Annotated in this window: 39 protein-coding genes; 21 read left to right on the plus strand and 18 right to left on the minus strand. The window is 45.9% G+C overall.

Annotated features, from left to right (window positions below):
- Nucleotides 1-289: 289 nt before the first annotated feature.
- Both QUA70_RS18150 and QUA70_RS18155 read right to left on the minus strand, forming a co-directional pair.
- On the minus strand, nucleotides 290-733 hold the full coding sequence (locus tag QUA70_RS18150; RefSeq protein ID WP_333349083.1) for a hypothetical protein: 444 nt from the start codon (nucleotides 731-733) through the stop codon (nucleotides 290-292).
- A 63-nt stretch (nucleotides 734-796) separates the two neighbouring features.
- Nucleotides 797-1,201, minus strand: coding sequence for an NIL domain-containing protein (locus QUA70_RS18155; protein ID WP_333123118.1), 405 nt, complete (start codon nucleotides 1,199-1,201; stop codon nucleotides 797-799).
- A 178-nt stretch (nucleotides 1,202-1,379) separates the two neighbouring features.
- Here QUA70_RS18155 and QUA70_RS18160 point away from each other — a divergent pair, with 178 nt between their 5' ends.
- Entirely contained in the window at nucleotides 1,380-1,982 is a 603-nt protein-coding gene (locus QUA70_RS18160; protein ID WP_333349081.1) for a thioredoxin family protein, read from the plus strand.
- Between the two features lie 669 nt (nucleotides 1,983-2,651).
- Here QUA70_RS18160 and QUA70_RS18165 read toward each other — a convergent pair.
- Entirely contained in the window at nucleotides 2,652-3,107 is a 456-nt protein-coding gene (locus tag QUA70_RS18165; protein WP_333349079.1) for a type II secretion system protein, read from the minus strand.
- Between the two features lie 210 nt (nucleotides 3,108-3,317).
- On the opposite strand from QUA70_RS18165, the gene QUA70_RS18170 reads away from it, so the two are divergent.
- The 4 genes from QUA70_RS18170 (at nucleotide 3,318) to QUA70_RS18185 (ending at nucleotide 7,917) form a co-directional block, all read left to right on the plus strand.
- Nucleotides 3,318-4,712 carry an NB-ARC domain-containing protein gene (locus tag QUA70_RS18170; protein WP_333349077.1) on the plus strand — a complete coding sequence of 465 codons (1,395 nt, stop codon included), beginning with the start codon at nucleotides 3,318-3,320 and terminating at the stop codon, nucleotides 4,710-4,712.
- Nucleotides 4,713-5,035: 323 nt separating this feature from the next.
- Nucleotides 5,036-5,722 (plus strand): 5-formyltetrahydrofolate cyclo-ligase, encoded by a 687-nt coding sequence (locus QUA70_RS18175; RefSeq protein ID WP_333349075.1) that lies wholly within the window; start codon nucleotides 5,036-5,038, stop codon nucleotides 5,720-5,722.
- A gap of 143 nt (nucleotides 5,723-5,865) precedes the next feature.
- Nucleotides 5,866-7,032 (plus strand): RNA-guided endonuclease TnpB family protein, encoded by a 1,167-nt coding sequence (locus tag QUA70_RS18180; RefSeq protein ID WP_333329645.1) that lies wholly within the window; start codon nucleotides 5,866-5,868, stop codon nucleotides 7,030-7,032.
- A 108-nt stretch (nucleotides 7,033-7,140) separates the two neighbouring features.
- Nucleotides 7,141-7,917 carry a fumarylacetoacetate hydrolase family protein gene (locus QUA70_RS18185; protein ID WP_333349073.1) on the plus strand — a complete coding sequence of 259 codons (777 nt, stop codon included), beginning with the start codon at nucleotides 7,141-7,143 and terminating at the stop codon, nucleotides 7,915-7,917.
- A gap of 108 nt (nucleotides 7,918-8,025) precedes the next feature.
- Here the strand turns inward: QUA70_RS18185 and QUA70_RS18190 are convergent, their stop codons facing one another.
- Both QUA70_RS18190 and QUA70_RS18195 read right to left on the minus strand, forming a co-directional pair.
- Nucleotides 8,026-8,502, minus strand: a complete 477-nt coding sequence (locus QUA70_RS18190) for a Tic20 family protein (RefSeq protein WP_333349089.1) — start codon at nucleotides 8,500-8,502, stop codon at nucleotides 8,026-8,028.
- A gap of 204 nt (nucleotides 8,503-8,706) precedes the next feature.
- The gene (locus QUA70_RS18195; RefSeq protein WP_006631916.1) at nucleotides 8,707-8,904 is read right to left on the minus strand and encodes a hypothetical protein; all 198 of its coding nucleotides are present in this window, start codon (nucleotides 8,902-8,904) and stop codon (nucleotides 8,707-8,709) included.
- A gap of 168 nt (nucleotides 8,905-9,072) precedes the next feature.
- On the opposite strand from QUA70_RS18195, the gene glyA reads away from it, so the two are divergent.
- The 7 genes from glyA to QUA70_RS18230 all read left to right on the plus strand — a co-directional run bounded on the left by glyA (nucleotide 9,073) and on the right by QUA70_RS18230 (nucleotide 18,521).
- Nucleotides 9,073-10,356 carry a serine hydroxymethyltransferase gene (gene glyA, locus QUA70_RS18200; RefSeq protein WP_333349071.1) on the plus strand — a complete coding sequence of 428 codons (1,284 nt, stop codon included), beginning with the start codon at nucleotides 9,073-9,075 and terminating at the stop codon, nucleotides 10,354-10,356.
- Between the two features lie 454 nt (nucleotides 10,357-10,810).
- The gene (locus tag QUA70_RS18205; protein ID WP_333349070.1) at nucleotides 10,811-11,866 is read left to right on the plus strand and encodes an MraY family glycosyltransferase; all 1,056 of its coding nucleotides are present in this window, start codon (nucleotides 10,811-10,813) and stop codon (nucleotides 11,864-11,866) included.
- Between the two features lie 97 nt (nucleotides 11,867-11,963).
- Nucleotides 11,964-13,220, plus strand: a complete 1,257-nt coding sequence (locus QUA70_RS18210) for a competence/damage-inducible protein A (RefSeq protein ID WP_333349068.1) — start codon at nucleotides 11,964-11,966, stop codon at nucleotides 13,218-13,220.
- A 299-nt stretch (nucleotides 13,221-13,519) separates the two neighbouring features.
- Nucleotides 13,520-13,657, plus strand: a complete 138-nt coding sequence (locus tag QUA70_RS18215) for a hypothetical protein (RefSeq protein ID WP_006631912.1) — start codon at nucleotides 13,520-13,522, stop codon at nucleotides 13,655-13,657.
- Between the two features lie 105 nt (nucleotides 13,658-13,762).
- Nucleotides 13,763-14,203, plus strand: a complete 441-nt coding sequence (aroQ, locus tag QUA70_RS18220) for a type II 3-dehydroquinate dehydratase (RefSeq protein WP_333349066.1) — start codon at nucleotides 13,763-13,765, stop codon at nucleotides 14,201-14,203.
- A gap of 166 nt (nucleotides 14,204-14,369) precedes the next feature.
- Complete coding sequence (locus QUA70_RS18225) at nucleotides 14,370-15,518, plus strand: ADP-ribosylglycohydrolase family protein (protein WP_333329666.1); 1,149 nt, start codon at nucleotides 14,370-14,372, stop codon at nucleotides 15,516-15,518.
- Nucleotides 15,519-15,950: 432 nt separating this feature from the next.
- Nucleotides 15,951-18,521 (plus strand): HD family phosphohydrolase, encoded by a 2,571-nt coding sequence (locus QUA70_RS18230; RefSeq protein ID WP_445251651.1) that lies wholly within the window; start codon nucleotides 15,951-15,953, stop codon nucleotides 18,519-18,521.
- 36 nt (nucleotides 18,522-18,557) lie between these two features.
- Here QUA70_RS18230 and QUA70_RS18235 read toward each other — a convergent pair whose 3' ends face one another.
- On the minus strand, nucleotides 18,558-19,034 hold the full coding sequence (locus tag QUA70_RS18235) for a nuclear transport factor 2 family protein (RefSeq protein WP_333349064.1): 477 nt from the start codon (nucleotides 19,032-19,034) through the stop codon (nucleotides 18,558-18,560).
- 90 nt (nucleotides 19,035-19,124) lie between these two features.
- Nucleotides 19,125-19,991: a carbohydrate ABC transporter permease gene (locus tag QUA70_RS18240; protein ID WP_333410536.1), complete on the minus strand. Its 867-nt coding sequence runs from the start codon at nucleotides 19,989-19,991 to the stop codon at nucleotides 19,125-19,127.
- A gap of 66 nt (nucleotides 19,992-20,057) precedes the next feature.
- Between QUA70_RS18240 and rpsF the strand changes: the two genes are divergently transcribed.
- From rpsF to argJ, 4 genes are all read left to right on the plus strand, one after another.
- Nucleotides 20,058-20,393, plus strand: coding sequence for a 30S ribosomal protein S6 (gene rpsF, locus QUA70_RS18245; RefSeq protein WP_006631907.1), 336 nt, complete (start codon nucleotides 20,058-20,060; stop codon nucleotides 20,391-20,393).
- An 825-nt stretch (nucleotides 20,394-21,218) separates the two neighbouring features.
- The gene (locus QUA70_RS18250) at nucleotides 21,219-21,413 is read left to right on the plus strand and encodes a hypothetical protein (protein ID WP_006631905.1); all 195 of its coding nucleotides are present in this window, start codon (nucleotides 21,219-21,221) and stop codon (nucleotides 21,411-21,413) included.
- 61 nt (nucleotides 21,414-21,474) lie between these two features.
- A complete protein-coding gene (locus QUA70_RS18255; RefSeq protein ID WP_333329678.1) occupies nucleotides 21,475-21,615 on the plus strand; it encodes a hypothetical protein in 141 nt (46 codons plus the stop codon).
- 312 nt (nucleotides 21,616-21,927) lie between these two features.
- On the plus strand, nucleotides 21,928-23,169 hold the full coding sequence (argJ, locus tag QUA70_RS18260) for a bifunctional ornithine acetyltransferase/N-acetylglutamate synthase (RefSeq protein ID WP_333349085.1): 1,242 nt from the start codon (nucleotides 21,928-21,930) through the stop codon (nucleotides 23,167-23,169).
- Between the two features lie 427 nt (nucleotides 23,170-23,596).
- Here argJ and QUA70_RS18265 read toward each other — a convergent pair whose 3' ends face one another.
- The 7 genes from QUA70_RS18265 to QUA70_RS18295 form a co-directional block, all read right to left on the minus strand.
- Nucleotides 23,597-24,916, minus strand: a complete 1,320-nt coding sequence (locus QUA70_RS18265) for a hypothetical protein (protein ID WP_333329683.1) — start codon at nucleotides 24,914-24,916, stop codon at nucleotides 23,597-23,599.
- A 218-nt stretch (nucleotides 24,917-25,134) separates the two neighbouring features.
- Complete coding sequence (locus tag QUA70_RS18270; protein WP_333349057.1) at nucleotides 25,135-26,355, minus strand: decarboxylase; 1,221 nt, start codon at nucleotides 26,353-26,355, stop codon at nucleotides 25,135-25,137.
- A 132-nt stretch (nucleotides 26,356-26,487) separates the two neighbouring features.
- On the minus strand, nucleotides 26,488-28,239 hold the full coding sequence (locus QUA70_RS18275; protein WP_333349055.1) for an asparagine synthetase B family protein: 1,752 nt from the start codon (nucleotides 28,237-28,239) through the stop codon (nucleotides 26,488-26,490).
- Nucleotides 28,240-28,863 (minus strand): DUF3859 domain-containing protein, encoded by a 624-nt coding sequence (locus QUA70_RS18280; RefSeq protein ID WP_333349053.1) that lies wholly within the window; start codon nucleotides 28,861-28,863, stop codon nucleotides 28,240-28,242. It abuts the gene before it with no gap.
- A 176-nt stretch (nucleotides 28,864-29,039) separates the two neighbouring features.
- Entirely contained in the window at nucleotides 29,040-29,762 is a 723-nt protein-coding gene (locus QUA70_RS18285; protein WP_333329695.1) for an HAD-IA family hydrolase, read from the minus strand.
- Nucleotides 29,763-29,927: 165 nt separating this feature from the next.
- On the minus strand, nucleotides 29,928-31,847 hold the full coding sequence (locus QUA70_RS18290; RefSeq protein ID WP_333349051.1) for a S9 family peptidase: 1,920 nt from the start codon (nucleotides 31,845-31,847) through the stop codon (nucleotides 29,928-29,930).
- A 175-nt stretch (nucleotides 31,848-32,022) separates the two neighbouring features.
- Complete coding sequence (locus QUA70_RS18295; RefSeq protein ID WP_333349049.1) at nucleotides 32,023-33,216, minus strand: NAD(P)/FAD-dependent oxidoreductase; 1,194 nt, start codon at nucleotides 33,214-33,216, stop codon at nucleotides 32,023-32,025.
- A 512-nt stretch (nucleotides 33,217-33,728) separates the two neighbouring features.
- Between QUA70_RS18295 and QUA70_RS18300 the strand changes: the two genes are divergently transcribed.
- Together QUA70_RS18300 and QUA70_RS18305 are read left to right on the plus strand one after the other, a co-directional pair.
- Entirely contained in the window at nucleotides 33,729-36,806 is a 3,078-nt protein-coding gene (locus tag QUA70_RS18300; RefSeq protein ID WP_333349047.1) for a PAS domain S-box protein, read from the plus strand.
- Between the two features lie 84 nt (nucleotides 36,807-36,890).
- Entirely contained in the window at nucleotides 36,891-37,313 is a 423-nt protein-coding gene (locus tag QUA70_RS18305; protein WP_333349046.1) for a DCC1-like thiol-disulfide oxidoreductase family protein, read from the plus strand.
- 177 nt (nucleotides 37,314-37,490) lie between these two features.
- On the opposite strand, the gene QUA70_RS18310 is transcribed toward QUA70_RS18305, so the two are convergent.
- The 3 genes from QUA70_RS18310 to QUA70_RS18320 form a co-directional block, all read right to left on the minus strand.
- Complete coding sequence (locus tag QUA70_RS18310) at nucleotides 37,491-37,910, minus strand: hypothetical protein (protein WP_333329710.1); 420 nt, start codon at nucleotides 37,908-37,910, stop codon at nucleotides 37,491-37,493.
- Between the two features lie 220 nt (nucleotides 37,911-38,130).
- Nucleotides 38,131-43,584: a protein kinase domain-containing protein gene (locus QUA70_RS18315; RefSeq protein WP_333329712.1), complete on the minus strand. Its 5,454-nt coding sequence runs from the start codon at nucleotides 43,582-43,584 to the stop codon at nucleotides 38,131-38,133.
- A 305-nt stretch (nucleotides 43,585-43,889) separates the two neighbouring features.
- The gene (locus QUA70_RS18320) at nucleotides 43,890-46,274 is read right to left on the minus strand and encodes a GAF domain-containing protein (RefSeq protein ID WP_333329716.1); all 2,385 of its coding nucleotides are present in this window, start codon (nucleotides 46,272-46,274) and stop codon (nucleotides 43,890-43,892) included.
- 538 nt (nucleotides 46,275-46,812) lie between these two features.
- On the opposite strand from QUA70_RS18320, the gene QUA70_RS18325 reads away from it, so the two are divergent.
- From QUA70_RS18325 to QUA70_RS18335, 3 genes are all read left to right on the plus strand, one after another.
- Nucleotides 46,813-47,595, plus strand: coding sequence for a calcium-binding protein (locus QUA70_RS18325; protein ID WP_333329719.1), 783 nt, complete (start codon nucleotides 46,813-46,815; stop codon nucleotides 47,593-47,595).
- Nucleotides 47,596-47,753: 158 nt separating this feature from the next.
- Nucleotides 47,754-48,359, plus strand: coding sequence for a Uma2 family endonuclease (locus QUA70_RS18330; protein ID WP_333349044.1), 606 nt, complete (start codon nucleotides 47,754-47,756; stop codon nucleotides 48,357-48,359).
- A 183-nt stretch (nucleotides 48,360-48,542) separates the two neighbouring features.
- Nucleotides 48,543-50,045: a tetratricopeptide repeat-containing serine protease family protein gene (locus QUA70_RS18335; RefSeq protein ID WP_333349042.1), complete on the plus strand. Its 1,503-nt coding sequence runs from the start codon at nucleotides 48,543-48,545 to the stop codon at nucleotides 50,043-50,045.
- A gap of 388 nt (nucleotides 50,046-50,433) precedes the next feature.
- Here QUA70_RS18335 and QUA70_RS18340 read toward each other — a convergent pair whose 3' ends face one another.
- Nucleotides 50,434-51,213, minus strand: coding sequence for a Tat pathway signal protein (locus QUA70_RS18340; protein WP_333349040.1), 780 nt, complete (start codon nucleotides 51,211-51,213; stop codon nucleotides 50,434-50,436).
- Between the last annotated feature and the right edge of the window lie 254 nt (nucleotides 51,214-51,467).

Raw genomic sequence — 51,467 nt, forward strand, 5'->3', positions numbered from 1 at the left:
AAGCTTGCACACGCGGAGCGTTCAAACCATTCAAAGTCTTTCTCTGTCGAGGTTTTAGGCTTTTTCGGCAAGCCCTAATTGGGAATTGGGAACGCGGAATCGGCAATTGAGAAGCTGTATCTCACGAGGCTTGAAAACTGCTATGATTACGCCGCAGAACCGGGCATTAATCCGGGGGTGGGGGATTGAAAAAAAATAAGCTGTATTTATTGGTGGACACTCTGATAGTTTGGGGCTAAATCTGCGTTGCGAGTTGTAGAATTTGGTTGGATGAATTTCCCGTTCCTGATTAAGAGAATACGAGCCGGCCTGTTTTTGACCAAAACTCGATCGCTCCGCCCAACGCCACACCACTTAAAGAAATGCTAGCTAATACCGCAAAAGCCCGCCAATTTTTCCAACCAGATATTTGAATATCAAGTCTTGCCAAAGCTACCGCTGAAATCAAGACTAAACAAGTAGCAAAAAGGTGCAGCCAGGCAAAAACTACCACTGCAACAAAAGCTCCTAGAATAATAGAAAGAAAAGCACCGAGATCACTGGAAAACCACCGCATTATTAAGGCTTTTGTTTCTCTCAGGGGGAACGACAAGGCGACAGCCAACACTAAAATAGAAGCTATGGCTAAAAACCAAGTCAGGTGCGGGGGAACATCAAACTCAGATAATTTCCAGCCCAAAGTGAAATAAGTAACAAAAAGTAGAGTTAGGGAAACCCAAGAGTTTTTTTTCATCCTATGGCACAATTAGGGGAACCAGGAAAAAAAGATGATAATCCCGATGAGTTTGTACAGGGCCTAGAGGTTAGTAGAAATAGCTTGCACCGGACAAGTAGGGATGCACTGCTCGCAAACGATACACCGCGATCGAGCAAAACTTAGTTTAAAGCTTTCTGGGTCAAGGGTCAAAGCTTCTGTCGGGCAAACCCCAGTGCACAAACCGCAGTTAACGCAGATATCTTCGTCTATGAGTATTTCCCGGCTGGCTAGGGAAACGCCGATGTTTTGCGATCGCATCCAGTCGATCGCCGCTTCTAGTTGGTCGATGTCCCCTGATAACTCTAGCACCAGTTTGCCCACTTGATTCGGAGCCACCTGAGCACGGATAATGTTGGCTGCAACATTAAAATCCTTTGCCAGTCGATAGGTGACAGGCATTTGGATCGATCGTTGGGGAAACGTGAGTGTTACCCGTTTTTTCACCCTGCAAGTCCTCGGTAATTTACAAACAATCTTTGTTATCTTCTGTTTTAGCGCACTTGGTCTAATTACTGCCTTTAGCACAAATTTTCATGAGATGGGTCTGATTATCTCAAAATGTGCTATAATCTGAATCTATTATTTAAAATAAAAACATAGAAATCAAAGCGCAATTTATTTTATGACCCAGAATTCGCCCAACTCAACTGTCGCCCCCGCCGCCAAAAATCCCGAAACAAAAGTCGCCACGCGTCTCAGAAACTTATTGATCGTGTTAGCAGCGATCGTCCTTTCAATATCCATCTTCTTCGGGCTGCAAACCCAAACGCCGTCAAGCAGTCTCACCGACATGGCCAAAGCTTCAACGCCATTAGAAACAGCTTTGGTAAACGGCAAACCGACACTCATGGAATTTTATGCTAATTGGTGCGGTAGCTGTCAGGCAATGGCTAAAGATCTGAACGAAATAAAACAGAAATACGCCGAACCGATGAATTTTGTGATGCTGAATGTAGACAATGAAAAATGGCTGCCAGAAATCACAAAATATCGAGTAGACGGCATCCCGCACTTTGTCTATTTGAACGACAAAGGCAGCGCCGTTGCTGAAACGATGGGCGAAATGCCTCGCAGTATTATGGAAGCTAACTTAGAAGCTTTAATTTCAGGAAAACCTCTGCCACACGTCCAAGCAGGCGGTCAAGTTTCTAATTTTACTCCCCCCACAGGGCCTGTGAAAACAAGTAGCTCCGACCCCCGCGCCCACGGCTCTCAAGTACAGTAAAAGAAGTCATTAGTCAGTAGTCAGTAGTCAGTAGGAATAAGAGGCGTTGCTGATTTACGGTATGAAAGGCTAAATATGCCAGTCATAGAAACCAGTATTGACAAAGCTTGGGGATTTTGAACTTATTTTTTTCACACCCTGATTAAGCAACGCCAAAATGAGAGCGAGCGCACCTCAGTTAAGGAAGGGCGATCGCGCTTGGGGATGTGATTAAAAAAATGGCGATCGCCCTTTAGGGAAAAAAGGGCGATCGCAGCTTGATTCTCTTACTTATTTTTCACAAACCCCTAATCATCTCTGGGACGGCGTGAGACAAAAACTTTTAATTGACGCGACACCGCCATGAATACGGGCTTTGCCAATTAGTTGTTTCAGCAAATGCTCTACTATTATTGTATTGACTTCTACAAGCCCGCGTCATATCGATTGAAGCGTCCCACGAAGGCCACCCTCTGTACCAGGTAAGGGCGTAGCTACGGCAACGCCATGAGTAAGCGTTTGGGTTATTTCCCACTAATATAGCGTCGAATAAGTATGTATTACTTTGTTGTTGGCAGGCTCTTGCCATATTAATACCGCCAAGCACCCCTGCTTGTGCATTGCTTGGTAAAGACAGAGAAAAAATACTTGATGCGAGAACAGCAGCAGTGAGATTTGGTAATTTTTTAATCATGGCTTGACAGATGCAACTTGGTCGCAAGTTGTTGAAACTACTTGATTTGTATTGGTATAAACCAAAGCTTGTGCATAGGAAGAATCACCTTCCTTTCTCGAAGTTGCTACACAGCAGATAACAGCTTGAACTAACTCCTCTGGATTTTGAGATTTGTACAAACTAGCATTGACTGTGTATTTGTTGTTAGTGCTAAAAACTTGTTCTTCTAATTGTGCATTTTCTTCTCCTGCAATACTTCCATATCCTTCATAAGAGGCTTGTTGTACTCGCAAGCAACTTGCTGTGTATATTTTGGGTTCCACCTGCTTGGCTTTTTGGATTTGCCACAAATATATAGGCAGAGCAATTGCCGATAAAATGCCAATTATTGCGATAACAACAAGCAGTTCAACTAAGGTAAATCCCTCGCTGAATTTATTGTGCAATTCAGGCTCTTTAGTATTAACCATTTTGGCAAAACTAGGGTGTTCATTTAAATTGCTAGGGGTTTAATTATGTATTATCCGTTATTTTTTAGTTATGTTAAATCATAAAATATCAGTAGTTATTAAAATTTTTAGTTAAAATAAGGTCAGAAAATGTCAGAAAATGTCACTGACAGCAGAAAATGTCAGAAAATGTATGCTAAAATAGTCAAAACCTCCATATATACTTAACTAATGGACGTTCAAGAAGTCTTGAGATTTGCCGACGAAATGGTTTTCGCCAATACAGGAGAGCACTTGGACGATCTTCAAAAAGCTATCCTGGGGGGTGTATGGGAAGGTCAAAAATACTCTCAAATCGCAGAAGCATCCTATTGTAGCGAAGGTCACGTCAGAAATATCGCCTCAAAATTATGGAAACGTTTATCAAATGTATTAGATGAAGAAGTAACTCAATCGAATTTACGTTCAGCACTTGAGAGACGACAATTATTCATCATTTCAGAAAATTCGGGAAACGATTTTTTTATTGGTAATGTCAATGTCTGTAAGGATAGTCAATCTTCAGAAATTCCAAAAACCCGATCGCCCTCAGCCCCCACCTCAGACATATCCAAACCCCAAACCAGACTAGACTTAGCAGACGCACCTCACATTTCATCATTGTGCGATCGCACATCCGAACTCGCCACCCTCGAAAAATCGATCGTCCAAGACAAGTGCAACCTGGCAGCCATATTAGGACTCAGCGGCATTGGCAAAACCGCACTTTCCCTCCACCTAATACAAAAAGTTCAGCATAACTTTGAATGCGTCATCTGGCGAAGTCTCCGCCACTCCCCACCCTTAGAAACTACCCTCAAAAATCTCCTAGAATTTCTCTTAAATAAACCAGAAATCGAACTCCCTAGCAGCATCCCCCATCGACTTTCCCTGTTAATGGAATATCTGCGAAAAAACCGCTGTCTCATCATCTTCGACGACGTACAAAGCATTCTTAGCAGCGGACAACTAGCAGGAAAATACCGCCCCGAATGCGAAAATTACAGCATCCTCTTCAGACAAATCGGAGAAACAACCCACAACAGTTGCTTAATCCTCAACAGTTGGGAGCCACCCAGAGAAATTACCGCCTTAAAAGGTGAAAATTCACCAGTCCGTACCTTGCAACTCAAAGGCATAGGTACAGCAGCAGCCGAAATTTTCCGACAAAAAAGTTTACTCAATCCCGAAACATGGGAAAACTTAATTAACACCTACCGAGGCAATCCATTGTGGTTAAAAATAGTCGCCACCACCATTCAAGAAATATTCCGAGGTAGGGTGGCAGATTTTTTAAAATATGATAGGCTATTCTTAGGGGAAGAATTGGCAGCCAACTTAGACCCGCAGATAAATCGTTTGTCAGAATTAGAGAAAAAGCTAATCTCCCGACTCAGCCGCGAAGCAAATTCAGTTTCAATAGAGCAATTGCTACAAAATGCCGAGTTATCGCCCTCGGAGTTATTCAACGGGCTGCAATCTTTGGACAGGCGATCGTTAGTTGAAATAGAAGAACAGGAGAATGAAACGCTATTCAGCGTTTGTCCTGTGGTAAGACAATATGTAATATCAAATCCAGTTTGTTGATACTTTCCGACAGTCCGACAGTCCGGCAGGGGTTTCAACCCCTGCCTCAAAGCTAAAGTCGGTTAAAACTGAGATGTTGCACCATTGTCAATAAGCCTTTTATGAACGGGCTCTGGGGCCCGTTCCACAAGAAGAAAATCTACTCTTTGTGGAACAGGCATCTTGCCTGTTCTTGAGAATGGTGCAAGATGTGAGTTAAAACCGACTATAGAATGTGATGAAAATGCAATTAATTGTAGTCCTCTTTTAGAGGACTTTCGCTGTGAGACAGGGTTTTCAACCCCTGTCGGACTGGAAGTCAAACGAGAGATTCGATCGGAAATATGAACACTCCTGAACCTTCATTAACTAAAACTGAATTAAGAAAATCGCTCCTCAACACCCGCAAATCTCTATCAGCACAAGAATGGAGAGAAAAGAGCGATCGACTCTGCAACCACCTACAAAACTCGCCCCTATTTGAAAGAGCAAAAACAGTCCTCGCCTACTTTAGTTTTCGCCAAGAACCAGATTTAAGTCCCCTATTTACGTCTTCTGTGGAGCAGGCAAGATGCCTGCTCAATTCTGTGGAGCAGGCAAGATGCCTGCTCAATTCTGGAGACAGGCAAGATGCCTGTCCCACAAATGCCATTCACACCCCTAAAAAATGGGGATTTCCCCGCTGTGTCGGCAAAGAGCTATCTTGGCACATCTGGCAGCCCGGAGATGCTTTACATACTGGAGCTTATGGCATACTCGAACCCCTGCCGGATGCTCCTAAAATAGATTACTCAGAAGTAGATTTAATGCTCGTACCCTCAGTAGGCTGCGATGTTCGCGGCTATCGCTTGGGCTACGGCGGCGGCTATTACGATCGAATGCTCAGTTTAGCTGAGTGGGAATCAAAAGTTACGATCGGCATTATCTTTGAATTTGCCTTGCTCGCCCAACTACCAGTTGACTCCTGGGACAAACCGCTGCGCGGAATTTGCACGGAAAGCGGGTTAAAAATAATACAGCAAAAATCTTAAAGGTCGATCGAGCAATAAATTTTCAGAAATTATCCCTAGATCCCTGTTTATCGAAAATTTGGGTCTAGAACCCCGTCCTAGAAGGACGGCTTTACTTTTTTGATAACTTGGTTTACCATAATACTGCTAGTTTAGTAAATGCAATGCTAAAAGCCTACAAGTACAGAATCTATCCGAGCAACGAGCAAGCAATATTACTTGCCAAGTCGTTTGGTTGTGCGCGTTGGTTTTACAATTTTGCTCTTAACCTAACTAGCGAAACTTACAAAGCAACTGGCAAGGGATTAAGTCGTAACGACATCATAAACTTGCTTCCTTCCTTGAAGAAAGAACATGAGTGGTTAACAGAACCCCCATCACAATGCTTACAGCAGGTAGCATTAGACCTGTCGAGTTCTTTTCTGAACTTCTTTGAGAAGCGTGCTAATTACCCAACATTTAAAAAGAAGGGTAACAAACAATCCATCCGTTTTCCTCAAGGCATAAAGTTAAACGGAGATTACCTGATTCTTCGCAAATTGGGTAAAGTTCACTGTAAGATATCTCGCTTATCAGAAGGTAAACTTAAGTCAGTCACAGTATCACTTACCCCATCCAGTGAAGACTATGCTGCTTGTCTCTATGAGGATGGTAAAAATATCCCTGTCTCATCGTCAGAAGGAAAAGCCGTTGGGATAGATATGGGAATAACCCATTACGCCATTACGTCTGATGGGACTAAGCATGGCAACCCTAAATATTACCGACGAAAATACGAGATCGGGCTAGCTAAAAGACAAAAGCTACTTAGCCGCAAACAAAAAGAATCTAACAACCGTAATAAAGCTCGTAATAAAGTTGCTAAGGTTCACGCAAAAATTACCAGATGCCGTGAAGAGTTTCTCCACAAGCTAAGTCATAAGTTAGTTGACGAAAACCAAGTCATAGTAGTAGTAGAGAATCTAGCAGTTCGGAATCTGGTCAGAAACCACAAATTAGCAAAATCTATTAGTGATGCTGGATGGGGTCAGTTCTGTACCATGTTAAAGTACAAGTCTCAATGGCAAGGTAAAACCTACATCGAAGTAGATAGATTCTTCCCTAGTACAAAAACTTGTAGCAACTGTTTACATCAAGTTAAAGAAATCCCTTTAGATGTAAGAGTCGGGACTTGTCCTCATTGTGGCACTACACCTGACAGGGATATTAACGTCGCTCAAAACATCAGAGATGAAGGTTTACGAATTTTGGCGGGAGGGCATCTCGCTGCTGCTTCTGGACAACGTGTAAGAGCATCTAAAGGCACTGCTTTTAGAGGCAATGTTGGATGAAGGAAGAATCCTCGTACCTGATAGTCGAGGAGTTGTCAAATATATTCTATTTAGGACTTGCACAAGTCTTTTTGAATCTAGAATCTAAAACCTAAAATCTAAAATACTATGGCCCAGCGCTACGTTCGAGTTAAAACAACACAGGGACACATCCATTACGGTTTACTGCAACTGGGCCACAGCGTTCAAGTATTTGATGCACCTCCCTGGCTACAAGGACAACCAACGGATTTGGAACTTTCACCAGATACTTACCAAATTCTCGCCCCGTGCTCTCCCTCAAAAATTGTAGCCGTAGGCAAAAATTATGTCGATCACGCTGCTGAGATGGGAACCCCAGTACCTGCTGAGCCCCTGCTGTTTTTCAAGCCTCCGAGTGCAGTCATCGCCGCAGGTGGAGCGATTCGCTATCCGCAGCAGTCGGAAAGGGTAGACTACGAAGGAGAATTGGCCCTGGTAATTGGCGAACATTGTACCAACTGCACTCCCGAACAAGCACACGGCAAAATTTGGGGCTATACCATCGCCAACGACGTAACAGCCAGAGATTTGCAAAAGCGGGACAACCAGTGGGCTAGGGCCAAAGGGTTCGATACATTTTGTCCCTTGGGGCCTTGGATTGTCCGCGAATTGAGTCCTGCTGCACAATTGCAGACTTTTATCAATGAGAGCGATCAACCAGTACAGTCATCCCCGATCAATCGCATGGTATTTTCGCCAGACTTTCTCGTCTCCTACATCAGTCAAGTAATGACCCTTATTCCCGGCGATGTGATACTGACTGGAACGCCGCAAGGAGTAGGGCCGCTACAAATAGGCGATCGAGTCCGAATTGAAATAGAAGGCATTGGTAGTCTTGAAAATACAGTAGTTATTGGTTATTAGTTATAGGGCATTGGGCATTGGGCATTGGGCATTAGAACCAACAAATAATAACCAACTAACAACTGCCAACTGCCAACTCTCAACTGCCAACTGCCAACTGCCAACTGACTATCGTACCTGCATATAAACAGCATCCGAAAGCGGAGGAATCTCTGCATAGCGTCCCAAAAGCGACTGCACGACTGCATAGACAAATGCAGCAAAAGCGCCCAAAAACACCATGTTATAAAGAGTTTCCGCAATAAATGCGACTTGGGGGCCTTTATCAAAAATCCCCAAAACTAGGCCGCAGAGCATCAAAACAATGTCTAAAAGAATCGCCTGCATCGCATTAAAACGAATGAAGTGACTGATGTTTTCGTTTCTAACTACCCCTAAATACAGGGCAAAGAAAATAATCAAGCTAGCGAAGGGCAAACTATAAATCTGAAGCAAAGGAGCTAGCGGGACAAAAAACAGTCGCAAGACAGGAAACTGTGGAAACAGATACCTGCTGCCAAACGCCAGCCCGTCAATTAGGGGGAGCAAATAAGGCAAAGAAGCAAAAATCCGGTCTGGAACAGTTGTAGACCCGCGCCAAGTCATAATGAACTCTCCTGAGTCGATCGGTGAACTATTAATTCCTATTAAAATCAGCATAACGCAGCAGGCTCAGTTCCGACTCGCCCGGAATTTGCTCATTTGTGGGCGGATAGCAGCCTCAAGTACCAGATGCAGGGGAACTTAGATTGAGTCGGGTTAATAGTCACCATGCCCCATGCCCCATGCCCCATGCCCCATGCCCGATGATTATTTAATATTGGCAATGACGAAGCCCATTTGACACTCGTACCGATCGGGCAAATTTTCCGTAGGTTTAGCAACTGGATGGCCACAGCGAAGCTCTCCACCGCTCCAGCGCGGTTGGCCAGTGCGATCTGCCAGCAAACAACTTTGGCAAACACACTGAGGGGCAAGCATCTGATTTTCCATTAGAATTACTAACATTTGATACCTCCGGCAGGTTTCACACCAGTAATTTCATTGTATGTCAGGAGTTGGGGACAAACGGCTTAACCTGAACACAACGTAATATTTATGTCAATGGTGCGAAATCCGTAGTACGGTATAAGATCCCCAATTCCCAGTCCCAAAACTGTCAAGAGGTTGATTATTGTGACGGACACTAACTTAGAATTCCTTTCCAAAACCGATCCGCTCATTGCCGATTTAATTGGGCAAGAGCTCCAGCGGCAGCGAGACCACCTAGAACTCATCGCCAGCGAAAACTTTACCTCCGCAGCGGTAATGGCAGCTCAAGGCTCAGTGCTGACCAATAAATACGCCGAAGGATTGCCAACGAAACGCTACTACGGCGGCTGCGAATTTATTGACGGTATCGAGCAAATTGCGATCGATCGCGCCAAACAGCTATTTGGAGCCGCTCACGCCAACGTCCAGCCCCACTCCGGCGCTCAAGCCAACTTTGCAGTGTTTTTGAGCTTGCTGGAACCCGGAGACGGAATTATGGGCATGGATTTGTCCCACGGCGGACACTTGACCCACGGTTCGCCGGTCAACGTATCCGGCAAATGGTTCAAAGCTTTTCACTACGGCGTCAGCCAAGAAACAGAACAGCTCGACTATGACGAAATTTTGGCACTCGCCAAAGAAAACCGACCGAAATTGCTAATTTGTGGCTATTCAGCATATTCGCGAATTATCGACTTTGAGAAGTTTAGAGCGATCGCCGACGAAATCGGAGCCTACCTGCTCGCCGACATCGCCCACATCGCCGGCTTAGTCGCCACAGGGCACCACCCCAACCCCCTCCCCCACTGTCACGCAGTCACCACCACCACTCACAAAACCCTGCGCGGCCCCCGTGGTGGCTTGATTATGACTAATGACCCGGAATTAGGTAAAAAGTTTGACAAAGCAGTTTTCCCCGGCACTCAAGGTGGCCCCTTAGAACACGTCATTGCGGGCAAAGCAGTAGCTTTCGGCGAAGCCTTAAAGCCTGAATTTAAAACTTATTCCGGTCAAGTAATTGAAAATGCGCGCGCCTTAGCGGAACAGTTGCAGCAGCGGGGTTTAAAACTCGTTTCCGGCGGCACGGACAATCATTTAATGCTAGTTGATTTGCGATCGGTAAACATGACAGGCAAGCGAGCCGACCAATTAGTCAGCGGTGTGAATATTACTGCTAATAAAAATACCGTGCCTTTCGATCCGGCATCGCCCTTTGTCACCAGCGGTTTGAGACTTGGTTCGCCGGCGATGACCACCAGGGGAATGGGAACAGCAGAATTTACCGAGATTGGCAATATTATTGCCGATCGACTGCTAAATCCAGATGATGAAAGCGTCGCAGCCGACTGTCTGCGTCGAGTAGCAGCACTGTGCGATCGCTTCCCGTTATATCCTCACTTGTACTTGAAAGTGCCGGCATTAGCTTAATTTTCCTGATCGGCAATGGGAAATTGGTAGTTGGAAGTGTACGGGTAAAAGGGTAAAAGAGCAGGAAAAGATTGAGAGTTGCCCGTAGCGATATTGACAAGCGGTTTTCACCAAAAATATCGATCGCCAATACGGTTTTTAGTAAAGATATTTGTCGGGTGGGGCTGGTTTGACTAACGGTATTTGTCGGTTGCGAAAGATACCGCTCAACTGGGCCCGCTCGCCAAATATCGACTTTTTTGCTCGCGAAAAAGTCGATATTTCAAATCGTTAATTCGAGAGTTATGAATGAACAACCTGACAATTCGCCCCAGGGCAACTGCCATTGCGGCCAATCTCCGACTCCCAAACCCCCAGTCGCTCTTCAAGATGTTTCCTTGTTATAAGCCATCTGAAATGTAGTAGACTCTGCCTGACAGCCTAATTGCCCCGCACTATTTAAAATTGATTTCAGATGCCGTACCAGTATCTGTACCACATACTCGCTTTCCTGGTTTCTGCGATCATCGTCCTCTGGAGTACACCAATAGTCAAAAAAATTGGTCTCAAAAGCGGGCGAGTTGATCGGCCAGGCGAGCGAAAAGTCCATAAGCGCCCGATGGTGCGCTTGGGAGGAGTTTCCATCTTTCTCGGCACTATCACTGCCCTCTTATTTGTCTGGCTCTCAGGAGGCTTCATCGATGCTAACGGACAAGTTCTCAATCCCAAAGACGAATACGAAATTTGGGGAGTCACCCTCGGCGGCATCGGATTCTTCCTCATCGGTTTAGCAGACGACCTATTTTCGCTCTCGGCCTTAAAACGCTTGCTCATGCAAATTGGCGTATCCAGCATCGCTTGGATGGCAGGCGTACAAATTGAGTTTCTCACCCTTCCCTCCCTGGGACTGACTAATATTGGCTGGCTGAGCTTGCCAATTACCGTGATTTGGCTCGTCGGCATGGCCAACGCCATCAACTGGATTGATGGTTTAGACGGTTTAGCTGCCGGAGTTTCAGGGATTGCAGCAGTTGTAATGCTGATTGTCAGTCTGGCGATGCACCAACCGGCAGCGGCCCTGATTGCAGCGGCTTTAGCTGGCGGGGCCTTGGGATTTCTGCGCTACAACTTCAATCCGGCTCAAATCTTTATGGGAGATGGCGGGGCTTATTTTATCGGGTTTACTCTCGCTGGAGTAGGAGTAATTGGGTTAGTTAAAACTACGGCTGTTACTTCTGTGTTGCTGCCATATTTAATTTTAGCTGTACCGATTTTAGATATGTCGGCGGTGATTCTCGATCGACTTCGCAACGGCAAGTCACCGTTTATTGCTGACAAGCGCCACCTCCACCACCGACTTTTACAAGCCGGACTATCCCATCGATTTGCGGTTTTATTTATTTACTCGCTGACACTGTGGGTGGGAAGTTTAGCCCTAGCTTTTTCGCTTCCGAGCGGCGTAATTTACGCTATGGGTGCAACAAGTTTGCTGGGCTATGCTAGCTGGAAAGTTTGGAGACACGCTCGATAGTTAGTTGACTGTTGACTGTTGACTGTTGGCTGTTGGCTGTTGTCATTCCCCAATTAATTCTCCAATCTAAAATCCAAAATCTAAAATCTAAAATTGAATGGTTGCTGAAATTATTTGTGTTGGCACTGAATTGCTGTTAGGGGATATTCTTAATAGCAATGCCCAGTTTTTAGCCAAAGAATTAGCGAGTCTGGGAATCCCTCACTACTATCAAACAGTGGTGGGGGACAATCCAGAACGTATCAAACAAGTTTTAGAAATCGCCGTCAGTCGATCGCAACTTTTGCTCTTCACCGGAGGCCTGGGCCCCACACCAGACGACCTGACAGTCGAAACGATCGCCGATTTTTTTGGGGTTCCCCTCATCGAAAAGCCGGAAATTATCGCAGATATCGAATACAAATTTGCCCAGCGCGGACGCACCATGAGTCCCAGCAATCGCAAACAAGCTTTAATTCCAGAAACTGCGGACATTCTGCCAAACCGCAGCGGTTCTGCACCGGGCATTATTTGGCAACCAGTTTCTAACGTGACAGTAATGACATTTCCCGGCGTACCGGCGGAAATGCACTTGATGTGGGAAGAAACCGCCGTTCCTTACCTGAAAAATGGCGGCTGGTGCAGCGAAACTATTTACAGCCGCATATTGAAATTTTGGGGCATTGCTGAGTCGGCATTGGCGGAAAAAGTAGATAGTTTTCTGAATTTAACTAATCCTACTGTGGCTCCCTACGCCAATCACGGCGAAGTCAAACTGCGGATTTCGGCCCGCGCGGAGTCGTCCGTGGCTGCGAAAAACTTGATTGAGCCGATCGAACAACAATTGCGACAAATTGCCGGCTCGGACTGTTACGGTGCTGATAGCGATACCCTGGCTTCGACTGTCGGCCAATTGTTGCTCGATGCGGGGCAAACTCTTAGCGTGGCTGAATCCTGCACGGGAGGTGGATTGGGGGCGATGCTGACTGGTGTTCCCGGCAGTTCGAGCTACTTTTTAGGCGGAATTATTTCTTACGATAATCGAATTAAGGAAGGATTATTAGGTGTTAATCCGCAAGATTTAGCCGAATTTGGGGCAGTCAGCCACCAGGTGGCAAAACAAATGGCTGCGGGAGTTCGCGCCAGCCTCAATACAAATTGGGGATTGAGCATTACAGGCATCGCCGGGCCCGGAGGCGGCACAGATGCTAAACCTGTCGGACTGGTTTATGTTGGTTTAGCAGGGCCCCACGGCGACGCAGAAAGTTTTGAATACCGCTTTGGCGATGCCAGAGGCCGCGATTGGATTCGGCATCTGAGTAGCTGTACGGCGCTCGATCGCCTCCGGCGTAAATTATTGTTGGCAAAAGCGTAGAAAAAATCCCACGATTGGTCAATTGTCAACAGTCAACCGTAAACTTAAGCTTTATTTAACACTCTCTACTCCGAGATAGTTCGGCAATATTCCGCTGGCCTCTTGATTATCTGTAAAGATTCGTTATGATAATAAGATAGGACTGATTGGCCAATATACTGACTCTCTCCATTGCTCAAAATAACTAGCAAGCGAGAAAGCAAGTTTGACCTTTGGTTTCAAAGTCGTGCTTGCTTATTTTCAGATATTTAGCCGTCGGTTTAGCAATCTAGACTATAAAAAAAGGAGCTATCCGTTCAATGGAAGACATTGAAAAGGTGCTGGAACAAATTAAAGAATGGGTTCGCAAGCTGATAGAAGGACTGCTGAGTCCCGAACCTGAACCGGAACTCGAACCGATTCGTATTCCTGTCAACCAACCCAGGAATCGCAGGTAGTCGAAACTGAATTAGAAGTTTGAGGTTTGAGGTTTGAGGTGGCAGACTGGTTCTAAATCCCATGTCAAAACTCTCATAGTTTTTGTTGCGCTGGAAATTTTAAAATTGTTAAATATCTTGGTACTTCACGGCCCTAATCTGAATCTATTGGGTCAGCGAGAACCTGGAGTTTATGGTTCTGCGACTTTAAATGATATCAACAAGTTGCTAGAACGAGAAGCGCAAGCCCTCCAGGTGCAAGTCTCCATTCAGCAGTCGAATCATGAAGGGGTCTTGGTGGATGCAATTCACTCGATGTTAGGGCGGCACCAAGGCTTATTGATTAATGCTGGAGCTTATACTCATACGAGTGTGGCAATTAGAGACGCGATCGCCGCGGTGAATATCCCTGCGGTAGAAGTTCATCTGAGCAATATTTACCGGCGGGAAGCTTTTCGCCACCACTCGTTTATCGCAGCGGTGGCGATCGGGCAAATCAGCGGTTTTGGATCGGAAAGTTACCTGCTGGGGCTGCAAGCTCTAGTTAGTTACCTGATTAAAAATTAAAAATTTACCGATTGTAGCGATCGGATGAGGGCAGGTTTTAGATGGAAAACCAGCCCTTATATGTTTGGGTTTAATTCCAATTAATCACAAGAATTTGGCAAAAAAGGATACAAAAAAAAATATAAATTATAAATTACCAATTACTAACAACTTGAGTTAAATTCAAATGCGGCATTCCCTGTTGAGCAAGTTTCAAGGAACCATCCTGGGTGCAGTTTTAGGAGACTCTATAGGCCTGCAATACCAAAGGCAACTCGTGGGTATTCCCTCGCAAACAGAAGACTTGGATTCGATTTTACCCCTGACGAAACACCAACAATTGACCATAGGTGGGGCAACATTCGCGTTGAATTCCCTCAATAGCAAAATCCCAAGTGGCAAAGACTCATCCGCCTCCGGGAGACTTGCGGTGGCGTGTGCTCAAAGTTTAATTCGGTGTAGGGGTTTAGATTTAAAAGATTGGCGCGATACTTGGGAAGCATTTGCCAAGTCGGAAATCTACCATCCGCCAAGCACTGAGTTTGAAAGCATCTTTAATCCTTGTGAAGCTGCCGTTGCGGCGTTGCCTGCTGCGATGTTTTTTCACGAAAATAAAGCCAAGCTGCGAGAAAAAATCATGCTGGCGATAGAGGTTTGGCCAAACGAAAACAAGCCAGAATGGGAAACAGCAATTTTAGCCGTAGGATATACGATCGCCCGCTCTCTCAAAGAAAGACTTGACCCCGCGACAGCGATCGAGGAAACAATTGCCTACGTGAAAACAGAGAATGCCCTAACAGAGCTGCTGCTGCAAGTACAAATACTATTAGAAAAGGGAGCCGATTTAGAAACAGCCGCAACTCACCTGTGCAAAAGCGCCACAGCTTTTCGAGAAAGACAGGACGAGGGCAAGAAAAAAATACAAACAAAGTCAATTGTCAACCCAGGAAATTTGATTCCCATTGCCCTAGCTTTCTACTGCTTTTTGAACACCCCAGAAGACTTGCGCTTGTCAGTGGTGCGTGCTGCCCGCTGTGGCATAGCTGGACAAATAACCTGTGCTTTGACGGGAGCTTTGTCTGGAGCCTATAACGGCGTTGCTGCGATTCCTGTAGAATGGCGACAGGTATCTTCGGCTGAGGTTAAATCGCAGCAGCTAGCCGAGGGTCGAGAACCCTCGCTCTGGGGAACTGGCAGCGATGCAAAAATTGTAGAGTTAGCAAATAACCTGTTTGCTGTTTGGGCAGGAGTTTACAGGCCCGATGCCGGACTGGATTCTGCAGCACTAGCCCGATCGGTGGCTGCACCTTATGTCATTAGACCTCGTAAAATATAAAGTTGGGAGCTTTCAACGGTAAGGGGAAACCAGAAATTAGCAATTAGCCATTAACAACTCAAAAGGGAAAGTGGAAGGAGAGCTACAATTAAAGATTAAAAAGTGAAAAATTAAATGTGAAAAATTAAATTGGACGCGCCTGCCCCAACAAGCCAGGTTTAAACGAGAATATGGGGTTGGAAAACGAATAATCTACGGAGAAACACGGTTTTTAGCCCTCGCGCGCGAGTTCTGTTCAAGATAGACAAGGGAAGCAAAGAAGCTGCTTGCGTTGTTGGCTACCGTCGGGAAAGCCAACTTCTGGCGATAGTCAGGCAAAGTAGCCTGGGGGGTTGAATATTCAGCCACGGTAGTTCGGATAAACTCAATCAAGATGCCTAGTCAGAAATTCTGACAAAGCTGCTGGATAACAGTGATATATCTTCGACACAAATGAATACGCTCTCCTCATTGATGCGGCAGATTGAGCAGCTAGGGGCTGCACGCTCACTGCGCCAACACATTGCTAAAGTGCAAAATGGCGACAGCAAAGTACATACCGATCGCGCTGGCGGGTCTCTCCTGAACCGTTTATCGCGCCACAAATGGGCTCCGCCCGAGACTTTTACTAGATTTTCAAGTAAAACCTCCAAATCAAGCCTCAAAAATCAAGCTCGTTCTCCTATGTTGGCGCTCGTAGCTGTAGTTTCTCTAAGCAGCACTCTGGGCCACCGCTTTTACAACCAGCCGAAACTGGATGTGGGTACGAAAGCTCCTCAGACGATTAAGGCTCCTGCTACTGCTAGCGTCCCGGATTACAAAACTACTGAAGAACAGCGGAAAGCAGCGCGGATCGGGGCTGTAGCGATATTAATGCTAGATCCGGAGGTTGAGCGACAAATTTATCAAGAATTGCAACAATTTTTGCAGCAGGGGAGCGAGCTGCGGAGGGCGGTAGGCTTGTTTCCGTTTGCGAGTACCTCGGCGCTCTCAAATGCGGCTCAGGTTTACTTGCGGAGCTGTCCTGAGTGGGAGTGGCGATCGATTTTGGCGCAAGCGGGTGACAAAAGTGCAAGTTCCGAGCGATTGAGTGTGAGTTCCCCCGCAGTTGCTGGGCAGACGGAGAACAAGTCTCGGCAGGATGCTATCGCTCAACTGCAAGCTTACAGCCGATCGGTTCGGGCAGCAGACTTTCAAAGCCTGACAGACAGTATTTCCGAGGCTCGTCGGCGCTATCTCAATGCTGTGGAGGCGCTGGAAAAACCGTCGGTTTCCCGGTTGCCACAGATTTACGATACCTCCCTATTTGATTTGTCGGATGCAGCTTGGCAGAAAACGCAAACGGGCATGACTCGGGCAGCAAAAAGGATGGTGGCTCAAGGTATCCCGCAGGGGTTGCCAAAAGAGATTTTGAAAGAAGCTGTGAAGCTGCAAGTGGCTGATGAAGTGCCGTTAGAGTCCCAAGCTTTGGCGGTTGAGGGTTTAACAGCGATTTTGCAGCCAAATCTGGTGAGAGATCGCGAGGAAACCAAACAGCTAGCTGAATTAGCGGCGCAAAAGGTGAAACCGGTGATGATCGCAGTAGATCAGGGCGAGATAATTATTGCACAAGGAAAAGAGATCTCGCAGCAAGATTTCGTGTTGCTGGACTATTTTGGTTTGAGTCGCCGGGGGGTGAATTGGCTGGGGCTGACGGGTTTTGTTTGTTTAGTCGCGGGGGCAATTGCGATCGTACTGCTGGTGGAAAGGCACTACCGCTTGCGCCGGAGAGATCATTTGCTATTGCTGCTGCTGACTTTGAGCGCGCCGGTGCTGGTGAGTTTGGGGCTACCTTGGACGAGTTTGCCGGCGATCGGGATTTTAGCGGGCGGCTTCTACGGTTCGGCGGTGGGAGTGACTGTGGTGGGGCTGCTGTCGGCGCTGCTGCCCATTGGCTTAAATGTGGAATTGATTCATTTGGTGGCTAGCGGGGCGGGGGGATTGCTGGGCGCTTTTATGGCCGGGCGGCTGCGATCGCGCGAGGAATTGGCTCTTTTGGGCTTAGCTCTTGGGTTGACTCAGGGGACGGTTTATCTGGTGGGGACTTTGATTGCCAGCGCCGCTGTCGGTGCGATTTGGTACGTCGTGCTCGGTACTGTGGGCGCGCAAAGTTTGGCCGGTTTGGCTTGGAGCGTTGTGGCGATCGGCATCAGCCCTTATTTGGAACACGTTTTTGACTTGATTACGCCGATCCGGCTGGCGGAACTTGCCAATCCCAACCGCCCGCTGTTGAAGAAATTGGCTGCCGAGGCTCCGGGGACTTTTCAGCATACGCTGTTTGTGGCGAGTTTGGCGGAGGCTGCGGCCCGGGAACTCGGCTGCAATGTTGAGCTGGTCAGAGCTGGAACATTATACCACGATATTGGAAAAATGCACGACCCGCTCGGATTTTGTGAAAATCAAATGGGTGGGGGCAACAAACACGATGAAATTAATGACCCTTGGGCGAGCGCGGAGATTATTAAAAAGCACGTTACCGAGGGTTTGGTGATGGCGCGGAAGCATCGATTGCCGAAGGCTATTCAGGCGTTTATTCCCGAGCACCAAGGTACGATGTTAATTGCTTATTTCTACCACCAAGCGCAGCAAATTGCTGCAAAAGAAATAGAAGATTTAAAGATTGCTTTGCCAGAGGCGGATAATTCAAAGTTAATCATCCAAAGTCGGGAAGTGAGGGAGGAGGATTTTCGCTACGACGGGCCGATTCCGCAGTCACGGGAAACGGGAATTCTGATGGTGGCGGATTCTTGCGAGGCTGCTTTGCGATCGCTCAAGGATGCTACTCATGAAGAGGCTTTGAATATGGTTAATCGGATTTTAAGGGCTCGCTGGCAGGATAATCAGTTGGTCGATTCGGGTTTGACTCGTGAGGATATGTCTCTAATTGCGGAGATTTTTGTGCGGGTTTGGGAACAGTTCAATCACAAGCGGATTGCTTATCCTAGCGCAGTTTTTACTCCCAGGAAGGAGAAAATTTTAAGTTAGGAAAAATAAGCTGACATTTCAGTGGTGAATTAGATTTTATTGCGATGTACCCCGCAAAGCGCCATGCACTTGAGTATTGCCGCTGACAATTACCACAGTTTGCTTGATTCCTGTGATTAGCCAATGTCTGTCTCTTTGAATCAAGGAGTGAAAATAGTTACCTCCTGTATCCAGCCGATTCTGTCCCGATTCGCGATCGGGGTCAAGTCGATAAATGCGGTACACAGATTTACATTGGGCAGCATCCCTTTTAATAGTTACCTCGTGATTTGTGCTGACGTGCAGCGTTCGCAAACCGGCAAGACCTTCTACCCGCTGTTTTATGTATTCTTCTGCGGTTACTCGTCGGGGAGTTTCACCTCGAAATTCTGAGTAGTCGATATCTATTTCGTCTGCTAGATGCGATCGCAATTTTTGCCAGTCTTGGGCATCGATCGCATTTGCACAAGCGATGATAGTATCTACGACCGCAGCGCGATCGATAATCCAGCGGATGTCTGGCAATTCGTACATAAAAAATAAATTTTGTGAGTTGTGAGTTCCAAAGATTTTAATTTTTAACCACCGATGAAGGTGGCTAAAAGCCGATTTTTTATGTTGATTCTATCCTTTGACTCCCGCAGCGGTTTCTGTTGGCACAATGTATTTTTGCAAGAGCAAAAATAGTCCTAAAACTGGAACAATAGAAATAATGGAACCCGCCGCAACTAAACGCCAATCTAAGGAAAATGTCCCGGCTAAATTGGCTACGCCTAAAGGTAAAGTGTAATATTCCGGCCTGTCTAAAACTAGCAGCGGCCACAGAAAGTCGCTCCAAGAACCAATAAATACGAAAATTCCTAAAGTGACTAAAGCTGGCTTAATTGCGGGAATCATGACGTGCCACCAAATGCCTAATTCTGTACAGCCGTCGATGCGGGCGGCTTCTTCTAGTTCTTTGGGAACTGCTAGGAATGCTTGTCGTAATAAAAATATGCCGAAGGCTGAGGCTAGTCCGGGAAAGATTACGCCTAAATAACTATTTTTTAGTCCGAGTTGTACTGTCAATATGTATAGGGGAATCATGACTATTTGGAAAGGAATCATGATTGTCGAAACGATCGTGATTAAGATGGCTTCGCGGCCGCGAAATTTGAGTCGGGCTAAGGGGTAAGCGGCGAGGGCGCAAAAGAGGACGTTGATGCTAACTGTGAGGCCGGCAATCAGGGTGCTGTTGAACAGGTAGCGGCCGAAGGGGTTGGTTTGCCAAACTTTGATGAAGTTTTCCAGGGTTGGCTGTTGGGGCCACAGTTGCGGGGGAAATTGAAAGATGTTTTCGGTGGGGGATTTGAGGGAGGTACTCAGAAGCCACAGCAGGGGAAACAGCATTAAAAGTGCGATCGCGCTCATGAGGCTGTACGTCCACAGGGTGCTCCACGGCGAGGGAGTGTGGTTTGGGGAATTTGGTTTTTTAGTTTTGAGATTGTTCATTGTTGGGATATGATAATAAGTCCTTGCTTCGTGAGAAGCCTTGTTGTCCATAAGGGGATTATTGCCATGAAACCGTTTATTTACGAAACTATGTACATTCTGCGCCCTGATTTGGGTGAGGAAATGACAGACCAGGCGATCGCTAAATATCAAACTATTTTGCGCGATCAAGGTGCTGAAAGCATCGAAACTCAGCACCGTGGCAAGCGCCGTTTGGCTTACGAAATCGGCAAGCACCGGGACGGAGTATACGTTCAAATGAACTATACAGCTCCGGGCGCTGCAATTTTTACCCTGGAGCGCGCGATGCGTCTGAGCGAAGAAGTGATTCGTTATTTGACGATCAAGCAAGATGTGCCTGATGCACCTGAAGCGGAAGCGGAAGCTGAAGTCGCCGAGTAGCAGTCGTGTCAACTTAACGTCTTATGTAGTACCAGTCTACTGTTTGACGATTAGGGCTGCTTATTCCCCGGCACGCCTTTCTTAAAGGCTACCCTGTACACACAACTTAAAAAACTAACGTCAGAGCCTTTCCCTCCCCCTGGCATCCTCCTGAAAAAGAGGCTAGGGGGCTCTCTGTAATTGTGGGTACAGCATAGTTTTTTAAGGGCGGGACTTGATGTTGATTGAAATTATAGGTTAATGGGCGATTGTTTTTCTAGGGGAGGACGATCGCTCTTTTTTGTGGGGAGGCTGCTGGGACTTAATCTATTTTTATCAACAAAGAAAGCTCGCTTTTTCAGGAGGACGAGGGCGATTCACTTTGGCTCAACTCTATTATCTAGTTGACTACAAAAAACTTGACTATGCTTGAGCAGAGCTGCTTAATCATTGTAAATATAATTGGGATTCGCTACTTATTAAATTTACTGTTAACTAAGGCAAATTCGACTTTCTTGAGAGACAAAATTCTGCATCTATAACCCGGAACCAAACTATAAAGTTATTTTTGCCACTAGCAATTACGTAGCCGCCAAAATGTGCCTCTTAGAAGACGAATATTGTCAAATTTTGCCCACTGCTGCTTGAGGTTGGGCCTGAATCCACTAGCCCAAGCTCGATCGCACTCCCTGCAACCTGCATCGAGATTCTCGCCCCATAGCCCAATTGTAAAGTTTTGTGACAATTTTAATTTGGTAGCTTTAGATACAGAATTGTCTGTTATAGTGATAGAAGAGAAGAAAAAACCAGCTCAACATTAATCTAAAGAATACGGAGAAACCGCATATGTCTACTGAAAATCAAGCTCGCTCTCTGATGATGCGCCACCACCAACTGGTGAAGAACCGCCAGCAATCCATGCTCAACCGCACCGCCACCGAAGTCGGGATGGAAGATACCCACTACTGGGGTCATATTCAAGGCAAACCGCAGCCCAGCTTTCAAGCCAGTTACGATCGCAGCAACGCCACTATGAGCTAGGGCAATCTCAATTTCGACAATTGTCTACGAAGTCATTACCTATAGTTTGGAGAAATCAGTTATGTCAACTCAAGAACAAGCCCGCACCCTGATGATGCGCCATCAACACGTCGTCAAAAACCGTCAGGAATCAATGCTGAGCCGTGTGTCTGCTGAAGTTGGTTTAGATGCTGGCTCTCCAGCGAGTATCGATCGCAAATAACTTGTTTTTTCAACGGCGAGATAGTTGAATTGAGTTTGTTGTTTGCCAGCTAAAAATTAATAATGTCAATTACAAAACCGTCGCGACTTCTTCTTGAGTTCTAACTCTAGATTGGAAGCCGCGATTAGTTTTATGGGAATTGGGAATGGGGAATGGGGAATGGGAAATTGGGCCCAAAAGAATGGGGAATCTTAGATCTAAAATCTAAAATCGTTCGACTGAGCGCTCACGCCGAAGTCTAAAATCTAAAATCTAAAATCTAAAATGGTATAATCCCCTTTCAGCAGATTGAAGGCTACTAGGGAGGTCATGATGTCGGACTGGAAAGAAATTGACGGCGGAGTTACAGCACCCAGAGGGTATCGAGCATCGGGAATTACAGCGGGCTTGAAGCCTTCAGGCTTGCCGGATTTAAGTTTAATTTTGTCAGAGGTAGACGCCATCGCCGCCGGAGTCTTCACAACCTCCACTGTCCGGGCCGCTTGTGTGGACTACTGTCGCCAGCGTTTGCAAGCTAAACCCAGCGCGAAAGCAATTTTGTGCAATGCGGGACAAGCTAATGCTGCTACTGGCGAACAAGGTTGGGCAGATGCCCTCGAAAGTGCCAAATTGTTGGGAGAAGCGCTGAATATTCCTCCAGAATCTATTCTTTTGGCCTCCACTGGCGTCATCGGACAGCGGATAAAAATGGAGCCGCTGAGGGCGGGAATTCCGCGATTAGTTGCTGAGGCATCGGAAACTGGTTCTGATGCGGCGGCTAAGGCTATTTGTACGACTGATTTAGTGCCGAAAACGATCGCCCTGGAAACCATGTTTGGCGATCGGCCCGTCCGCATCGGCGGCATTTGCAAAGGTTCGGGAATGATTCACCCGAATATGGCAACAATGCTGGCATTTGTAACTTGCGATGCAGCAGTGTCATCGCATTTGTGGCAAGAAATGCTGAGTCGGGCTGCTAACAGAAGTTTCAATCAAATTACTGTTGACGGCGATACCAGTACCAACGATTCACTAATTGCTTTGGCCAACGGTCAATCCCGCACACCGGCAATTACGGAAATGGGGGCGGATGCTGAAAAATTAGAGGCGATGCTAACAGAAGTTTGCGTACATTTAGCAAAGGCGATCGCCCGTGACGGCGAAGGTGCAACTTGTCTGGTAGAAGTGCAAGTTAGTGGCGCGCTGGATGAAGTTTCTGCGAGTAAAATTGCCAAAACAATTGTCGCTTCTTCTTTGGTGAAAGCTGCTATTTTCGGACGCGATCCGAATTGGGGCAGAATTGCGGCGGCGGCTGGGCGCGCTGGTGTACCTTTCGATCAAGAGAATTTGCGGATTCAATTGGGGGATTTTTTGATGATGGAAAACGGGCAACCTAAAGAGTTCGATCGCGCGGCAGCAAGTAATTATATGAAAGCGGCTGCGGAGGGAGAATATTTGAAGGCTGATACGGTTGTAATTCAGGTTAGTGTCGGGAATGGCAGCGGTTTTGCAAAAGCTTGGGGATGCGATTTGAGTTACGACTACGTGAAGATTAATGCGGAGTATACGACTTAAATAAGTCCAGGCGGTTACAAGTCCGGGCGGTTAGAAACCGCGCCTACAGAAACACAACCAGACGAGAGCGGGTTAAAGGCAAATTTCACACAATTTAAACTCAACTTCCCCCCGTGGGGGGAAATTTAAAAATCTGAAACCTTTACTCACCGACTTAATCTCAGCTTTTTTGCTACTCATTTTAAAATCGCTGAAGCCCTTACAAAGATAAGCTTTTTATGATTTTAACAAAAGAGCGCTAAAAATATTATTCAGACTAAGTTTCAAGACTTTTTAAGCTTATTATTAATAAGTCTAAGCTGTCGCGCATTTAAATGGTATATTCAGGGCGGGCGGGACGCCCAACCCCTACTCCCCACAAGACTTTATTTTTTTGACATATAATTTAAATGCCGCAACAGCTTAATATAAAGTTTGAAAACACGCCCTAACCAAAACTATCGGAGACAAACACATAGCCACCACCATACCCGACAGCATTATCCACTAATATTAAGCCGTCATTGGTCTGCGGCTCGCCACTCTGAGCAAGTCCATAATTAACCACGCGCAACAACCGCTGCGGCGTAAACGATTCCAATTCCACAAAATTGCCTGCATCTAGCCATGCTAATTCTTCGGCTGTTAAACTTTGCCTTACAGCGTCGGGTAATTGACGGGCTGTTTGTGCCATTGTTTGAGATTGCTGCACAAACATATCGCGGGTTGCTAAGATTTGACGGGGAGAAATTCCCAAATCAAAAATCGTCACCGCTTGATTCGCAAACCAGTTTGGATTAGTTCGCAGTTGATGCACTAAACCAACGCCACCAGGACTCGCATTGTGGAGTGCATACACTTTTAAATCGGCATTACGGCGCAGCATTTCGATGACGGTGTTGAAGATGCTTTGGGGATAGCCACTAATACTAAGAATGGCGCAGTTGTTTTCAAAATGGACGTTGTTGGCAATGAGGAATTGAGCTATTTCGTCACTGTCACAGATAATTGCGCGATCGAAGCTGTAGGCGCTAACTTCGCGATCGATGGTTGCGGGCAAAGCCTCTTGACGAGCAGCAGGCAGCAGTTTTTCTAATGTGCCGTTTACTGTTTGCCAGTCTCGCAGCCATTTATCGCTCTGCGCTTGATTAACGAGAAATATTTCACCCGTTATCTGTGGGCGTTTTTTTTGTGAAATGCCGAGCCAGTAGGAAAATAGCCCTAGTGTAATCGCTACGATGTATCCTGAAGAATAATCAAATATTAGGCTTCCTGAAATGCCCAGCACTAAAATAATTCCCCCTAAAATCTGGAGATTTTTAGCATTATTTCTTCTGCCGCGAATACCTTGAGCAGGAGATTTGCTGTAGTGGAACAATCGCCCGATCCAAATCAAATTGTAGAGAGCGAAGAGAATAATTAATGCGAATTGTGAGGGGAAAATAGCAAGAGCGAAGGTAAGGCCGAAGGTTCCAGCAAATACGCTAAAAAATAAGTAGAGAAAAATCCAACTGGTTTCTGGGGCGCGAGATTTAAGCTTTTGGTCAATAAAATACAAAAACTGTTTGTGCGTAAAAAACAACATATTTTGGCTCGAAATATTTTCGATCGCATTTTTGAAAAAGGGATCGGTGAATGCCAACTTTTTATCAGTGACGGTAGTGGGTTCAAAGACAAACGGATGGTTGCACTGTTTGCAGCGACCTGAGTTGGTGGTACGATCGCTCAAAATGTTGTCGGTATTACACTGGACGCATTTCATTCCCATGTCGGTTACTCCTGATTGATTTAATGGATTTATATCGTTGACGGTTGTTTTGGAATGATTTAACCGCAGAGGCCGCAGAGAGCGCAGAGGAAGAGAAGAGAGATAATAAGTAGAAGGAAGAAGGAAGTTCGGCAACGGATTCTGTAACGGATGTAACGGATGTCAGTCCGATGGAAGTCGCAAAAAGGAAGAAACAATGCCCAATGCCCAATACCCGATTAAAATATTTGCCCGTTTAACAAGATAGAATAGTCTTCTCGCTGTCGAATTAATCGATCGCCCTTAGCATCAATCAACACCTCAGCAGGGCGGGGGCGGTGCAGAAAATGCGACGACATCGCATAGCCGTAAGCCCCGCTATCCAAAATCGCGATCGCATCTCCAATTTTGAGTTTCGGTAGCCAACAGTTGCGCCCCAAATAATCCCGCGAATAAGTTGTGTTGCCACAAATATCCGTTTCATGTCGCGATACATCGTCGGTTTCCCAAGTTGCGATCGCCCGATAGCCGCCGTGTACCGCAGGCACCGATAGATTTGATACAGTCGTATCCACACCGACAATTTGCCTCACGCCCAACCACTTCACCGACACAACTTTCGCAAGCAAAACGCCACAACCTGCGATCGCCGATCGTCCCGGTTCAATCACCAACTCGATCGGGCGAGATAGCGCACTCAATCGTTCAGTAATCGCCGCACCAAACTCCCGCCAGTCAAACACCGCACCGCCTCGATAGGGATAGCCAAAACCACCGCCAAAATCGAGGGTTCGCCAATCGGGCAACAGTTGGGCGATCGCAATTAGGCGATCGATCGCCTGCGTAAAAGCACTCGTGGCGTTAGTTCCAGTCCCCCGATAAAAATGCAATCCGGTAATTCTCAACCCCTGCTGCTGCGCGATTTCGTTGGCTTTCTCAAATTCGGCGGGACGCACTCCAATCCGACTGTCTCCCGTCAATTCCGGTGAGTTGAGGCGCAGTCCAATTTCGGCACGGATCGATCGCGGTTGACTCCCGGAATATTCGCAAAAATCTTGGAGTTGCGACAGACTATCGAAGTTAAATCGATCGATCTTCCACTCGATCAATTGCTGAATATCCGCCCTGTTGAGGTTACTGCCGGTGTAGACAATGCGATCGCTCGTAAAACCCGCTTTCAGTCCCAAAAAAACATCCCCCGGTGTATTCGCGTGTAGCCCCCAACCAGCTTGCTGAATCAATTGCAACAGAGCAATATTGCCGTTGGTGACGCTAGCAAAATGAAACTGAACGTGCGGATAGTCGATCGATCGCGTAATATGCTCAAGAGTCTGACGGAGGATATCGGCCTGATACACATATAAGGGCGAACCATAAGTTGACAAAAGTCGCTCAGCCATTGCTTCGGAGAACGGCGGCGAATGTGTTTTGGTTTCATTCTGTAGCAAAGATTCGGTCATATAGAAGAAGTTCGGCAACGGATTTTGTAACGGATGTAACGGATGTTCGGCAACGGATTATTTAACGGATTTAACGGATGTTCGGAACAGGGAAGATTGTAAAATCAACTGTCAACTGTCAACTGTCAACTGTCAACTATCAACCATCAACCTCCTTCGATATTTCCAAATGCGCTGCCCGATCGCCGGTGGCAACCAAAACACATGATCAAGCGATCGCTTAACCGGAATTTCGCCTAAAACCTCGGTTCGCCATGCCTGCCACATCAGCAGCAACCAGAGATTATTGCCAATATAGCGATCGCGCATTGCAACTCCGAGTTGTCCCGATAACATCGAGTCAGCCAAATGGGGCTGCCAGCAATTTTGCGATCGCAACACATTCGGATTCAGCCGATCGCCGATCGCAGCCCAAAACTCGCGGTAATACCAAACCTTCAACGGCACGCCCATCCCGCGCTTTTCCCGCCAGACAATTTCCGGCGGCAACCAGCGTTCGGAGGCTTTTTTGAGGATGTATTTTTCGCACGCACCTTGCAGTAGCAGCTCGCCAGGGAGTTGAAACGTCCATGCTGTGAGGTCGGGGTCGCAGAAGGGCGATCGCACCCACAAACCGCAAGCAAACGCCAATGCCGTTGCCCTCGGCTGAATATTTTGGGCACCTTTGAGCATCAGCGAAGCGCGCCGTAACCTCGCTAGCAGGGAAGGACAGGTTTCGTGATCGATCGCGTCTTGCAGGTAAACGCTCAAATCGTGAGACTGGATGCGATCGAGCATTTCTGGCGAAAAAATCTGTTTTTCATAACCATAAAATCGCTGAAACGTCCGCAAATACTGCTGTTCAAAAGTTTCTTTTCCGGCAGGATGTTCTGCACTGTAAACTCCGTTGGCAATCAAAGGCTTGTTTGTCCATCCAGCAAATAGCTGATCGCCATTCTCGCCATTGAATACAACTCGCACCTCTTGCGCCGCCGCCTGTTTGAGCAAAAACAGCGGGGCTGTTGTGCCGTCTCCATAGGGTAAATCGAGGGCTTTGGCGGTTGGCCCGATCGCCCGCAACACTGCATCGCCCGTCGCCGCCACTCGGATCAGCGGAATCTGAAAAAAGTCAGCCACCTTTTGGGCGTAGGGCAGTTCGGAATAGGCTTCGACACCAAAATCGAGGGCATAGGCGCGCACTTGCAAGCCTGCTTTCACTAGCAGCGCCGTCACCAGGGAAGAATCGATGCCACCGGAGAGTAAAACGCCTACGGGTTCGTCGATCGGCAAATCCGCCACTTGTCGATCGATCGCCTGTTGCAACAGCCTTTGCAATTGTGCGATCGCCTCGTCTTCACTCCGCAGTAATTGGGGCGCTTCCTGCCAAGCTGATTGCAGCGATTGCACTTTCGGTAACGGCATCGCATCACCATCTGCTATTTGCCAAATCATCTCGCTTCCGGCTGCTACGGATGCAATTTGCTCGATCGGCGTTAACGGCGTGGGTACGTAGGAAAAACAAGCATAGCTGTGTAGGGCGATCGGGCTAATTTGAGGGGAAGCAATCAGCGGTAGCAGCAGTTGCATCCGCGTCGAAAACCAAATCGTTTCTCCCAACTGCATCCAATAAAGCGGCACTCGCCCAAACGGATCACGCCCCAGCCGTAGCTGTTGGGCTTCTACCGCCGCCCAAGCATCTCCCGGTAAATCCGTCGCCCGATGATCGCGCCCGCAAGCATTCAGCGTCACTCGATCGCCCGCGAGGACTGATGCAGAGGCGATCGCCCATTCTGATAATTTGCCCTGTCGGATGAAGTAGTCAGGCACCAAACGGCTGAGCGTTTTTGTGCGATCGCCCTCTCCCCAGTAGCCTATGAAATGTGAAGGTTTGTCGAGCGCACCCATCTATTTCACCGTGAAAGGTTCAGTGCTGATGACGCGCCCATCCAGGGACATCCGAACTTCCCATTTGCCTGGGGCTGCTGCAGATCCGAGATCGTAAAAGCAGTGGGTATTCCAAACCGCAGTATCGATCGTGCGAGTTTGATACCTGCCCTGATGCACAGTTTGACCGCTAGAATTAATCCAGTCGCATTGTAAAGACAACTCACGACCGATCGGAGCATTTTGCAACGTCACCTGGTAGTAAACGCGGGGATTGATTTGACGGTTGACTTGAGTAAGGCTGTCACCGCCCTTTTGAGATAGGGCAATTCGGTCTTCTCCTGCGACAATTTGAGCAGTTTGCTGCTGCTGATTTTGCCCGAACAGTACGCCTATACCGATCGCCGAAATCACAACTGCTGTCGAGGCGATCGCGATCCAGCGGTTGCGTCGCTGCTGTTGTTCTAGGGCTTCGTGGCGTTGCATTTGGGCGATCGCATCTTCAAGAAGCTCATCAGGCAAATTCAACTCCCGTAAAATTTCTCTTACCTGAGCGGTTCCCAATTCTAACTCGCGCTGCTGCGATAACTTGTCTATTTCAGCGACAACCTGTGCTAACTGAGCTTGAGTGAGTCGAGTTTCCATAGAGTTCACCATTAGTATCGGTAAAGTTCTTTCCGACTAGAAATTAAATATAGCAATCATCTCTCTCTTCTCTTCCTCTGCGCCCTCTGCGCTCTCTGTGGTTAAATTATCCATACTATTCAATAAATAGCTCTCAAAGTCAATTCATAAAAATCATAAGATTGACCTCATAAAAATCATATTTGTATAAAATCCAGACTGGCAAAATCCTCTACTTTTTGGGAATCAGTTAAATCCAACTTTCCTAAATCCAGCTTTTCCTGTTGGCGATTCAACCAAATTGCATTTAACCCAGCACTTCTCGCACCGCAATAATCAGCTTTGAAACTATCGCCAATATGTAACACATTTTCCGCAAGGCAATTGTGTTTCTGCAAAGCTGCGGCAAAAATTTGAGACTCTGGTTTGGCGGCACCAACTTCGGTAGAAATTGTGATTGATGTGAAATAGTCAGTTAAATTGAGTGATTTTAAGACTGCATAAAGTCGCGAATCGAAATTCGAGACTACGGCTAATTCAATGCCTTGTTGCTGCCACCTATTTAATGCGGGCAATACGTCTGGATAGACAAACCAAGGTTCAGCAGTTGCAAAATGAGCGTAGAGTTCGGCAAAGAATTTTGGAAAGTCTGAAAATTCGTCAAAAACGCCTGCTATTTGAAAAGCTTTCGCCGAAACTGCTAGCCACCATTCAAATTCAAATTGGGGAATTTTTGCTAATTTTATTCCGGGAAATGCCATAGGACTTGATTCGGCAAAACTTTGGAAAAATGCTGCATTTAACTGTTCGTTGTTAACTGTTACTCCAAAATTTCGAGCTAATTGCCCGTATACTTCTCCGACGCTGCCGCGAACGTCAAATAGCGTGCCTGCAGCATCTATAAAAATTACTTCGGTCATTTGTTATGAGTCATTAAGGCGTTGCTTAATCAGGGTATGAAAAAAATCAGTTGAAAATCGAGAAGCTTTGTGGATACTGGTTTCTATGATTTGCATATTTAGCCTTTCATACCATAAATCAGCAACGCCTGAGTCATTAATTATTAGTCAGTCAACAGTCAACAGTCAACTGTTGTTAGTTGTTTGCGGATTCACCACACCAGAATGATTGGCAATATTGCCCGCAGGTTCAAATCGACCGCCTAAATATTTGGCTAGGAATTCTTCGGCGCTCGCATAAAAGTGCAGGCGATTTTCAGGCCGCGCAAATCCGTGTCCTTCGTCTGTATAAAGCACGTATTCTACAGGTTTGCCGGCTTGCTTCATGGCATTGACAATTTGCTCGCTTTCTGCGACTTTAACTCGCGGGTCGTTAGCACCTTGGGCGATGAGTAAAGGTTTCTGAATGCGATCGACAAAAAATAAAGGCGAGATCGATTTCAGAAACTCTGGTTCTGTTTCCAGATTTCCGACGCGATGATACATATTTGCTTTGATCGGTTCCCAGTAAGGCGGAATAGTTTGCAGCAGTGTAATCAAATTACTTGGCCCGACAATATCGACGGCGCAGGCAAAAACATCGGGACTAAAAGTCAATCCCACTAAGGCAGCATAACCGCCGTAAGAACCGCCCATAATCGCAATTTTATCGGGTTGGGAAATTCCTGTTTCTACAAGCCAATTAACGCCATCTAGCAAGTCGTCGTGCATCTTAGCGGCCCATTCGCGATTGCCGGCATTGAGAAAGGCTTTGCCGTAGCCGGTGGAACCGCGAAAATTGATTTGCAAAACGGCGTAACCTCGGTTTGCCAGCCATTGGGCTTGTGGATTGTAACCCCAGGTATCGCGTGCCCAGGGGCCACCGTGAACAAGCAAGACTGTCGGTACGGGTGTTGAGACACCAACCGGTTTTGTCAGGTAGCCGTGAATGGTTAAACCATCTCTTGCGGTGTAAGAAATGGGTTCTATTGATGATAGTGGTAGCCCTTCGAGTTTGGGTTGGTTGCTGAACAGAAAGGTGAAGGTTTTGGAGGCGCGATCGTACGCATAGTGGTAAACTGGGCCGTCGTCTGTCATGTAAGCGACTAGCCAAGTGGTATCGGCGAGGTTTCGGCTGGTGATGGAGAATTCGCCGGGGCGAAATTTGCCGAGATCCTCAAAATCCTCTGCTATGCTTTGGTCTAAAATCTGCCACTCTTGCTTGTCCTTGTAGAAGGAAACCGCCTGAATCTCTCGCTTGGTGGGGTGTACGACAATGCCGCCGACATCGTATTCTGGGTCAGAAGCGAGATCGGTTTCTTGCTTGGTTTCTAAGTCGAGTGCGATCAAACGTTCGGCGTTAGCATCATGATTGCCGATGATGTAAAGAATTTTGCCGTTTTCTGAGAACATGACGGCACCACCTTCCTCATCGGGCCCCCACCTTCGTAGGCTTTCCCAAGACTTGTCGGCAGTTTCCCGAAACACCAATTCTGAGCCGCCATCGGCAGTTGTGGCTGTGGCCGCCCGCACTTGGAATTGGGCGTCAGCAGTCCAACCGACGATGTTACCTGGGTTGTCGGTGTCAAATTCAACTGCACCATTTTTGAGGTTGATGCGGTAAACGTCGTGTTTGCTGCGATCGCGGATGTTCATTCCCACTAATATTTCATTGGGGAAGTTGCGGTCAAAGGCGATCGGCTGAGCTTGAACGCCTTGAAATGGTGTCAAGTCGCGAACCTGATTTGACTGGATATTGACTGAGAATAAATGCCAGTTTTCATCACCCTCGGCATCTTGGAGGTAAATTAACTCTTCGCCGCTGTAAGTCCAGAAAAAGATGCGGATGCCGCGTTTTTTATCTGCTGTGAGTTGGTGATCGTCTGCTTGACCGACGGTACGGAGTCGCACTTGCAAGACGTTGTGTTCATCTGGTGCAATGTAGGCGAGATACTTGCCGTCAGGTGAAAGTCGGGGGCTAGCTTTTTCGGGATTTCCGAACAGAATCTCGCGCTCTATCAACGGTGGAAGTTCAGTTTTGGGCTGTTGAAATGTGGAATTTTGCATTTTTTCTCCTGCCTAATATTCTCTGAATCTACACTCCGACCGAAAAAACCAGGTTTTTACCAAATATGCGGGTAGTGAAGTATTTCCGTGAAAAACCCGGTTTCGGAACCGCCATCATAAGTCCTACAATCAACAATCAACGGTCAACGGTCAACAGTTAACAGTCAACAATTAACTAACTTTTAAGCAACTCCTGGATCGGCTTGCTAATCCAATTGAAACCAACTTTTAGTTGATGGTCAAATGTTGGCATCCGATAGAGATAAGCTAAGCGGCGAGCAATGTGGGCTAGTTGTCCGTCGAGTTTAATTCCTAAACCGGCGAGGGTGGCGTTGTCAATTCCTAATGTCATCATTTCTCCTAGCGGCTGATAGCGGAAAGGAAGTAATGGGCGGCCGGTGAGGGATGCCCAAATGTTCCAAGCGGTGTAGTCAGCTTGCTGGAAGGCTGTTTGGGCTGTTCCGGGGACTTTTTGACCAGTTGCATCGTGACATTCAGCTAAGTCTCCCAAGGCAAATATGTCTGGATGGTCGATAATTTGCATTGTCGGATTGACTGTTAATTGACCGCGGCGGTTTTGTTTGAGGGGTAGCGATCGCACTGCTTGACTAACTTGAGTTCCTACTGTCCACAGCACTATGTCTACGGGGAGAACATCTAATTGTCCTTTGTAAAGTAAGGATATTGTGTCCGCTTCGATCGCCTCTACTTCTGTTTCTAAGTCGATCCACACTTTCCGTTTGTCTAAAGCTTTGGTGGCTGCTTCGCGGTTAAACTCCGGTGATGTCCGCAGAATCATGTCGGCTTGCTCAACTAACCGCACGCGACCTTTGTCTCCGAGTCGATCGGCTAATTTACAAGCTAATTCTACTCCCGAATAACCGGCGCCAACGATCGCAACCCGAATTTTGTCGGTGTTGCTGGCTTCTAAAAACCGCAGTCTTTCTTCCAAGCGGTAGGCGTCGTCGAGAGTGCGGAACGAGTAAGCGTATTCAACCGCACCCTTGACCATATCTAGAGGGGTTTCGCCACCTAAAGCTAAAACGAGGCGATCGCACGGAATTTCTGGCCCGTCGTGTAACTGCACTCGTTTTCCCTCGACATCGATGCCGGAGACAGTGCCTTGACAAAAGCGCACGCCTGTATTTTCCAATAGTTCGGCAAATGGTGGAGCAATTTCCCAGGTTTGGAGTTCGCCGGTCAGGAGTTCGTACAGCAGGGGAACGAACAAAAATCGATCGCGGCGGTCAACGAGAACTATTTCGGGTTTTTCGATTTTGGAGAAGGGTAACTGACTCAAGCGCAGGGCTGTGTAGAGTCCGCCGAAGCCTCCGCCGAGAATGCAAATCCGGGGTTGTTGTTGAGTCATGGTGTTTTTTTTGAGGGGCGATCGGTAACAAGGCAACTTATCTTATTGTAACGAGAGTGAGGGAGTGGGGAAGGGGGGAGTGGGAGACTGGGAGACTGGGAAAATGGGAAAATCTTCCCTCTTTCCCTCGAACCTCAACATCCATCTGTTAAATCCGTTAAACTCACGCCCCGAGCACCATTCTCCATAAGCTTTTTATGGGCGGGCAGGATGCCCACCCCACAAGAAAATGCACTTGTTGTGGAACAGGCCGGAAAGCCTGTTCTTGAGAATGGTGCTCGGGGCGTGAGTTAAATCCATTAAATCCATTAGACAAGGCGTTTCCGAACAGTTTTCTCTATCTCTAGCCTTGATTAGCTTTACCTATTACCCGCCCTCAAATTTTCTGAATGTTCGCAGAACTAATTTTGTACTATATTAGTTTATAACGAATTATTTCGCACATTAAATTCACTTTTTATAGGGTCATCTACTCTACCACTTGCCCCCGCACTCACAAGTGAAAAAAAACCATGCAAATTTCCTCCAATTCTTCTAAAATTAAGAACGGCGAGCACAGTAACGAAGACGGCCAATCTTTGTTAAAAAGCGAAGAACGATATAAAAATTTAGTAGCTAATATTCCCGGTGCTGTATACCGCTGTACCTGCGACTGTACGGGTCCCGACGGCGCATTAACACGGACAATGGCGTTTTTGAGCGAGGCTGTTCAAGAAATATCAGGCTATCCATCTTCTGATTTTATCAACGATCGCGTCCGTTCTTTTGCCAGCATTATCCATCCTCAAGACCGCAAAAACGTGGATGCTACTGTCAAAAAAAGTGTAGCAACCAGAACTCCGTACATCCTTGAATACCGGATTGTCCGGGCTGACGGCGAAATTAGCTGGGTTTACGAAAAAGGCAAAGCTGTTTGCTGCGAGGCGGAAGAGGCTAGAGGAAAACAAGAAGGACAAGGGGAAATTGAGGGCTTTTTGTCGGCTGTGGTTTCGCCGGTATCGCCGATCGCAAATTCTCTGTGTCGGGTTGTTTATCTCGACGGAGTAATTTTGGATATTACTGAACGAAAGCGAGCTGAGGAAAACCTGCGAAACACTCAAGATTTTCTCAATGCGGTACTCCAAAATCTGCCGATTAGCGTCTTTATTAAAGATGCTGTAGAGCAAAAATTTATTTATTGGAATACTGCTAGCGAAGAATTGTTTGGCTATTCCAGGGATGAAGTGCTCTTAAACAATGCTGCTGACTTGTTGAAGTCAGAGGAGGCAAATTACTTGCAAGCACAAGATTTAGAAGTCCTTGCAACGAGAAAAGGCGTCGATTTGCCAGAAGAAACTATCCAACTTCCACACAGGGGAAAGCGGATTTTGCACACGAAAAAAGTTCCTTTGTTTGACGATTCGGGCGCGCCTAAGTACATTCTGGGTATTGCTGAAGATATTACGGAAAGCAAAAAAAATGAAACAGAATTGTCGCGGTTGGCTATTGTGGCTCAAAAAACGCAAAATGGTGTGATTATTACTGATGCTCAAGGCTGCATTGAATGGGTGAATGAAGGATTTACTCGGATTAGTGGTTACGTGCTAGCAGAAATGCAGGGAAAAAAACCGGGTGATGTACTGCAAGGCCCTCAAACAGACCCGCTAACTATTGCTCAACTGCGATCGGCTTTAGCTGCAGGCGTGCCGTTTAATCAAGAAATTTACAATTACAGCAAGGAGGGAAAGGGTTATTGGGTGGCGCTTTCGATCGCCCCAATTTATCAAGAAAATGGGGAACTCGAAGGTTTTATTGCGGTGCAAACTGATATTACGGATCGCAAGCAAGCAGAGGAAAGACTGAGGGAGAGGGAGAATTATTACCGCTGCATTGTCGAGACGGCTTCGGAGGGCGTTTGGATGTTTGACAGCGAAAGTATCACGACTTTTGCTAACTCTCGGATGGGCGAAATGCTGGGGTATACTGTGGAGGAAATGCTGGGGCGATCGCTATTTGAGTTTATTGACGGAGAATCTAGGAAAATAGCAGAAAGTTACGTGCAGCGCAGGCGGCAAGGCATTCGCGAACGCCACGATTTTAAGTTTACTCGGAAAGACGGATCTCACTTGTGGGCGATCGTGTCGGCGACGCCGATGTTCGACGCTGAGGGCAAATTTTCCGGGGTTTTGCGGATGATTACTGATATTAGCGATCGCAAGCAAGCAGAAGCAGAATTGCGCCAAACTCTCCAAGAGTTGGAATTTGAAAAATTTGCTTTGGATCAATCGGCAATTGTCTCAAATACCGACGAATTCGGCGCAATTACCTATGTCAACGATCAATTTTGCGAACAATTTAAATATTACCGAGAAGAACTGATTGGCAAAACCCACAGACTTGTCAATTCTGGCTATCACCCAGCAGATTTTTTCAAGCAGCTTTGGTCAACCATCCGCCAAGGAAAGGTTTGGCGGGGAGAAATGAAAAATCAAGCTAAAGACGGCACATTATTCTGGTTGGATACTACCATTGTACCTTTCTTAAATGCCAGCGGAGAACCCCATCAATATGTAGCAATTCGCAAAGATATTACCGATCGCAAATACGCAGAAGAAGCGGTGCGGCTTTCCGAAAGTCAATTGAGGACTAAAAATCAAGAATTGGCCAAAGCCCTACGGGACGTGCATAAAACTCAAAGCATGATGGTTCAAAATGAAAAAATGGTAAGTTTGGGGCAATTAGTCGCTGGGGTAGCTCACGAAATTAACAATCCAGTTAGCTTTATTTACGGCAACGTCATGCACGCTGACGATTACTTTAAAGACTTGCTAAAAATGCTCCAACTTTACCAGCAGGAATACCCGCACCCAACACCGGCAATTCAACAAGAAATAGATGATGTCGATTTAAATTTTCTGCTCAAAGATTTGCCGAACCTGTTAAATTCGATGAAAATGGGAGCAGAGCGAATTCGCCAAATTGTGCTGTCACTGAAGAATTTCTCGCGATTAGATGAAGCCGAACAAAAGCAGGTGGATATTCACGAAGGGATTGAAAGCACTTTGTTGATTTTGCAGCACAGGTTGAAAGAAACGGCAGGACATCCAAAAATTACGCTGGTCAAAGAGTTCGGAAATTTGCCACCCGTACAGTGTTATGCAGGACAGTTGAATCAGGTATTCATGAATATTATTGGCAATGCAATTGATGCTTTGGAAGAGGCAATGGAAACTGGACAGTGGGCAGAGGGACAACTGGCGCCTATTCCTTATTGTCCTTCGCCGACGCTGCGGATTTGTACGGATGTAAAATATGAACAGGATGCTTTGATGCAAGCAGATTCTGCTGTTTTTGATGATTCAATGCGGCATCCTTCTCATATTGTGATTCGGATTGCTGACAACGGGCCGGGGATTCCGATAGATGTTCACAAAAGGCTGTTCGATCCGTTTTTTACTACCAAAGAACCTGGCAAAGGTACTGGTTTGGGGCTGTCTATCAGCTATCAAATTGTGGTGGAAAAACACGGCGGGCTGCTTAAGTGCGATTCTGCACCGGGTCAAGGCACGGAATTTGCGATCGAGATTCCTGTAAAAAAAATAGTTAGTTAGGTAGGTGCGCCCATACGCACCCTACAGCTACTAAGTAAGGTGCAATTCCTGCAATAGTTCATCCCCAATTTAGGAAGTTATCAAATGAATTACAACGTAATTTATGACGGCAATTGCAATCTCTGCGTTACCTTGGTACAGTTACTAGAAACCTTAGACCAAGGCAAGCGGTTTGAGTATATTCCCATGCAAGATTTAGAGCAATTAAATCGCTTTGGGATTACGTCTCAAGACTGCGAAATGGGGATGATTTTGATAGATGGCAACACCCCGGAACGGCGCTGGCAGGGCAGCGATGCGGCGGAGGAAATCGGGCGGATATTGCCGGGAGGCGAGGTGTTTGTGGCTGCTTACCGGGCAATGCCGGGGATGAAGTGGATGGGCGATCGCGTGTACGAACAAGTCCGCGATAACCGCTATACTTTGTTTGGCAAGCGATCGACTACTTACAAATCTGTTTATCCCGTTGGCTGTAGGTCGATCGACAATTGCGATAGTTTGAAATAACTCACACTCAAGCACCATTGTCAAGAACAGGCATGATGCCTGTTCCACAAAAATTAAATTTTATTGTGGGCCGTTGCTCAGACGCCACCTCTAAAGGGATTATTAGAAATGGTGCCAGATCATTGATATCAATATACTTAGGATGTGGGGTCAAATCCCTGCTACAATCCCTGGAACTTAACTATTAAACAAACCGAATATCTCGCGGCAAAAGTGTTTGAGCTTTTCGGCAGACTCCGGAGCGGGTTCGGTTGCACCGACAAAACCCCAATTGTCAACGGTAGAAAAGTGCCACTGCTGACCAGTATGATCGTAACCAGCCGCCTCAACCCCGATCGCCCGCCGATATCCTTCCACCGGATCTTGGTAAAATCGGATTTGAATCAAAATGCTGCGGCTTTGCAGCAAGCGACTTCTACCGGGAAAATGGAAGCCAATGTCGATCGAATCTGGATCTACAAGTTCTCTGGTATCCTGGTCATTCATCCAAGGTTTCAAATCGACTTTTGTATCCGGGAATTCGGACTTGAATAAATTAACAACCGCAGCAATTTTGCTGGCAACTTCTATATTTTTGGCTTGTTCGGCAGCGTTCACGCGAAAAACTCCTATCAAATACAGTTATTACAGGATTTAGCTAACAATGTAACTGCATACTGCCTGCTTTAAACAGTGAACTGTGGACTATTTGATAGATACTTAGGAATTGACAAATTTCCAAGTCTGTGTTAAGCACAAGTCATACCATTTGAGATTTTAGATTTTAGATTAAACAATTGGCAATGACTGATTCGGTAAGGGTGGTGAATAAATTTTATCAAAGCGGCAGGGCGATCGCAAATTCCGTCCCTTCTCCCACCACAGACTCACAACTTAAACAGCCTCCGTGAGTTTCTGCCACAATTTGCCGACTGATAGATAAACCTAACCCCGTACCTTTGCCGACTCCTTTTGTAGTAAATAAATTGTCAAATATTCGCGATATAACTTCTTCCCGAATTCCCGTGCCATTATCTCTCATCTTAATTACAACAGTTTGATTTTCATCATCAATCTCAGTTTTGATAGTGATCGTATTAGGATCGAGTTCAATCTGTGCAAAACTCCGACCTTTATTTGATTCATCAAAACAGTCGATCGCATTCGCCAAAACATTCATAAAAACCTGATTCAACTGTCCCAAATAACACTTTACTTTGGGGATATTTCCATAGTTCTTAACTACTTTAATTGCGGGACGCTCTTGATTTCCTTTCAATCGATGCTGTAAAATCATTAAAGTGCTGTCAATTCCTTCATGGATATTTGCAGACACTTTGTGGCTGGTATCGGCACGAGAAAAAGTGCGGAGAGATGTGCTAATGTTACGAATGCGATCGCACCCAACTTTCATCGACGACAGCATTTTTGGTAAATCTTGTATAAGATACTCTAAATCGATATCCTCAGCATCCTGTTCGATTTTTGAGCTAGGAGCGAGCACTTCTTCCTGATACAATTGCAAATGACTAATTAAATCAGCAACAGCAGCCGTAGCTTCGTTAATATTCCCCGCAATAAAACCGACTGGATTGTTAATTTCATGAGCGACACCTGCAACTAAATTGCCCAGGGAAGACATTTTTTCACCTTGAATTAGTTGGAGTTGCGCTTGTTGCAGTTCGGAAAAAGATTTTTCTAACTGTTGAGATTTTTCTTGCTCGCGTGCGTACAAACGAGCATTCTCTATCGCAATAGCAACTTGGGAAACTAATACTTTTAAAACTTCTACCCTGTCTGTGGTAAAAGCTCCGGCTGCCAACTTATTTTCCAAGTAAATAATCCCTTGCAGATTGGATTGATAAATAATTGGCAAGCACAGTATTGATTTAATTTGAAATTCTCTAATGTACGCATCTGCCTTAAAAAGTTCGGCAAAAGTCGCATCCTGCAATACCAGAGGTTTTTGGCTACGGCAAACATAGTTAATGACAGAAACAGGCAACTCTTGACTGTTTTCAAATGGCATAGATTGTAAAACAGTCGCCGTGCTATATGTAGAATTTCCTACAGCTTCGATGCAAAGTCGATCGTCTTTCAGAAGCAGCAGCACGACTTTTTGAGCCGCGGCATTTTCTAAAATAATTTTGATTAATTTTGTCAACAATTTTTCTAGAACAATTTCACTGTTAATCGCTTGCGCCGACTTAATAAAACTAGCCAAGTCTAAGAAATCGCCTAAACTACTACTGGTAGTGCTTCCAGTGGTAGTGGGAGTGAGATGGAGGGTTGGGGTTTGAATTGTGCGCGTCTGTGCTGCTAAGAAAGGATGTGTTGACTCTAAGTCTTTAACTTTTGCGACAGCTCCCCAACAGATGTAGCCGTAATAAGCTTTAGTCAGATATGCTTGAGAAACTATCTCTTTACCCAAAGCTTGATAGAATTCTCCTGCTAATTCATAGGCTAATGCTTCCTCTTGAATGTAACCGTTATTGGCTGCTCCATCAATTGCGCGATCGTACAAATCCATTGCTTGGCTATTTTGCCCCAACACTCGCGCTTTTTCTGCTGCTACCAAGTCGTATTTGTGTTGATAATTCATCGGAGCATGAACTGCCCATTTTTTCATCTTTTTTTGGAAATGTACCACTTTTTTTAGATATTGCTTTTGCTCTCCTTTGCCAGTTGTGGCATACAAAGCGAGGAGACTGAGAGAGTAGTAAAAATTATTCACGGAAACTACATAAAGTCCGGCTGCGGCTTCTTCATATTTTTCAAAAAGTCTTGAATTTTCTAACGCTTGTAAGTAGTTTCGGAAGAGAAAATTAAGCATAGCTTTGGCATTATAAACCAAACAAACTACCATAAAGCTTTTAGCTTCTATTAAAGCGGGGAGCGTTTTTAATTCATTGAAGCTCTCGCCGACTAAATAGCATGGTTCGACAGTTTTGCCACACAAATTGAGGGCGGTCTGTCTCTCTACACTTATATACTGTACAGCCATTTCTAGTTGAGATTGCTGCATTAGTTTCAGATACTTACCTGTCTCCTCTTCAACCTGAGCGAGAGGCTCTCCCATCCACAGCTTATAAGTACAATATATATTAATAGAATAAGCTGCATATTCCAACTCTCCCGTTTCCATGCCGGTTTGAAAACCTTCCTTGATATCGCCTAATCCTGAGTTAAGATCGGTTTTCCATTGTTGAATAAAAGAACCAAAGACTGCATAAACTCTACTTTTGATTGAACGGGATGGAAATTTGTCTAACATCCTAACTGCCAGTTGACCGAATTGGTATGCCAAACTAATGTCCCCTACCTTGTACATAACTACGCCATAAAAAACGTAGGCAATACTCGCGTAAGGCGAATTACCATATTTAATGCACAGCTTGACCATCCGAAATGCCAGCAGCGGTACCAGTCGGGGCTTAGCCTGAATAGCAGTGCTGAGAATCCCTGATAAAATCCGCATGGCTGCTTGTTTGTCGGGCTCAATCATTTCTGGCAAGTTAGCTAAATCCTCAATTCGTTTCAATCGCAAGCTCAGTTTTGTATTAATCAGTCCCGCCACAATATTTAGCGCGTTGGGGTTTTGAGGAAAAGAAATGCCTAACAGTTTCAGCACTTCCAGTCCTGTATTTAGTGATTCTACAAGTCTATTTTGAGCATTGTAAGACTGGATTTGTAGTTCATAAACATTCACTTTTTCCAGTAAGTTTTTAGATTGTTGCAGTACAATATCAACTAGGTTTTTTGAATTTTCATAGTTGACGTTTAAGTATTCAGCTTCTGCTGTTGACTCGTAAATTGCTAACGTTAAGTCATATTGAATTTGCCAACAATCCGGTGGCAATAATTCCATAGCAACCCGCAAATACCTAACAGCACCTTCATAAGCCGCCGCCGCTTTGGCCTTGCGTCCAGCAGTTAAATTTAATTGGGCTAACTGCGTCTTTTCTGCTGGTTGGCTAATCGTGTCAATTCCCACATTCAATTGATTGACGATATCAAAGATGTTTTCTTCTAGCTGGTCAGGTGGAGTATTCTGTAACAGTAATTGACCGATTTTCAAATGGGTGGATTGCTTTTGGTTTTCAGGAATTAACGAATATGCGGCTTGCTGGACGCGATCGTGCAAAAATTTGTATCCCACCCGTGACGTGTCAAAAGTTAGATTAACCGCTTCTCCTTGCGTAAATAGTAAAGGAATACGATAAGCATCACTCAATGGCAGAATTAACCCTGCTTGCAAAGCTGAATAAAGTTCAGTGGCTGTAGTATTAGCTGACTCTTCGCTGACAAGTGACAGCACATCTAGAGCAAATTTATCTCCCACACAAGCTGCTAGCTTCAACACTTTTTGCGTAGCGGCGGGCAGCTTTTCAATGCGACTGGCTACCAGTTCCACCACACTTTTATCGGTAATCCCAATGGCTTGGATTTCATCGATACTCCAATACCACTCGCCTTTACTTACCTCATTTGTAAGGGGATTAAAGTCAAATTTTAAAAGATAGTCTTGATAAAGTGCTTGGAGTAATTGCGTCAAGAAAAAAGGATTGCCCCCCGTTTTATTCCAGATTAACTCTGCTAAATTTGTTACTTTTTCTGTGCAACTGTTGAGTGTTTCAGCGACTAATTCAGTCACATTTGCTAAATCCAGCGGTTGCAGCACGATATTGTTGACAATTGTACCAGTTTTTTCAATCTCTTCTACAATCTGAATTAACGGATGAGTCGGACTAACTTCATTGTCTCGATAAGCACCGATTAGCAACAAATATTGCTGGTCAGGGTCACTTATCAGTATTTGCATCAACTTTAATGTTGCTGAATCAGCCCACTGCAAATCGTCTAAAAAGATAACTAGGGGGTGTTCTTTTCGCGCGAAAACGCGAATAAATTCTTTGAATACCCGATTGAAGCGATTTTGTGCTTCTGTCGGGCTGACTTCCGGCACTTCTGGCTGTTTGCCGATGATTAATTCAACTTCTGGAATTACGTCGGCAATTACTTTGCCGTCTGTTCCCAATGCTGTTAATATTTGAGTCCGCCATATTTCTAATGAAGCGGAACTTTCTGTTAGCAATTGCTGCAGCAAGGAGTTAAATGCTTGGATTAATGAGGCATAAGGAATGTTGCGTTTGAATTGGTCAAATTTACCGCTAATGAAGTAACCTTTTGACCGGGTAATGGGTTTGCTAACTTCGTTGACTACGGCTGATTTACCGATGCCTGAGTAGCCTGATACTAGCATTAATTCGCTGGTTGCTGAGGGGGGCGGGTTTTGTTCTAAGGTTGTTGGTTTTTCTAAGACATTCTTGGCTAAACCCGCCCCAACACGTTCAAATGCTGCTAGCAATTCATTAACCTGATTTTCCCGACCGTACAATTTTTGGGGGATTAACAATTGGCTGAGAATATCTAAGCGTCCGGGGATGAAGTTGGCAATTTTTCCGGTTGTTTCTAACTGATACACACAAATTTCTAAGTCTGCTAACAATCCGGCTGCACTTTGATATCTATCTTCGGCATTTTTTGCCATCAATTTCATCACTATCTCTGAGATGGCGTCCGGTATTTCTGAATTGATTTGATGGGGATATATTGGTTGAACTGCGATGTGGCTGTAAACTATTTCTAAGGGATCGCTGCTTTGAAAAGGCAGTTTACCTGTCAGCATTTCATACAAGGTAATTCCGAGGGAATAAAAGTCGGTGCGGTAGTCGAGGGTGCGATTCATTCTCCCGGTTTGTTCGGGTGACATATAGGCTAATGTGCCTTCGACTGAGTTGGGATTGTTAAATTGCGGGTTTTCTTTGTTCAGTTTTGTGGCAATGCCGAAGTCGGTGAGTTTTACTTTTTTTGTTTGCGAGTTAATTATGATGTTGCTGGGTTTGATGTCTTTGTGGATAATGTGCTGAAAATGCAGGTAGTGTAAGGCTTTGACTATTTGGATGGCGATATTTAAATTTGCTCGCGGGCTCAATGTCTCTCTTTCGAGCAGTTTTGCGAGGGATTCGCCACCAAAGTCTTCTAAAACCAGTCCTAATCGGTGGTCAAATGTTTCGAGACTGATGGCTTTGACGATTTGTTCGCTGTCTAAATTTTTGCGGATTTGATATTCGTGTTTGAGTCTGGTAATGGCTTGGAGTGTGGGATATTCGGCTTTGAGGACTTTCAGAATTGCTGCGAGTCCGTCTGTCGGTGCTTGTCCGCGATAGATTATTGTTTCGACGCCTTCGTGCAGAGTAAAATCAATTTGGTATTTTGATAAGGTTAACATAACTTAACTTAAACTTAGGAGATATAATTATCATTATCTTAACACTACTTTATCTGGAGTTGATGTGATTCAGAGCGTGTATTTTGCGATCTCCAATAACACGGAACATACACTAAGGGAAAACGTGGCAGCGATCGTGGGTGTCAACAAACATCTTAAATGTAATCTCGGTCTTGTTTGTGAGTCCCCAATGCTTGCGCTCCCTCCTAAAAAATGGGGGGGTTGGAGCGGACGCACTCCGCCTTACGCAGGAGGATTGGAGCGGACGCACTCCCGCTTTTTAACGGGATTTGGGGCAGGGGTTTTCAATCGCTGACCACGGTAACTTCACAGATAGTAGAAATTGATGTGGGTTCCGGCAAAATACGCACGCGGGCAAATTTTAAACCACTGACTCCTTGCAGTGATTCCACTATGCCAGTCTGAATTTTTGGCTCTACCCAACCTTCGCGAGACAAATAGCGCAAGTATTGTTGGTACTCTTCCCATTCGTCTTCGGCTGAATAAACTACCGTTAACATTCCTGGCTGGGTAATTCGCTCTTGTACGTCTTTGTCCACGGCTTTTTCGATCCGCTTTTTGACTAGTTCGTAGCGGATGTCGCGAGTGCCTTTTACGTCAAACATTTTTTCGGTGTTTTCGTTGTGAAAAATGTCGATCGTGGTATTCTGCACTAAGACTAAATGTGCGAGTTCCATATTAATTTGAGACTCGGCTTTGAGGCGAAAAACTGTGCGGCCGCAGTCGCAAATTGCTCGCAGTTGTTCGTACCGCAAACTGTGCAGGTGAAACTGGCTGAATTTGGGGTCGATCGACTTTCCTACATAAATCATGTGATCCATGCCGTCAGTGCATTCAATGTCGCAGTAGTGGGGGAGGATTTGCTGCATTTTTTCTTGCCAGCGAGCCCAGGTTTCTTGGAGTTTCATGCCGATTAGGTGCAGCATTTGGTCGTAGCGAGTGCGATCGCTATAAACGCAGTTGTGTTCGTTTTCACAGGCTGCTCGGTAAGCTTCAACGGCTGCCTGAACCCTGGGGTGGCACTGCACAAAATAGTCAAAATACACTTCTAAATGCTCGTTTAAATACTCGGCTGCTCGCACCTCCATATCGACTGTTACTTTTTGTTTTAAATGCTGGATGTAGTCGAGCAAGTCGAGCCGCAGTTGCTCGCCGAGGTGGGTAGTTTGTGTTTGGCAAACGGCATCAGCTATGACTAAACCTAAGCGGAATTGTTCGAGCAAATCAGTTTGAATGGCTCGGTTTCTTTCGTCGCTTGAACCGCGAATGTCCGAAATTCCGTACAGCGGATGAACGTCAGCAAATACGATTGTTTCTGGAGGCAGTCCCCAACTTCGCCTTTCTGCTTCTTGGGCGAACCGCCACTCGACTGCGGGGTGGATGTTGTGAATGTGGGTAAACCGCTCCTGGATGGCTTGCCGGAGGGCTGCAATGAAGGCGGGAATGAGTTCTTGGGCGTGTTGAGCGTCAATGCCGTTGAAGTGGTTGGGCCGATCGCACAACAGCCCCACGACACCCAAAATCCGCTGCCCGCACCCCTCACGGGTGACGGATTTGACTACCAGTGGCACCAGCAGCATCGATCGAGTTCCCATTCTCCGCAAAGTTCGATCGCACTCGGTTTCGCACTCCCTACGCAAGTCTGGCACGTTCCAAACTTGATTTGCTGCTGTGGCCTTCAACAAATGAGAAGCTTCTAGGGAGTGCATTGAATAAAGAATCGGCTGCAAATGTTGGCCATCTTTTGCAACTAATAGCTGTACCTGATCGCCGTCTGGCCGCAGCAACAAAGTGCCGTCAGTATTGAATAGCGATCGCAAACACAGATCGATTCTCTCAAATTTGTCAGGTCGCAGCATCGAATCTTGATCGATCAATAACTGAGTCAGACGGCGAATTTGCTCCTGCACGGTGACATCAAAACCTTCTAGCAGCAGCAAACCTTCTACGCGGTAATTATCCAACTGCAATCGATCGGCTAACTTTTCCAGTTGATTCGGCTGCATCAGCCAAGCTTCCCGTTCCGCAACAGGCATTAATTTTAAAGGAACATCCGCAAATTCATCTATTTTTGAGTCAATCCGAGTAATTTTTAACTGTTCCGAACCGATCCAAAATTCAATAAATCTGGGTTCTCGGTGTTTGGGGTTTTTTACACTCGCCGTGACAGGTTCGTCTAGCACCCGCAAACCGTCGATGTCAATTTGATAATATTGCTTAAATACCCAGTGCAAAAGGTGGCGACGGTACAATTGTTCTGCTGTTTTGCCGCCCCAATCCTCGAACAGTTCCAGCAGAGTGAGGTGGGTTTCGGCAAACCAACCGTTGGTAGATTGAGTTGCCAAAGACGTTTCCTCCCAATCGGCCAAGCGACAAAATGCCGCGTTAGCATAACGCAGGGCAAAAGTTCCCGGTTCCACTACTGCGATTAAAACGCGGCGATCGCCAAGAAATTGAAACAGTCGCTTTAAATCTTGTTTCCACGTTTTCAAGGGTTCCATTTCAGCAGATTGACTAGGTACTTGGCCGGCCAAAGCTTCCAGTAGCTGTTCTATACTTGGTTCGCTGGGCAGATTGTTACTGTCTTGCTTTGTTGGGACGATATCTGTCGCTGGCTGTGATTTTACGGAGTTGTTGTTTTGATGGGAAGACGATTTAGGAGTAGACATGAGTAAAACACCTGAAAGCAGTGGATTTTGCCAAAGAATGTCAGCGATCGGCGATTATGGCTTTGTAAAGAGCTTAGATCCTGTTTGTAAAGTTTGTGTATGGGTATCGGAAACTGGGTGTTTTCTCGGACGATGGGCCCAGGGACTTTTACTTTTATTCACAAACAACCTCTCAGTCTCGACGTTATAGGTGATATTAACGTGTTACCGCCTGGGGGGTAACACCCATTATAAGCGGTAGACAGTAGCGGATAGTGTCAGCAACTAATGCTATTTGACTCAGAGGCGAGATCTATAGCAGGTTTGAGTTGAATGAAGCACAGCCCTGGTAATTGGGAATTGGGAATTGGGAATTGGTAACTTATACGCTCGCGTAGCCCAAGTATTGGTAATTGGTAATTGGCTATCAGCCAGCACGCTGCTTGTCCTTAATTTAGGAAATAAAAGTTGTGGCAAAAATCCAAACATACTTGCTATTGAACAAGCAAATAATTAAAATGTATAATACAGCTAACAGCATTTTGGAAAAGACATAGTTATGGCTATAACGATTAACAACCTCATCGTCGATGTGACGGGATTTCCTGTATTTGCTGGGGGCGGTCCACGTCTTTTGGCATTCGCTACACCAGATGAGATTGACGTAGCGGATGGAAATTTGTCGTCTTTTCCTTGGGGAGTTTGGGGACTCGATGGCAACGATACTATAGGAGGTTCATCGGATTCCAACGAACGGCTGTTAGGAAATAACGGCAATGATATTATCGGCGGTGGGGGCGGAAATGACATAATTTACGGCGGGAAAGATAACGATCTCCTGGATGGAAATGATGGCAACGACGTAGTTAGGGGCGACGCCGGAAATGACCTTATCTTCGGAGGGTTCGGGAACGATATCCTGCGGGGAGGGCAAGGAGACGACGATTTAGAGGGCAATGACGGCAACGATTTCTTGGTGGGCGATCGGGGAGTTGACGTGCTCACGGGAGGCCCCGGTAGTGACATATTTGTGATCCGAAGCAACGATGAAGCCTTTGGTATAAATGGAGCAGATGTCGTTACCGATTTTAACTTTGACGAGGGCGATCGCATCGGTTTGACGGACGGTTTAACAGAACTAGACCTTTTCTTTGAAGACGACAATTTGATTGCTTACGATAACGACGGAATTATCAACGACATGGTGATTGAAAACATAATTACCGGACAGATTGTGGGGTTAGTTTTAAATACCAACAACTTTGAACTTGTCGGTGCATTTGAACAAGCGAGCCCGTTTGCATTGGCAGTTAACGGTTCTCAATTCCAGTTTTTGGCTTAGTGCCAGGTAGGGGACACGGCACTGCCGTGTCCCTACAGATAGCGGGCAATCAATCTATACGCAACCGTACTTTGCCGAAGTGATATTAAAACAGTTCTCCCTTTAAATATTTGTTAGGCTAATCTAAAAGTAGAAATTCAAACTCTGGGAAAGTATATATGGCCATTGCCACTCACCCCAAATTAACTGCACTCCCCGAACAGCGGTTGATTTTGCCGCTATCAATGACTTGGGAACAGTTCAAAGCTTTGGATTCATTGCTAGAGTACACTCGCAGTGTTCGCTTGTCTTACCTCGACGGATATGTGGAAATTATGACACTTTCGCCGGAACATGAAACCATTAAATGCCTGCTGGCAGGAATGTTAATGACCTTTTTCGTAGAAAAAGATATTAGTTTTAGACCGACGGGTAGCGCTACACTCCAAGGGGAAGCAAAAGGCAGCAGCAAGGAACCAGATTTATCTTACTATTTTGGCGAAGACCGACGGCAGCGAGAAACACCCGATTTGGCGATCGAACTTGTTTTTACTAGCGGAACTATCCACAAGCTGGAATACTACCGCAGATTTAACGTAGCGGAAGTTTGGTTTTGGGAAGACGGAGTATTTTCGATTTACCAACTGAACTCGGAGGGTTACGATCGCGTTTCTCGGAGTATGCTGTTGCCGGATTTGGATCTAGAATTGCTGGGTAGATGCCTGCAAATGTCTGAAGAAAAAGAAGCTTTGAAAGTGTTTCGGGATGCAGTTCGAGCTGGTTAACCTAGAAGATATACAAATAAAATATTGCATAGTAATGCCAGCAATCGCGGAAATATACGAAATGTACGAAATGTCATAAAAATCGCAATCATCTGAAAACATCCAGCGTTTCTGGTTTTCATAAATTTCATTTTAATCTATACTATTCGGAGTATAAAAAATCTTACTCTTCAGCAATCACCTATGAATAGGGGTTATTCGCGCTTTGATTCCTTCACCAGCATCCTAGCAGGAACAGTAACGGTAGCAGGAATAGTTGTTTTTGCAGCAGCACCCGTTATCGCAAAAACTCCTCAAGAAATTGCCAAATTAGCGATTTCTGCCACCGTTCAAATTAATGGAACCACTGGTCTAGGTACAGGATTTATTATTGCTAAACAAGGTACAACCTACACTGTCCTGACAGCTAACCATGTGGTAGATGATACCAAAGCTACCTATACGATTCGCAGTCATAGGGGAAAAGACTATCCAGTAACCCGTAGTGTATTATTACAGAAAGGCCAGAATGCTCCCGATTTAGCAGTCGTAACATTTAACAGTACAGAATCTTATCCAGTTGTAACTTTAGGCGATTCCGAACAAGCGACAGTTGGAACAGAAATTTTTGTGTTTGGTTATCCAAGTCTTCCCGCTAGCAGAAAAGACCAACCCGATCGCAATTTTGAGTTTTCACCCGGCTATGTTACCAGCCGTCTCCCGACTCATTCAGACGGCTATACTTTGCGCTACAATGCTGTCACGAAAGGGGGCATGAGTGGAGGGCCTGTATTTGATGGAGAAGGGCGTGTAGTTGGGATTCACGGAGAGGGCGATCGCGATGACGATACAAGAGTCACTGACGGAAAAGTTATGACAGGTTTAGCGTTTACTAAAACCGGGTTTAATTCTGCGATTCCTATTAACACTTTTATAGCTAAATTGTCGGATGCAGGTTTAAATCGTTCTGCTATTTTGGTGAATACTTCCACCGCCACTAACGCACCTCTGAAACTGAACAATCCCCAAGATGCTAAGACTTATTACGTTCGCGGTTTAAGTCGGTTTGACAAGGGAGATTTGTCAGGGGCTGTTGCCGATTTTAACCAAGCAATTCAAACTCAATCTGATTACGCGGAAGCTTATTTCTATCGAGCCCTCGCTTATTCCGATTTGAGACAAATGCCCAAGAGTATCGCTGATTATAGCAAGGCGATCGCCCTAAATGCCGTTTATGTTGACGCTTACTACAATCGGGGGCTGGTTTTGTCAGCAATGGGAGATAAACCGGGGGCGATCGCAGATTATACTCAAGTCATCCGCTTGGATAGAAACTTTGCAGCAGCTTACAACAACCGAGGATTAGCATTTTCGGACTTAGGCGATCAAAAAGGGGCGATCGACGATTTCAATCAAGCCCTGCAAATTAATCCGGGTCGCGCCAACACTTATTTTAACAGAGGATTAGCGCTGTTTCGCATCAATAACGATCGCTCTGCCTTAGCTGATTACACTCAAGCAATTCAACTCAATCCCAGTTATGCAAAGGCTTTTGCTAACCGAGGAATTACGTTAGTGAGAATGGGAGATACAAAAGGGGCGATCGCAGATTTGCAGCAAGCTGCTCGTTTATTTAGGGCTCAAGGAATGAATGCAGATGCTCAAAAAGCATTAGATTTGATTGGTCAATTGCAAAAGTCAAATTGATTTGATCTTGTGTACCTGTCGCAATATTCCGGTACTCCAAAATTAGAAATATTTCGCCAGTCCGGCATTCGCAATAGTCCGACAGTCCGGCAGGGGTTTAAACCCCTGCCTCAAAGCTGAAGTCCTCTAAAGAGGACTAATATCAAATCCGATTAATTGCACAGAATATTTGTAGGGAAACGGCACTGCCGTGTCCGTATCCGCCGTAGGGAAACTATCGAAATAAATACAGAAAGAGCACACAGCACTGCTGTGTCCCTACCGAATATCTGTATTACGCTCCGTCGCTCGGCATGTCAGTCCTTTTCAAAGGACTTTCGCTATGAGACGGGGGTTTAAACCCCCGTCGGACTCGACAACAAACACGAGAATTAATATTACTCTTCCCCTAAAACCTCACCGTCACCAAAATCACCCGCCGAGGCTGATCTTCCGCTTCAACCGTAAACTCAACACGCCCAAAACCTCTGGGCCCCGGTTCAACTAAATCATAGCGAGATGTCACCGTACCGGCGGCTGTATCGTATTGAGCAAAAACAGCACCAGGATTCCTCCCAGCAGACGCATCCGCATCTCCTCCCCAAGAACCCCAATCATCCAATCGCGATCGAGTTGGCAATACAGAAGCCGCGATTTCTGGAGGTGTTAATCTTTGATCTGCTAAGACTTGTTGAGCATTATGAATAGCGCACATTGTCGGCCCAGAAATTTTGGTATCGCTATATTGATCTTGCCACTTTTGTACAAAGCCAAAGCCAACATTCGGGCCGACTTGATCCTGTCTTTGCTGCCCCCACAGCCGACTGGTATCTGATGCAAAATTAGAACCGCTGCCAGTTACGGCTAATTCGGTTCTTTTGCTGGTAAAATTGCGGTTGACAAATTCTTTATCTGCCGTGCGAATAGCGTTGGCGGCTGCTGGTTCTATTTTACTGCTAACATTAGTATTGCCTTGTACGATTGGTGAGAGAACGCCGGGGATGGGCTGTGCTCCACAATATTTTTGAATGCCGTTGAAAACGCGATCGGCTGATAAGGCACTAATCGGAAATTCTAGGGAATAAGCCTCGGCCGGTTTGGGGAAAAAGATGCCGGATGTTGCGGAAGCAGTAAAAGAAGCCCCACCCCATATGACGATCCGGTTAAATTGACGGCGGCTAATACTCATAATTTATCTACTCCCTGGAGAGCCTGCCCCTGGTATAATATGGAATGAGAAAAAGTAGTAGGGTGTAATACCTTCACTACAATTTGTTGCTCTGGAACAAGTGATATCAATAGCTAGACTTTTACCATTACTAACATCTACCAGCATCGTATTGACCCTTCCCTCCTTTCCTACTTGGGGCTTGCTGAATAAGCCTAAAACCCTTACCTCAAAAGACTTTGACTCGCGTTCGGCGTTGACAACGTGTAAGACTA

It is taken from the genome of Microcoleus sp. LAD1_D5, from assembly GCF_036702115.1.
Taxonomy (GTDB): domain Bacteria; phylum Cyanobacteriota; class Cyanobacteriia; order Cyanobacteriales; family Microcoleaceae; genus Microcoleus.

Bases quoted from the DNA above. Each gene is read 5' to 3' on its own strand.
- QUA70_RS18150 (WP_333349083.1), bottom strand. From the start codon at position 733: ATGAAAAAAAACTCTTGGGTTTCCCTAACTCTACTTTTTGTTACTTAT.
- QUA70_RS18160 (WP_333349081.1), top strand. From the start codon at position 1,380: ATGACCCAGAATTCGCCCAACTCAACTGTCGCCCCCGCCGCCAAAAAT.
- QUA70_RS18165 (WP_333349079.1), bottom strand. From the start codon at position 3,107: ATGGTTAATACTAAAGAGCCTGAATTGCACAATAAATTCAGCGAGGGA.
- QUA70_RS18170 (WP_333349077.1), top strand. From the start codon at position 3,318: ATGGACGTTCAAGAAGTCTTGAGATTTGCCGACGAAATGGTTTTCGCC.
- QUA70_RS18175 (WP_333349075.1), top strand. From the start codon at position 5,036: ATGAACACTCCTGAACCTTCATTAACTAAAACTGAATTAAGAAAATCG.
- QUA70_RS18180 (WP_333329645.1), top strand. From the start codon at position 5,866: ATGCTAAAAGCCTACAAGTACAGAATCTATCCGAGCAACGAGCAAGCA.
- QUA70_RS18185 (WP_333349073.1), top strand. From the start codon at position 7,141: ATGGCCCAGCGCTACGTTCGAGTTAAAACAACACAGGGACACATCCAT.
- QUA70_RS18190 (WP_333349089.1), bottom strand. From the start codon at position 8,502: ATGACTTGGCGCGGGTCTACAACTGTTCCAGACCGGATTTTTGCTTCT.
- QUA70_RS18195 (WP_006631916.1), bottom strand. From the start codon at position 8,904: ATGTTAGTAATTCTAATGGAAAATCAGATGCTTGCCCCTCAGTGTGTT.
- QUA70_RS18205 (WP_333349070.1), top strand. From the start codon at position 10,811: ATGCCGTACCAGTATCTGTACCACATACTCGCTTTCCTGGTTTCTGCG.
- QUA70_RS18210 (WP_333349068.1), top strand. From the start codon at position 11,964: ATGGTTGCTGAAATTATTTGTGTTGGCACTGAATTGCTGTTAGGGGAT.
- QUA70_RS18215 (WP_006631912.1), top strand. From the start codon at position 13,520: ATGGAAGACATTGAAAAGGTGCTGGAACAAATTAAAGAATGGGTTCGC.
- QUA70_RS18225 (WP_333329666.1), top strand. From the start codon at position 14,370: ATGCGGCATTCCCTGTTGAGCAAGTTTCAAGGAACCATCCTGGGTGCA.
- QUA70_RS18230 (WP_445251651.1), top strand. From the start codon at position 15,951: ATGAATACGCTCTCCTCATTGATGCGGCAGATTGAGCAGCTAGGGGCT.
- QUA70_RS18235 (WP_333349064.1), bottom strand. From the start codon at position 19,034: ATGTACGAATTGCCAGACATCCGCTGGATTATCGATCGCGCTGCGGTC.
- QUA70_RS18240 (WP_333410536.1), bottom strand. From the start codon at position 19,991: ATGAACAATCTCAAAACTAAAAAACCAAATTCCCCAAACCACACTCCC.
- rpsF (WP_006631907.1), top strand. From the start codon at position 20,058: ATGAAACCGTTTATTTACGAAACTATGTACATTCTGCGCCCTGATTTG.
- QUA70_RS18250 (WP_006631905.1), top strand. From the start codon at position 21,219: ATGTCTACTGAAAATCAAGCTCGCTCTCTGATGATGCGCCACCACCAA.
- QUA70_RS18255 (WP_333329678.1), top strand. From the start codon at position 21,475: ATGTCAACTCAAGAACAAGCCCGCACCCTGATGATGCGCCATCAACAC.
- argJ (WP_333349085.1), top strand. From the start codon at position 21,928: ATGTCGGACTGGAAAGAAATTGACGGCGGAGTTACAGCACCCAGAGGG.
- QUA70_RS18265 (WP_333329683.1), bottom strand. From the start codon at position 24,916: ATGGGAATGAAATGCGTCCAGTGTAATACCGACAACATTTTGAGCGAT.
- QUA70_RS18270 (WP_333349057.1), bottom strand. From the start codon at position 26,355: ATGACCGAATCTTTGCTACAGAATGAAACCAAAACACATTCGCCGCCG.
- QUA70_RS18275 (WP_333349055.1), bottom strand. From the start codon at position 28,239: ATGGGTGCGCTCGACAAACCTTCACATTTCATAGGCTACTGGGGAGAG.
- QUA70_RS18280 (WP_333349053.1), bottom strand. From the start codon at position 28,863: ATGGAAACTCGACTCACTCAAGCTCAGTTAGCACAGGTTGTCGCTGAA.
- QUA70_RS18285 (WP_333329695.1), bottom strand. From the start codon at position 29,762: ATGACCGAAGTAATTTTTATAGATGCTGCAGGCACGCTATTTGACGTT.
- QUA70_RS18290 (WP_333349051.1), bottom strand. From the start codon at position 31,847: ATGCAAAATTCCACATTTCAACAGCCCAAAACTGAACTTCCACCGTTG.
- QUA70_RS18295 (WP_333349049.1), bottom strand. From the start codon at position 33,216: ATGACTCAACAACAACCCCGGATTTGCATTCTCGGCGGAGGCTTCGGC.
- QUA70_RS18300 (WP_333349047.1), top strand. From the start codon at position 33,729: ATGCAAATTTCCTCCAATTCTTCTAAAATTAAGAACGGCGAGCACAGT.
- QUA70_RS18305 (WP_333349046.1), top strand. From the start codon at position 36,891: ATGAATTACAACGTAATTTATGACGGCAATTGCAATCTCTGCGTTACC.
- QUA70_RS18315 (WP_333329712.1), bottom strand. From the start codon at position 43,584: ATGTTAACCTTATCAAAATACCAAATTGATTTTACTCTGCACGAAGGC.
- QUA70_RS18320 (WP_333329716.1), bottom strand. From the start codon at position 46,274: ATGTCTACTCCTAAATCGTCTTCCCATCAAAACAACAACTCCGTAAAA.
- QUA70_RS18325 (WP_333329719.1), top strand. From the start codon at position 46,813: ATGGCTATAACGATTAACAACCTCATCGTCGATGTGACGGGATTTCCT.
- QUA70_RS18330 (WP_333349044.1), top strand. From the start codon at position 47,754: ATGGCCATTGCCACTCACCCCAAATTAACTGCACTCCCCGAACAGCGG.
- QUA70_RS18335 (WP_333349042.1), top strand. From the start codon at position 48,543: ATGAATAGGGGTTATTCGCGCTTTGATTCCTTCACCAGCATCCTAGCA.
- QUA70_RS18340 (WP_333349040.1), bottom strand. From the start codon at position 51,213: ATGAGTATTAGCCGCCGTCAATTTAACCGGATCGTCATATGGGGTGGG.